Raw genomic sequence first — 57,671 nt, 5'->3', positions numbered from 1 at the left:
TGAATATTACGTTCGGGTAAAAGGACTTATGAAAGCGAATATAATGCCCCATAAGGAAGAACTGATACAGATTAGAATACGGGCCTTTTTTATGAATTTCTATTTCTACCCTATAAATAAAATAGGCACTCCAATCAAGCCCAGTACTACAAAAAAACTTGGGATCAAAAAAAAACGCCAATTGGGCTTTCGAAAGGGTTTGCGATTATTGCGGTCTTTTGAGGTCAAACGATTTTACGTTGAACTAGATACGGGAAATTGTATTACAAATGCAAAACTGTATCCATTATTCGCTTTACTAAACCAGAAATCCGGAAATTTCAGAATAAATTTTGAAGGTAAAAACCAACTGATACTTCATTTGCAGAATAGACCAATACACATCTTAAAATCATTTATTAACTTCTAAAATAGTATGTCATGGAATTACATTTTGAGGAATTATTAGGAAAGATTACCGACTTTATGAAGTCTGAGGCCAATACAGATACTGTTGTTGGTAAACAGTTCGATCTCGGGGAATTTAAATGTGTACCTGTGATCAAAGTAGGTATGGGATTTGGTTCTGGTGGAGGTGAAGGTACCGAAGCCAAAACAAAAAAAGGTCAAGGAATGGGTGCCGGCGCCGGCGTGGGCATTGAACCCATTGGCTTTTTGGTAACCAAAGGTGGGGAAATCTCCTTCTTGGAAGCCGGAAAGAAACATGGATTGGCAGCTGCCTTTGAAAAAGTCCCTGATCTAATTGAAAAGATCGTTAAAAATAGGGCAAAAGAAGAGGCAGCGGTATAAGGCCGCCTGTTCTAACAAGTATTGGATTGACTAGAGGTTGGTATGCTTAATCGCGTCCCAACCTTTTTTATTATAAAACGATAGCCGTAGTTCTATTGAAAAGAAAAATATGAAGTAAAAATGAAAGCTCAGAATGACAACATTAAGCACGCTTTATCACAATTAAAAGCAATACCTTATATTTGCAGTGATTTAAGAAGTTAAATTCCTCGTTTCAAAATTGGGTCTTGGGTTTTACTACGGATTGTTTTAAAATCATTGAATGATTTGTGCGACCTTCCTTTCTTAGATTATTAACTAAAATATCGAAGTAAAATATGGCGAAGTCGCAGCAGACATTTAATAAAAGTGAAAAGGAAAAAAAACGTTTAAAAAAGCGGGAAGAGAAACATAAGAAAAAATTGGCCCGAAAAGCAGCATCCAAAGAGCGCGGTGGGGGTATTAAATTCGCTTATGTGGATTATAATGGCAATCTAACCGATACACCACCCGATCCTTCCCAAAAGATCGAAATAGAGGCGGAAGATATTATTCTTGGTATTCCGAAAAAAGAAGAAGGTGATGAGGAAAAATTCGACCCTGTAAGAAACGGAAAGGTTTCATTTTATGATTCATCAAAAGGATTCGGATTTATTATCGACAGCGTTACCCAAGAAAAACACTTCACCCATGTCAGTGGGTTGATCGATGAAATTGTCGAAAACGACATGGTATCGTTTGAATTGGAAAAAGGGCAGCGCGGTATGAATGCCGTTAGGGTAAAAAAGATTTAGCGCCATAACCGTTCCCAAAAAGAAATTAGTATTAAAGACCGCAAATTCCTTGCGGTCTTTTAATTTCTGATAATTTGAAGAGGGTTAGGGTCACAAACTGATAAATAAACACATGGTTTGGGACAGGAATAAGGTGTATTCGTCCTTTTTGATTTTAAAAATATCCTTAAAGTTATTTCATTACGATAGAAATAGTGATGCAAAAGTTGTATTCACAATGTATAATCTAACATTCTATTAAAATGAAAAAAGTAACATTCTTGACCCTTACGCTTTTTGTGGCTATGGGCTATTCACAAAAGAAAAAAAACGGCACCGTTTATTTAGAACACCCTGCATTGGTGGCCGTTGATCAAATGCAACAAGCCTGGATGGCTGGTGATGATGCTAAAGTAGCCACGTATCTGTCCGATGATTTCAAATCCTATTATGGATCCAACGTCAATAAAGATAGAAAGGGGCAGGATAAGGAAGACTTTTTAAAGCAGGTAAAATCCCTTCCAGAAGACTTATCCTATGTATCATTAAAACCATCGCAAGGGGCTTTTCCCGATGCTATTGAATATAAGGATGGTGATACATGGGTTCAAACATGGGACCACATGAAGGCCATTCATAATAAGACCGGTGTAAAATTAGACATGCCCTTCCATAGATTATATAAGTTAGACGATAAGGGGAAGATCAGTGTACTAATCAACTATTATGAAAATAGGATGTTCTGGGAAATAGGGAGAAGCTATTCAGATCGGGAAAATGGTACGATATACAATCACCATGATAATATAAATAGTGTTCGAAGAATGATGGGGGCTTTTGAAAATAGCGATTTTGATGTGGCATACAGCTTCTTTGACGATGATTGCCGTTTTAATACCTTGGAATTACCCGATGGTGAAACAATGACCCTTGAGGAAGTCAAGGAACGCAATAAAAAAATGTGGGAAGCCTATGAATTCAATAGTATTGATGTTGTTGGGTATCCAGATTATCTAGAATATGACTTATGGGATGGTAGAGTGGTACAATCCTGGTGGAAATTCAGAATGACCAGAAAATCGGATGGTAAAAAATTCATTGTTCCAGCGATGTATACCCATAATTTCAACGAAGATGGTAAAATTGTAGGCTCAAATGCCTATGTAAGCACAAAGGTTTTGGATGCCAAATAAACGTTATGGGATTTGATAATAAAGGAGGGCTTATGGCCCTCTTTTTTTGTAATATTGGCAAAAGACGCTGCCTATTCATACTTCAATTTTACTACATTTGCGTTTTTATTCAGGAAATTTTTAAATGCTTAAAATATTTTTAATACTAATAAAACGAATGTTGCTAGGAATTGGAATTCTATCGGGTGTAGTGTTGATAACCACCACAGCCTTTATAAATATCAGCCCTGAATTTGGGGGTAAGGCAACTAAGGAGCAAAAAGAGTTATTCGCCAAGTCCCCTAATTTTAAAGAAGGAAAGTTCATCAACCGTGACAATATTCAGATGAGCATGGACTTCAAGAAATTCGTAAAAAGCATGATAGGCTATTTCAGGCCATCGCCAAATACAAGACCTGGCTCAGATATAACGGTACAAAAGATAGATTCTTTGAATATTGTGCAATACAAGGACAGCACACGATTGGTATGGTTCGGCCATTCTACCTTTTTACTTCAAATGAACGGAAAGAACATTCTAATAGATCCAATGTTCGGCGATGTTCCTGCACCACATCCATTGTTGGGTGGTAAAAGGTTCAGTGTTGAATTGCCTATTGAAATTGAAAAATTGCCTCAAATAGATGCGGTCATTTTGTCCCATGATCATTATGATCATTTGGATCATGGTTCAATACGTAAGTTAAAAGACAAGGTAGGCCAATTTTTTACGCCATTGGGCGTGGGTTCCCATCTGCAGGCATGGGGCGTTGAAGCGGAAGAAATAACCGAATTGGATTGGTGGCAGGAATGTAATTTTGACGAATTGACCTTCAGATGCACTCCGGCCCAACATTTTTCCGGCAGGGGGTTCAATGACCGTGGTAACACCCTATGGGCCTCATGGATCATATCATCGGCTACCGAGAATATATTTTTTAGTGGGGATAGTGGTTATGGCCCCCATTTTAAAGAAATAGGGGACAAATATGGCCCTTTCGATTTTGCTATGATGGAGTGTGGCCAGTACAACGAAATGTGGAAGGAAATCCATATGATGCCTGAAGAAACGGCACAAGCGGGTGTCGATATTAGGGCAAAATACATCATGCCCATTCATTGGGGAGCTTTTAAGTTGGCCATGCATTCATGGACAGACCCTGTTGAACGCGTTTTAGAAAAGGCATCTGATTTAAGGATTCCTGTGTTGGTTCCAAGGATTGGGGAACCTATCTACATTGCCGAACAAGATATTACAAACTCAATATGGTGGGACCACTATAACTAGTGTTCATCTATTCCTGATTCTACCCAACATCCTTCTTTTCTTCCCTTATTGAACCAAGTCCGACAACATGATAATTATCAGTTTCTTAGATAGATACGTATAGTAACTTTGGTTAGTTATTGCATTGACAGACCATTCATCAATGCCATACAGTATAGTACATTTAGAATCTAATAAATTAATCGACCATGGGAAAAGCATACCACATTTCATCAGTACTCCATAAATTCTGGAGCATTTTTCTTCTAGCAATATTAGTTGTTTTAAGCAATTGTAAAGAAATTGAAAAGGAAACTTCAAAAACCATTGAATCGGATATGGCGATAACCGATGAAATGGTTATTTGGCATATTAAGACCATTCATCCAGATGGTAGGTTAATCGATGTCAAAGCCATAGACAAGGATGGCAACATCTTTGATGTCAAGGCCATTCAACATACCAAACAGACCAGTTTTATGGATATAAAGGCACTGGTCGGCGACAAACAGTTACCTGTGAAATTGTTGGTAAGTGGTGATAAGTATACTCGAGTAAAGGCACTCGCCGATGACGGCAGTGTATATGATATCAAGGCTTTGCCCCCCGAAGGGGATACCTTGGATGTCAAGGGTGTGAGTAGGACCAAAAATATCATCCACATCAAGGCCATAAGCAAAGCAGGGGATTTTTATGGTATAAAGGCCATTTCCCCTGAAGGTAGGCTAAATGACGTTAAAGGCGTAAAAATGACCGATGATCAGACAGAGGTATTGATCAATGGGCATGCTGTTTATGCCCACGTTAAGGCGCTCCCCCAAGCAGGTGAGGCAAGCAACAATGGGAGGTGGCATATCAAGGCCATTCATCCAGAAGGCTATGTGTTGGATATAAAAGCCTTCGATACCAATGGCGCAATTTATGATGTGAAGGCCATTCAGGATTCCTATCAAAGAAGTTTAATGGATATTAAAACCATTGTTGGTGAGAATGGATACCTCCCCATAAAAATGATCATCAGTTCGGATGAATATAAACCTATAAAGGCAATTTCGGATAACGGAACTTTGTTCGATATCAAGGCTATTACCAAAGAAGGTACTAAACTAGATGTAAAAGGGGTGTTGCGTGAAGGAAATATTGTTCATGTCAAGGCAATAAATGCTGAGGGTAAGTTCTATGGTGTCAAGGCTATTTCACCAGATGGTGAATTGAACGATGTTAAAGGAATCAAATTGAACAAAGAAGACCTTGAAACGGAAATAAACGGACAAAAGATATATGCCCATATAAAAGCTATTCCACAGGCTTACTAGAGGATTTATCAAAAGGATTGAAAAAGAGGGTGTACGACCCTCTTTTTTTTTGCTTTCATTTAATCACGTGATAAAAAAGATATCTTTACTTGTTTAAAATAAGATCACACTAAATTTTCATGCCTAAATCCCAAAGTCCCTTACTGATTATCCTTGCATTTTTCTCTATATATGTTATTTGGGGATCTACCTACCTATTGAACAAAATTGCTGTAAATGAACTACCTCCGTTTATGCTGGCATCGATTCGTTTTATTGTTGCCGGCATTTTAATATTCATTATAGCCAGAATTATGGGGAAAAGTATCGCCATTAGTTGGAGACAACTAAGGAATACTACGATTGCAGGGTTTTTATTTTTAACCTTTGGAAATGGGGTAGTGGTTTGGGCCCTAAAATTTGTGGATAGCGGTTTTGCTGCTTTGGAAATATCCGCCCAACCATTGATTATACTTCTACTTATGCGCATTTTACAAGGCAAGAAAATACAGATGATGTCGGTAATTGGGGTCATCTTGGGTTTTATAGGTATTTATTTATTGGTGAGCCAAAAACAAGTCCTGAGTCAGGAGAATTCCGTAATGGGTATGCTTATGATTTTTGCATGCATGTTGAGTTGGGGGTATGGCAGCCTTTTTGTTGGTAAGGCCGATTTGCCAAAAAATTATTTTGTCAATACCGGATATCAAATGTTTATAGGGGGAATAATGTTGGCATTATCTAGCCTAATTTTTGGTGAAACTTGGAGTTCACCTCTTGAATGGGGAAAACCTGTACAGTATTCCATGATATTGCTTATTATTTTTGGCAGTATTGTGGCTTTTACTTCGTTCAATTATTTACTGAAAGTCGTCTCACCGGAGAAAGTGGCTACTTCCACCTATGTTAATCCTATTATTGCCCTAGCTTTGGGATGGTATTTTTTAAATGAGGAAATAACGCTACAGTCCATCTTTGCCGCCATAATTCTGCTAACCGGCGTTTATTTTATCAACACAAAAAGGAAATTCATAGTTTTTCCCCGTTTTTTTAGATTTTAATGAACGCCTCTAAACATGGAAATGTTTAAGCCTATCTTTAAATAGAGTATCATTGTTTCTACTATAGGATATAGGAGTCCCTGTAGTATGGCCAATGATTATACAAACGAAAAGGCAAAAAAGAAAAAGTTGAATGATTCTAAGGCTATATTACACGAACCTTATTTCGTGTTGAAAAAATAACCCCCTCATCATGAAGATCTTGTATTAACCGTGTAATGACAACTCTTGATGTATTCAGGTCTTTCGCAATTTCTTGATGGGTTATCTCAAGAATCGATTCCTTGGAAACTTTAGCTTTGTTTTTTAAATACTTCAGCAAGCGATCCTTCATTTTCAAAAAAGCAAGGGTATCTATTGAATCGACCATTTCCAATAACCTAAAATGGTAACTATCTATGATATAATGTCGCCAGGATTCATAGGTGACCAACCATTTTTCAATCTTATCAATAGGTAGAAGGATCATTTCAGCGTCGTCCTCGACAACGCCCTTAAAAACACTTTTCCTTTTGTGAAGACAATTTGCAAAGGAAATGGCACAAGTGTCACCCCGCTCTAAAAAATATAAGGCCAGTTCCTTATCATTCTCTTTTCGACTGATCTTTATGGTTCCTTTTATGATCAAGGGAATATGTTTCAATTCATCATCAATATCGATTAATACACCCCCTCTTTTGATTGTATTAAATTCTCCCACTTCGAAAATCTCATTCAAGAGTTCATCTTCAAATAAATGAGAATATTCCTTTCTAAGTTTGTCACTTACAGTAGAAACTTGTTTTGGCATAGTTTGTTATACTTAGATGATTCATACAAATTTAACCAATAAAAACAAGAAACCTCCCGGAACTCTAGGAGGTTTCTTCAGTTAAACTAAAACGAATGAACAAAAATAAAACTGATTATGAGCGTTTAGAACTTTACCTGGACCTGCGCCAAGAACATATCGTTATCCACATTGATATGGGTTTCGATGTGCGCTTGATAGTTTACTTGTAATCTGATCTTATCGTTGACAAAATAGTTGAATCCCAAGGTCATCATTTCTTGATATCCAATTTTTTTCACGTCTATATTTGGATCAAAGTATTCATATTTAAAGACGGGCTGTACATTCCACTTGGTATCATAGGAAGCCATGATATAGGCTCCATCCCTTTTTTCTCCCAGTTCAACGGGGGTGGCACCACAACCTCCACCAGCGGCACGGTTATAATCACCCTCATCATAAATATATTCACCTTGAACCTTGAGATTGTTCAATACCACGGCGAATTCACCGCCAAAAGTGCTTCTAGTGGTATTGTTCGTATTGGGGTATCCATATCTAAAACTACCTCCTAAGGTTAAGAAATTGGTGACTTTATAGGTAGCTCTACCCACAATATCCTTATTTGTGTTGTTATCGACTACCCCTAAACCCCTACCATTCATTAAAGCTAGGGCATAATTAAGTTTAGTGTACTGGTTACCGCCGAATAAGCCGATCCCAAAATCCCTTTGTGGTGCCACCAATTGATCAGCCACGATGGATCTATCGATAGTTACTAGACTATGACATGGAGTTGCAACCTCTAAACTAAAAGGTTGTTTATAGGAACCCAAAGAGATTTTGGCCCAAGAGTATTTATCATAGGTTATAAAGGCATCCATGATATAAGCATCACCCGAACTGCCAATAAAAGGACTGGTTTCGAGCATGAAATAGTATGAAAAATCGTCATAAGCCCGGCCTCTAACTCCTATCCTAGCTCTTTTGAAAGCAAAGGTGCTTTCACCAGGATCGGAAAAAGTATAATCATATTGGGATTGTAAATACCCAAATAAGATAGGTTTGTTCGCATTGAGGGAATCACTCGATGCCCCGGGCATATCACCTTCACAACCTTGTGAAAAGGCATTGTTTCCTAGAAATAGCAACGCTACTACCAAGACACTATATATTTTGTTTATCATCACATCTAAATTTTTAGGGTTTGCAATTAATTAACCAATGGTAAATTTTTTGGATTGCTGTCACCACCCCATTGATTAGATGTGAATGCTTGGTTAGAATTGAACATGCCGTTCATACCAAATGTTAAACTATAGGCATCATATCCCAATACTCTTAAACAAGCCGTTAAGACTGCGGAAGTTTGCCCTGTATAGCAATAGCTTACCACTTTTGCGTTAGAACTGGGATCAAGACCCAAATAGGTATTATCTGCGAGGGTTAACGGTAAAATACGGTAAGCACCATCGATATGACCAAATCCTAAGTAGTCAGCTTCGCTGAAATAATTATTGATAAAATAATTGCTTGGCGTGGCCAAAACATCTGCCCCAGAAACTGTTTTGAATCCATCGGCTACGACTTGTTCAACCCTGTCTTTAAGAATCTGGGCACCATCCGTTGAAAAGCTGGAAATTACGGGATCAGAGAATACTTCTGTAGTGGGGGCATTTGAAAATGACCAATTGGAATGACCATCGGCAGCATTGCCTATATTATTGTTCCAAGGACCTGCGGTAGCCGGGTTCCAACCGCTCATTCCCCATTTTAAAGCCCTGGTGTGTGAATAACCATACAAACGCATTAAGGCAGTCGCATAACAAGCTGTTTGGCCGGTATAACATACTACCAAAACTGGTTTTGTTGAGGCCGCCGCTTCTGTTAAGATATCAGCAAATGCTACATTTTTCGCACCTTGAATATGATTGGCCATAAAATCTGTATTACTTCTGATGTCGATAATGGTATATTTTGCAAGGAACGCATCTAAATCGGCCGCAGCGGGGGCTCCAACTACAAACTTTTCACCATCTGCATTGGTATCTATGTTGTCGATATCCAACCCATTTGCTGTCATGTGGTTTTTAAGTAAAGTAAATGCGGGAGTCGATTCACTATCTACAATATCATCCCCTCGATCACAAGAGGTAAACAATAATGAGGGCAACAATAAAAGTCCGATTAAATACAATGATATTCTTTTCATAATGTAAAATTTAAAGTGGTTTGATTTTATTATTCAATTACTGGGAACATGTTGATTTCTTTTTTGGTAAAAGCATCCCAGTTTTTTTCTTTTAAGATCTTATTCATAAAGGCATTAGCCCCATAGGCGACATTACCTACATCATATCCTAAAAGGTTAAGGTAGGCAACCACATAGGCTGCTTCTTGGCCAGTAGCACTAAAAACAGCCACTTTTTTGTCAATAGGTAGGGTAGAGAGGTCAGTGGTGGATGCCAACGACCCATTGGGCTCATAAAATACCGCACCTGGAATATGTCCGTTTTGGTATTTTTCCTGACCCCAGTAATCCAAAACAAAATAGTCGGAGGGGTTTGCAAAAATATCTTCTGACTTTATGATATACTCATTATAAGGAGTTGCGAATGCTTTTTCCAATCGTGCCCTTAAAATTTCCTGTGCCTCTGTTTTACCAGTATTTAAGGAAGGGTATGAACCTTTATCGGGTTTTGCGTTTTCATTGGTTTCCAATTTGTCGGCAAAAGCATCTGAAGTGTTTTTTAACCAGGTATCCTCTGCAAAATCCAATCGCCAACAACCCATTCCCCATTTCATGCTATACACATTATCATATCCGGCCAAACGCAATAGACTGGTAAAATAGGCAGCGCTTTGGCCTGAATAACATATCAATACGATCTTGTCAAAGTCGGCAGGACTGATTTTGGTTTCAAAATAAGTGAGCAGATCTTCTGGCTGAACATTGTTGGCATCTTTTATATGCGAATATTCAAACCAACTATCGGTTCGAATATCGATAATATGATATTTCGGATCCTTCATGTTCTTTTTAACTTCATCTGCCATGACCAAAGCAGGGGAGGACGGACTATTGATGAAATTATTATTGGTTTCGAAATAATTCAATAAGGTCTCAAATTCATTAGGTGGATCAATTGAAGAACGATTGAGGTCATTATTTGTAAAACTGCTCAGCAATGCAACTGACGAAATAAGAATAGCAACTAGAAAAATAGATAGCCTTTTCATATGATTATGGTTTAAAATATTAAGTTAATTTGCCTACAAAATTATGCCTGATAACTAGCTAGCTTTATGACATTTATCACATTTTAGTAATACATAATCAGTACATTCTGTAACAATTGTTACAGAAAAAATATTTTGATTAATAGCTTGATTGATAGATATTTACATCATGTTACTTTATGACATAAACGAAAGGTAAAAAACCAAAGGTTCGGAATACAAAAAAGGTGGGAATCTCATCGATTCCCACCTTGTAAATAATGAGTTAGCTTAGGTAGTCATTCCTTTCTGAAAAGGAATATTTTTATTCGAAAGCACTAGCTGGGAACTTACATTTTAGCATCCGCCCTCAGGTTTGCGTTTTTTCTTTTTCTGTACTGTAATGATTTTTTTAGGTGGTTTAGGAGCTGCTTTTTTTACAACGGTAGGTTCTTCTGGTTCCACTTTTTTGAAAATATCCAAATAGTTCGCAATGGGCTTCTCAAGATCATAATCTTTTACCTGGAACTCGTTATCGACCAATTGGGTGGTGCTATTCAATATTTTAATATTTTCGTATCCCAGTTGATACAATATTATAAAGGCACTATTGGCCTCGTTCGGATTTTTTCCATAGAGAACGACAGTTTTACCCGCATCCCTTAATTCATCGAACAATGAAATGCTCGATTCATTTAAAATATCAGATGTTGGAATATTTACGGCATTTTCTAGATGGTTTATCGAATAGTCGAAGATGTCCCTTATATCGACCAGTACTGAATTTGAATGGTCAATATCAGTATTTGCCACCAAATAATCCTCTGTTTTGAGCAGGGCCAATGTCTCGACATTCGATTTCTTATAAACATTTGTCGGCATTTTAAAGGTCAAGACCCCAATAATGATCACCAGTATAAATAATACGGTAGAGATAGAGATTCGCTTAGTTTTTTCCAATTCCTTCATGTCGATATATTTTTAGCAACCACCTTCTGGTTTTCTTTTTTTCTTTTTGACTACGGGGACAACAGCTTTTTTTGGCACTACTTTTTTTACCGGTATTGGTGTAGCCTCTTTCTTTACTTTTGTTTTTATACCAACACCAAAATATAAGGCGGCAGCTTGTCTGAAATTATAGAGTTCAAAGGCCTCTTGAGGCATATCCTCGGTAGGTTTGGGCGGATTCAAAATGGTGTGGTACCACCCGTTTATACCACCGTTTAGGACATGGAGGTTTTTATAGTCCTTTCTATTCAACAATAACCAAGCTTGATCGGCCTTGAAATTGTCATTAGAGAATAAGACAATGTCATATTGGTCCTGATTTAAATACCCTTCATAATTTGGATTTAAAATAGAGTCGAAAGGTATATTGATGGCTCCGGGCAAGGTGTATTTTTCATACTCGGAAACTACCCGCACATCGATAAGAAGGATCGACGGATCCTTTAAAATGAGCTTATCAGCCAATACATCCGATGTTATATAGCGTTCGGGGTTTATTACTTTCGCCAAAAGATGTTCTGCCGTTACATTTTCATTTTTTTGGTAGGACGGTAAGAGTACCAGACCCAAAGCGGCAACAAAAAGCAGCGAGGCCAATATAATATATCTTTTGGAAAGGATTTTAGCTAAGTTTCTGTTGATCATGATTATTCTTGTTTTTATTTAATAAAACACCTTTTTAACCCGTTTACGAACAATATCTGAAACAAAGAAGGCCACAAGGGCAAGTAGGGTTACCGCCAAAATTATCCAGCTGGCAGGCAGCTCGAAGCTATCGACAAGTGTAATATTGCCGAGATAGTAACCATTATAAATTTTTTCAAAAATGGGAAAGGCTTCGGAAAAAATCAGAATGCCGATCATAATTCCAATAACATATACCCAAGCATCCAATTTACCAATGGCAACGGCACATATACTTGTACCCGGACAAAAGCCCCCTGCAACGAAACCTATCCCCATAATAGCGCCTCCAATAATCGCGCCCCATAAATACGTGGGATGTACATAGAGCATAGACATGTTTATCCAACCTAGATAGTCCATATAATATAATCCAATTACCGATACCAATGCGGCGGTAAAAAATACTTTCAATACGGCAAAATCATATCCATAAAAAACACCGGCCAATTTTCTAGAAGAGGAAAAACCAGAAGCTTCAAGGATAAAACCAAAAGCCAAACCAATAAGGACGGCAATGATGATATTCCATTCATAAGATAAAAAGCCGTTAGGAATCAATGGTCCCATAATTATAATTTTTTAATAGTTAAATCCAATTTTTTCTAAATAGGTAGGCGAACAAGAACGCAGTCCCAAAAATAGAGAGCATGGTAATAAAGCCACCGGTCGATAATACCGCCATACCGCTAAGGGCAGCCCCACTGGTACAACCTCTTGCTATTTGTGCTCCCAGACCAAACAAGACACCTCCTAGTAAAGCAAATACCAATCTTCTTTTTACGGTAATCTTTGGGGAATGTTGCACCCTGAATCCTATTCTTCCTGCTAATGAGCCAGATATAAAAGCACCTACCAATACCCCTAAAGTTTCGAAAACCAACCAATTGTTCATAGGGGACTTGTCCCCACTTACAAATTTGCTGTAATAGGCATTCTTTATTGTATGTTCATGCGAGACTTGATCGACCATGGTAACAACACCACTTTTCATTACTCCACTGGCCCCTAAGCCCCTCCCGGTCATGTAAAAGGTGAAAATGATCAAAAGACCTAAAAGGAATCCTCCGAAATAAGGGTTCCAATATACATGTAGCTTGTTAAAATTTGATTTATCCATTGAATGCTCTTTATATTAATATAGATATCTTGTTAATTGACCTGCCTCAACCATGACAAATCGGAACACCAAACCACCAATAAGAATTAGAATGGCAGGAACCACAACTGGAACTTTATAACCTCGCAACTCTAATATTTCCAAGAATCCTGGGACCAACAAGCCCAGAATGACCACAAAAACAAAGAACATGACCGTAAACTCACCATTGATCAAGAGTTCCATGGCTTCCAATTGAACCTCCGAACCTGCCCAATATCCCATGATCATATGAACTATAAGGGCCAATTCAATAACAATCAGGATAATATCGATCTTGCTAAATAGACTTCTTTCGCTATGTGATTTGGAGAATAATATTATGGTGGCAGCGGCCGTAGAAAGTCCGGAAACCAAAAACAAAGGCCCTAATATGGCATTGTTCCATAATGGTCTAGCATTAAAGGCCGATAGTAGAATTCCTGTATATATACCCAGGACAATTGCCAGTGGAATAAGGAGATAGGCCATATTCATTCGATTCTTGACCAAAAAAGACTGGAATTTTCTTAAAAAACCAAACTTCATATCCATTTTAGGAAAAATCTCTTTCCAATAACTGAAAACCCAAAGCATGGATAGGGGAGTAATGAGCAATAATACCCATGCACCCCAGGACATGGGGGATTCTATTCTAACAGTCGTGTATAATTGCCAAAAATAAAATTTATGGGTAAGGTCATAAAACAGGGCTATCAACCCCAATACCAAGGCGATGGGTGCCATAATAACTGCATACTTTACCGTTGCTGGTACTTCCCCATCTTTTTTTAATACGGTGAACAGGGCCGCAAAAAAAAGGAGTCCGGCTGCGAGACCTCCTAAAAAAAGATATACCGATATAGGCCAATGCCATATTTGTAATGAAGGGTCGATGTTCGGTATGTTTCTACCACTTGTGAATAATTCTTCTTCCATTTTAAAGACTTATATTAAATAATAAACATGGGGTTTTGTACCTGCTTCAGGCGCCAAGGTTTTATGTTTCCTTGCCTTGAGTAATTGTGACACCTCACTATTGGGATTATCCAAATCGCCAAAATACATGCATTTGGTAGGGCATACCGAAACACAAGCTGGGAGTTGGCCTTTCTCCAATCTATGGTGGCAGAAGGTACACTTATCAACATAACCATCAGGATGTTGGAACCTTGCGTCATAAGGACATGATTCAATACAGGCACCACAGCCTATACACTCATTGGGGGTCACCAGCACGATACCACCATCTATAATATGGCTTGCACCTGTCGGACAACAACGTACACAAGGCGCATTTTCACAATGATTGCATCGCTCGGACCTTAATTCCAATTCTACCTTTGGGTATGTCCCTTCGACGCGTTCCGTAATCCAATCCCGGCAGTATCCTATGGGAACATTGTTCTCGGTTTGGCATGCTACTACACAGTCACTACAACCTACACACTTTTTGGTGTCGATTACCATGGCATATCTCATACTTCTAGCGTTTTAGTGGGATTTTCAGTTAGTATCTTTACAAAGTTTCCTCGCATTCCGGTACCGCCCATTATGGGGTCTATGGCAACTTGACTGATCAATTGGGTATCGCTGGCCCCCTTTCCATGGGCTCGGCCCAACTTTTTATTGTTATGGCCAAAACCGTGCACCATATAAACCGAATCCCAACGGATTCTTTCTGTTACCCGAACCCTAATAGGGAATGATGATTGAACCCCATCTTGGTTCTCTAACCATACATATTGCCCTTTTTTTAAATTCAAAATACGGGCGACCTTTGGATTGACCCATAGATCATTCTCACTCTTCAAGTCGTTCAGGTTTGGGCTGTTAACAGTTCTACTAAATGTGTGCATTGGAGATCTACCATAGTTTAGTCTATAATAGCCAGGCTGCGGTTCAGGGTGTTGCGTAAATTTTGGCATAGGGTCAAATCCTTTTCTTTCCAAGGCTGCGGAATAAAATTCGATCTTTCCGCTATCGGTAAGAAATTCATAATTCTGCCCATCTTCCAAATACATAGGACCCGATTTTCTTTTGAATTTTTTCACGCCAATTTTTTCAAGCTCTTCCAAAGAAGTGCCCATCTCTTTCAATTGCCATGCAATGACTTCTTTATAATCGTCGTAGTTGAAATAGTCATGAAGCCCCAATTTTTCACCCAATTGTTTGGCGATCCACCAAGCTGGTTTAGAATCGAATCTTGGGGGAACCGCTGGCATTCGCAGGGCAATGGATGGTTCCCGATTGGTCGCCGACCTGATTCCATCGTAACGTTCCAAATAGGTGCATTCGGGTAATACAACATCGGCATATCCGGTTATTTCCATTGGCATGGTATCTACCACGACCATAAACTCCAAGGCATCAATGGCCTCTTCCAATAATTTCTTATTGGGAATGGAATTGTTCAAATTTGTACCGGCTACCATCCACGCTTTTATCGGATGTTCATTTTCTTCTGAAGGAATGGAAGCCCTAATTAATTCATTGGTAATACCCATTTCAGCAAATGGATATTTTTCACCAATGTCTTCCCATCCCCATTTTGGAGTTGGATAGGGTGGATGTGGGAATTTTGGAACACTGATACTTTCTTTAAAATAAAATCCACCCCTACGTCCCCAAGACCCTAATAATCCATTTAAAATGGCCATGGCCCTGGCTCTTTGGGTATCATCACCATACCAAGTAACATGTCGTCCGGGATGAATTATGGTCGCAGGTGCTGCTGCCGCCATAATCCGGGCAGTTTTTCTGATTTCCTCAGGTTTGATCGTTGTAATTCCATAAGCCCATTCCGGGGTATACTCTTGTACGTGGGCTTTCAACTGCTCAAATCCCAACCCATACTTGTCCACATACGCCTTATCATATAGGTTTTCATTGATGAGTACATTCATCCAAGCAAGCAGTAGGGCTATATCTGTTGAAGGTTTAATTGCCAACCAATGCTGTGATTTACTGGCTGCAGTGGAAAGTCGGGGGTCGACCGTAATTATTGTTGCTCCTTGATCAATGGCATCTGACATTTCCTGCACTTGGGTATTGTGCATATTCTCACCAATGTGGGAACCGATCAAAACCAAACATTTCGTATCCCTGATATCCGTTGGCTCTGGAGAGCCTACCCAAGAACCGAATGTCAGCGCAAATCCGGTTTCCCTAGGGCCTCGACATTGTGCATATGCCGGTTCGGCTATACTGTCAGAACCAAAGGCCTTGAATAAATGTTCAAAATGTGATCCTGGAGCCCCATGTTTTAATAATCCCATGCTTTCAGCACCATATTCCTCCTTAATAGCTTTCATTTTTGATGCAATTAAGGTCAATGCCTCTTCCCAGCTCGTTTCGACGAAAGTCTCCTCCCCATCGATAAGTTTTCGCACCAAGGGTTTCTTTAATCGGTCATTATCAGAATACATACCTACACCGCCGGTTCCACGAGGACATAACCTGCCATTGCAATGGGGGTCGATATTATTACCTATGATCTTGTGAATATTACCCTCGCGATCAGAATGCACCCATCCGGCACATTTCCAAAAGCAGACCTCGCAATAAGTAGCGGTTTGTTTTAATTTTTCAAGGGAATTTTCCAACGCCAATCCCTCTAAATAAGAATTTAGGCCAATAGTTTCCAATGAGGTGGCTGCGACAGCCGCACCACCAAAACCTAAAGCAGAAATTTTGATGAATTTTCTTCTTGATGTACCCATATGATCAAATTTCAATAGTAGTCGATATAATCTTCATACTAGTTGGCAAATTTATAGGTATCGTAGAACCCGATTAATGATAAATGTCATGTTTTCAGCATCTTAAGTGTAACAATTGTTACATAAGAAGAGTTTATTACCACTGATTTAAGTTGTAATTTTGTGAGTGGAACCACGGGTCTATGAAGAGAAAATCGATAGGGGATATAAAAAAAATTGGCATTGCATTGGTAGTACTCGCGTTATTACTTTTTGTAGTAGCGATTAAGTTTTTCGATTATCCTTTTAAAGGAATACAGCGCACTTCCGATTATATAGACATTACAGCAACCGAAGAAAGCTGTTTACAATGTCATCTAAACACCAAAGGATTTTCGGAGTACCACAATCCACAATTTATAGGTTGTGTGAGTTGTCATTTGGGAGATGGTAAGGAATTTGACAAGGATAAATCACACCGGGGTATGGTCCTAATTCCAGGCAACCTTAGTAACGCTGGGGAAACCTGTGGTAAATGCCACCCCAGTGAATTGTCAAAAATAGAAATGTCACTCATGACCACGAATAGCGGTATTGTCGCAGTTGATAAATTTATTTTTGGGGAAGCTGAAACCCCTAATGATCATTTTCATATCGAAAACATAAAATATACGGCTTCTGAAAAACATTTGAGGGATCTCTGCGCCAATTGTCACTTGGGTGCCGAAAAAACCGAATTTGGGGCTATAAACAGTTTGAGCCGTGGCGGGGGTTGCATCGCTTGTCATTTAAATTACTCTAATGATGCAAAGACCGATTTGGCCGAATATCTTAAATCAGGCAAAAAATCCTTGCCTAAGATACACCCAGCAACGGATATCTTCGTGAATGACCAGCATTGTTTTGGTTGCCATAGTCGGTCCAGTCGAATATCGACTAACTATGAAGGTTGGCGGGAAACACTATTGGATAAGGAAGAAGTAAAAGACAAACCCGATTATCGAGTATTGGAAGATTTAAGGGTGTATGCCAAAATGGAGGCCGATGTACACCACACAAACAATATGTTGTGTATAGATTGTCATTCGAGCCATGAAGTTATGGGCGATGGCAAGTTATATGCCCATGAGGAAGAAGCGGTAAAATTGCAGTGTTCCGATTGTCATTATAAGGGAAAGCCACGAACAATTCCCTATGATTCCTTGGACAATGAATCTCTATTGGTATTCCTTCATAGACAATATTCCCATTCCGATAAACCAATCCTGGTCGTCCAAAAAGACGGACATCCATTGGTAAATACCTATATGGAGGGAGATAAGGCTTTTTTAATCGGAAAGAAAGACGGTGAGATCCATGAAATAAAACCACAATCCGAAATCTGCTCAAGGGACAATGCCCATAAGAATGTGAGCTGTGCCGCATGCCATTCGGCCTGGACGAATAAGTGTATCGGCTGCCATAACGTATTTGACCAAGATGATCCTAAAGGATTTGACCTATTGGATAAGAAAGACGTAACCGGACAATGGGTAGAGCATGTCGCAGAATTTTTAACCTCCTATCCAGCGCTCGGTGTGCGCGAGTCACGAGAAGGCAAACAATTTGAACCTGCTATTCCTGGAATGATCATGACCTTGGACAAGGGTAGTTTTGAAAATGGTCGAGCAGGGGAGGATATTTCCTTTCATCGATTGTACGCGCCTAATTCACCACATACGACTATCAAGGCCGTGAGGAATTGCATATCATGTCATGCCGACCCTGCAGCCCTAGGTTTTGGTTCAGGGGAATTGACCTATAAAATAACATTGGATTCCGGAGAATGGATATTTACACCGGAATACGAACTCAATGCCAACGACAATTTACCAGAAGATGCATGGGTTGGTTTTATGAACGAACAAAATCAAAATAAGGTAAATTCGACCCGAACCGATTTTAGACCTTTTACCATCGATGAACAAAAACGCATGCTTTTGGTAGGGGCCTGTCTACAATGTCATTCGGAAACTTCTGGAATAATGCAACGAAGTTTGATCGATTTCCAGAAGGTACTCAACAATTTGGATTCACGCTGTATACTGCCCGATACGCCATGATTTATATGAAAAAGCGCCACTACCAAGAGTAGGCAGATACCAAGTTTATCCTTTTATATAGGACACTCAAAGATTTCCCTGGCCAGGAAAGAAAAGGTAAAACCAGCAAATTTAGATAAGACTAAATATATTTTGTAAATTTGTGAAAAATTAATGAGATGTTATCCCAAGCAGAAGAAAATTATTTAAAGGAAATCTATGCTCTCGAAGAAGAAACGATGCAGTTGGTAAGCACAAATGCCCTTGCCGAAAAAATGAGGACCAAAGCTTCCTCCGCTACCGATATGCTTCAAAAACTTGCCCAGAAGGCTTTGGTAGACTATACAAAATATAGAGGTGCCAGGCTTTCCTCCAAAGGAAAATCAAAGGCAATCACCATCGTTAGAAAACATAGGTTATGGGAGACTTTTTTGGTTGAAAAACTCGGTTTCAATTGGGATGAAGTACATGATATAGCAGAACAATTGGAACATATTCAATCGCAATCCTTGACCGATAAACTTGATGCTTTTCTGGAGTATCCTTCTTTTGATCCCCATGGGCATCCTATACCAAATGTTAATGGTAAAATCGTTGCCTCCGATAGTATTCTGCTTAGTGAATTAAATGTGGATGAAGAAGGTATATTGGTGGCAGTCAAGGATTCCTCGGATGGTTTCCTAAAATACCTAAGTAAGATCAATATGACCATAGGAGATCATATCAAAGTGCTCGATATTGAAGCCTTCGACAATTCGGTAACCATTGAAAATAATACCACACGGCTTTCGATATCTGGGAATGTAGCCAAGAACCTGTATATAAAGCGCCTATGAACACCTACAATCCACTAGTCGCACTCGTAATATTTTTTGGTCTAAGTCTCTTGGCCTATCTGCTTTTAAGACCTCATAAGGGTTGGATCTGGTTGATCAAGAAGGGCTCACACTCGAACGATAAGATCATAGTAGAGGATATCTTAAAAAGATTGTACCACAATGAGAATGCAGGCAAACATCTAAATGTCAATGACATTGTCAGAACAATGAGGCAAAATGATAAAATGGTTATTGAGAGTATAGATGTTATGGTGAATCAAGGCCTTATCCGAATGGAGGGTGATGTTGTGAAGTTGACCAAATTGGGAAGTGAATATGCCTTGCGAATTATACGGGCCCATAGATTATGGGAACGATATCTTGCCGAAAAAACAGGCTTTAGCAAGTCTGAATGGCATGAACTGGCCGAACGGAAAGAACATGAACTATCGATGGATGAAACCAATAGGTTGGCCTACAAATTAGGAAACCCCCAATATGATCCCCATGGGGACCCAATACCTACCAATACGGGCAAAATGGCAAAGCTTAAAGGCGTGCCAGTATCCGAATTGCAGGTGAATACAATCGGGCGAATAATAAACATCAAGGATAAACCCGATATTATTTACAAACAAATATTAGCTGAAAATATCCATATAGGTTCCATTATACGAGTCGTTGAAAAATCGGCCACCCGTATCGTATTCCATTCCGAAGGGGAGGCATTCAAATTGGCCCCTATATTGGCGGGCAATATAACGGTTTCCATACTTGAGAAAGATCTCTCGTATGAGGAGGATGTTTCTAGACTGAACATCCTAAAGAAAAATGAAACAGCCAAAATAATCGGTATTTCTAAGGAGATTAGGGGAGAAAGCAGAAGGCGGTTATTGGATTTAGGATTTGTTAAAGGTGCCGAGGTCAGCATTGACTTGTTGAATCCTTTGGGCGAGCCCAAGGCCTACTTGATAAAAGGCACAAGTATCGCCTTACGGAACAATCAGGCATCTAAAATTTTAATAAAAAAATAGGCCATGGAAGTGAAACCTAAAAGTGCATGTGATTCCTGCGCCCATTTTAATGCGGCAGGTTTGAAGAAGTTAGGCGTTAACACCAAGGCATTTGACCATGTCATTGCCCTGGCCGGAAATCCGAATACGGGTAAAAGCACGGTATTTAATGCCCTTACCGGTTTACGCCAACATACGGGAAATTGGCCAGGCAAAACCGTCACAAGGGCAGAAGGTGCCTTTGAGTACAATTCTGAAAAATATAAGTTGGTCGATTTACCGGGTACATATTCCTTATTATCAACATCCGAAGATGAAGAGGTGGCACGGAACTTCATTCTTTTTGGAAGACCCACCGTAACGGTCATCGTTGTAGATGCGAGCAGATTGGAAAGAAATTTGAACTTGGTGTTACAGATTTTGGAGATAACCGATAGGGCAGTCCTTTGTTTGAATTTGATGGATGAGGCCAAACGTAACCATATCGAGATAAACACACGAACCTTAGCGAGGGATTTGGGTATTCCCGTGGTTCCTACCAGTGCCAGATACAATGAGGGTATACCGGAATTGATACAGACCATAAGCGAGGTCGCCAAAGGTACCATCGTATGCAAACCCCATCGGATAAAGAACATTCCCAAGAACATTGAAAAAGCCGTAGAACATTTAAGTACGGAAATAAAAAAGGAGTATCCGAACATGCCTAATAGTAGATGGATCGCTTTTCGCTTATTGGAAGGGGATCAACACATTATAGAATTGCTCAAATCGGGTGAATTTGAAGAATACGCATTATGATGCAAAAGAATATAGATAATATCATTGCACAATCCAATGACCTTCGCTGGCAAATTGGGGATGAATTCCACGACAACCTGGCCGAAGGCATCTATGCAGATGCTGCAGAAATCGTAAAGGCAAGCGTTCATAAACCTAATGAGAATAATAGGCTGCGATTAGATGCCAAAATAGATAAGATCATTACCAGCAAGACTTGGGGATTTCCTCTAATGTTCCTGATTTTGGCGGTAGTTCTCTGGTTGACCATTGTGGGAGCGAACTATCCATCGTCCATGCTAGCCGATTTGCTTCTTGAAACCATACATCCTGCTTTAAAGGGATACGCCTCCACCTTGGGGATACCTTGGTGGCTAGATGGGTTTTTAATCGATGGCGTCTATTTAGCCGTTGCTTGGGTTATAGCGGTCATGTTACCCCCTATGGCCATTTTCTTTCCGCTGTTCACCCTTTTAGAAGACTTCGGTTATTTGCCAAGGGTGGCTTTTAATTTAGACCACTTGTTCAAATTATCCGGTGCCCATGGGAAACAAGCACTTACCATGAGTATGGGTTTTGGTTGTAATGCGGCAGGTGTCGTTGCCACCCGTATTATCGATAGCCCTAGGGAGCGGTTGATTGCCATAATCACCAACAACTTTTCGCTATGCAATGGTCGTTGGCCCACTCAAATATTAATAGCCACGATATTTATAGGAGCCGTAGTACCATCTTCGTTTGCTGGGATTGCATCTTTGGGGGCGGTAATTGGTATTGCCGTACTCGGTATTTGTTTTATGTTCTTGGTATCCTGGGCCTTGTCAAAAACCGTTTTGAAAGGGGAGGTTTCCACTTTTAACCTCGAATTACCACCGTATAGACCCCCACGATTTTGGAAAACCTTATACACCTCGCTTATCGATAGGACCTTAATCGTTTTATGGCGGGCCATTGTCTTTGCAGCCCCAGCAGGTGCAGTCATATGGCTTATCTCAAATATATATGTGGGGGATGTAAGTGTGGCCGCTTGGTTGATACAATCCTTGGATGGGTTTGGTTTTCTTTTAGGATTGAACGGCGTCATTTTAGTGGCGTATATCGTGGCCATCCCTGCCAATGAAATTGTAATTCCCACCATTTTGATGTTAACCGTATTGGTTACCGGTGTTTCCGGGGGTGAAGGGGCCGGAGTAATGTTCGAGTTAGATTCCGTAAATGCCACTGGTGATCTGCTTAGGGCAGGGGGATGGACTTTATTGACCGCGGTAAACCTTATGTTGTTCAGCTTGCTCCATAACCCATGTAGTACAACGATTTATACGATATATAAAGAAACCAAAAGCGCCAAATGGACGGTGGTTGCTTCTATATTACCCGTAATTTTAGGGTTTGTGGTAACGTTCCTCGTAGCACAGGTATGGCGATTGCTTATGTAATTGTTTATCGATTATCATTTGGGAAATGCAAAAAGTACCCGAAAATACTGTTAATGAATTATGCATGCCATGAAAAAATTCTTTTTGACCTTCCTTCTCCCATCGATTATCTTCTCATGTACTTCACAAACAACGGTAAGTCTATTCAATGGTAAAGACCTAGAAGGTTGGTATGTCGATGTCCCGGCTCTGGATAGTATTCAAGAAGCCACCAGTCCTTTTATAATACGGGATGGCCTCTTAGTAAGTCTAGGCACCCCACAAGGGCATCTTATCACCGATAAGGAATACATGGATTTTCGGTTGGATGTTGAATATCGATTTGCTGGGGAACCCGGTAATTGTGGGGTTTTGGTATTTGCCTCAACACCAAGGTCTTTGTATAAAATGTTCCCAAAATCGATTGAAGTGCAAATGATGCATGACAATGCAGGGGACTTTTGGTGTATTGTAGAGGATATAGAAGTCGAAAACATGGAAGAACGACGGGGGCCAAAAGAAGACTGGGGCATAACCGAAGGTAAGGCACGTAGGATCAAGAATTTGACCGATGATTCCGAGAATCCGCTTGGGGAGTGGAATCACATGACCATAGAATGCCTTAAAAATAAAATCAAAGTTTGGGTAAACGGGGATATGGTCAACTATGGATATAATGCTACAGTAGATTACGGACAAATTGCCTTACAGGCGGAAGGTGCCGAAGTGGAGTTCCGAAAAATTGAATTATCCCCAATCACCGAATTGAGCAACTAAGAGCCTATTGCACTAGGCCAATATACTTTCATGTCCCGAATCTTTTACGAAAAGACAGGAACTACCGGTTTTGGCACTTACTTCCTTTACAAACTCAAATTGTAGGTTCCCTTCCATTCCGAAAATATTAAGGTCCGCAGCAGGTGCCACTTCCACCACTTCCTTAAAATTGCCGACAAACACCTCGGTCAAGGTCTGGGGGAGTCGGGCTAGATTTACCAACGTCATCAGAAAATCTTGTGCGTTTCCTTTTTCCTTTTCGTCATCAATAACAATAATCAATCTAATATTGGCATCCCAGTTCATCTTTAGTTTGTAGGCTACTAAAATAGATAGATCCAGGTTTCCAATATTCCAGCCCAAATCCCAGTTATCTTTTCTATCCCTGACCCAAACATTAATCATATTACGCTGGCCCAATAGTGCCTTTGGATGCGATAAATAAAGCAAGACCCCAATTTCCAGCCGAATACACTCTTTTATAACGGGACGTAACTCGGTTTCATAGTCATCATGTTGCTGCAGATTAAGAAATACAATATTGGGTTTAAAAAAAGCACCTTGTAGCGCCTGGTTTCCATAATTGACACCTTTTGCGAAATCATCACTATGGATAACCGACCAAGAAGAAAACACCCCTTTCTTTCGAAAAGATTCGGAAAGCGCCGCCAACTGGTCCCGGAAATTCGGATTCTCGGTAAAAGGTTCAATACCTAGAAGTTTGATAGAGCCTTTGGGTTTGGCGATATTCCGTAAAAATTGGAAATTGCCCTTTGCCCCATGAATATCCCTTATGGGCACCATTAAATTGGGTTTCCAGGCTCTTTGTTGCATGTTTTTCATGCCCCAGGTATGCTTTGCGGCCCATTCCGCAAAGGACACGAATAGTCCTGATCGAACATCTTCAAATGGGGTTTCCAAGTTCTGTCTTGATAAAAACCAATACACCACGAAAACAATGCTAATGGAAAGGAGGCTAATCGTAGGATTAATAATGAACATGGCCAAAACCGAAGACGAGAGTCCCAACCAGGGAATCCATTTATACACCTTAAAAACAGGCCTATAACTTATGAGCCCCAAGCGTTGCTCAATGATCACAACCACGTTGATCATCGCATAGGTTATTAGAAAGAACAAAGTAACCAAAGGCGCAATAGCATTAAGATCACGCAAGAGCATAGAGATGAATATGATTATCCCGGTCACGATCATCGCATTTCTCGGTTGGCCATTGGCGCTTTGCCCAGCAAGAAAAACACCATAAGGCAATACCCGGTGTTCACCCATGGCAAATAGAATCCTCGAAGATCCAACCAAGGAGGCCAGTGCTGAGGAAAAAGTAGCGCCTAGAATCCCGGCGATGACCAGAGGGCCCACATAGGATTTTTCCACAATAATATTATAGTTCGAAATCAACTCTTGCTCGGTGGCCGTTCGTGCCAACCAGTAGGCCAAAACCATATAGATCAAAAAGCTAACTCCAATGGCCCAAAGCGTGCCTTGGGGAATACTTTTCTTCGGATTTTTTAGTTCGCCTGACATATTGGCCCCTGCCATAATACCCGTAGCGGCGGGAAAGAAAACAGCGAAAACAAGCCAGAAATCGCTACCCGTAAATCCATTCTCAATAGATCCCTTGAAAGTTCCCCATCGCACGGCATCTTCGGTTGGTATGTACATTGAACCATAGTAAGCTGCAAATACTATTGAAAACAAGGAAAGAATGATCACCACCATAATGAAAAATTGTGTTTTTATGGCGAGATCCGCGCTGATGTAGGCGATGGTAATCAAGACCCCAAAGACAAGGATATCTACTAAAAACGGATCATGCCCCGGGAAAATACTCAGCCATCCCTCCCTAAAACCGAAAATATACATGGTAACCGCCAACCCTTGGGATATATACCTGGGTATTCCCAAACTACCCCCAACTTCCAGGCCAAGGGCCTGCGAAATTATGGCATAAGCGCCTCCGGCCCCAATTCGAATATTCGTGGTAATAGCCGACATGGATAAAGCGGTACAGAGAGTAATGAGAAATGAAATGATAATGATAAGCCATGCTCCCAATAGACCCGCATTACCTACTACCCAACCCAGCCGTAGGTACATGATAACACCCAGAATCGTGAGCAGGGTAGGCGTAAAGACCCCGGCGAAAGTCCCGAACTTTTTAAAATTATTTTTTTGTATATCCATCGTTGGTTTAATCCGATTATCCTTGGTTAAAAAGTAAAATGGTCATTTATTTTCAAAGAGATAGCAATATACAAGAAAGGGTTATTATAAAAAGTAGAATCAATCCGATAGCCAAAAGAAAAATGGAACGGTTTACATTTTTGAATTTTAGCGCTGCGATTTTTGAATTTATATATATCTGTTGGCCCAATTGGTCGAACAATTCAACTTCGCTTAAGCTAACTTTATAAAATGTTTTGGCAAACTCCTTGATGTTGCCAAACTTCGTAATCACATCACCGAAGAAAAACATATTCTTTTCATATTTCCCTTCAATATGCGGCATAAAACATCGAATACTAAAGTAAATCGAGGCCGTGGTGAAGATAAAATACAACCCTAACAACACATATAGAAAAATGTATTTTGAACCGAGTTCGATAACAAAACCAAGATTTTGGTAGATAATGTTAAAAAGGATACCATAAAAAGAAAGAATAAGGCCCGCTTTTATTTCTGAAGCCCTGATTAAGGAAGAAATATAATTGATACTTCCCCAATAATGATCCACGAGCTCCTCCGTGTGGCTACTAATTGTGGTAGGTTTTTTTGATATTACCTTATCTTTTATATTCTGCGGAGTTTTTGGTTGGTTCATTAGTGTTGCTGATTAGTTCGTCTTATTCCCTATATTGGCTACAGTAATTTCCTACATTGCCCACGACCGTAGTCTTTCTGCTCTTGAAAGATAGTGAATACGCACCTAATTTAAGTTTAATTTCTTTATCTTGATTCATTCAAGTAAGGTTAGGGGAAATACAAGGTTTGCACTTTGCTCTACCCATTATTTGTTTGGATAAGTATTACGGCCTGCTCGGACAATCAATTTGGTGTTTCGTCCTTTTTTATGTCATTGTTTTAGAGACCCGCAATAATTTACAACAAATGTTTAAATCAAAAACCCGAATATGAAAACCATAAAACCACGCATTTTTTTATTGGTAAATATGTTACTTGTGTTTACCGGCATTTCCATCGCGCAAATGACACATGTCGTTACCTTACATGTCGACACCCAACAATTAAACAACGGTAATAACAAAAAGGCATTTTCTTTTTCAGCAAGCGAGGGCACTGCAGTTGAAAATAGTGACGAACCTGAAGAATTTACGATCATTGTGAATGAAAACGATGAGATAGAGTGGGAAGGCGTATCATCATCAGGAGCGATTGTCGATATAGAAGAAATTGAAATAATGGATGACCCCAATAAACCCAATAGGGGGAAGGTGTTCAAAAATAAAAAGAGTAAAGGAAAAAAAATGAATGGGAAAAAGAAAATCAAAGAGAAAGTAAAGGGCAATACAAAAAATAACGTTTATAAATATTTTATCCGCTTTACCATAGGAACCACTTCTTTTGAAATTGATCCTAAAATCAAAGTAAGTGGAGGTAGTTAAACCTTTATACCTAGCTATTCATAAATACAGATGGGAAATACGTGTTCCATACGAATGCCATTCAAAAAAAAGGCCGGTCTACTGTTGGTCCTTTTTTTTGTGATATGCTCCCGTATGCATGGCCAGAACCAGGCAGTTGCCGATAGCCTGGAACAGATTTATACCTCAGGCAACTTTGAGGAAAAAGATCGTTTACGACTTTTAAATGCCCTGGCCGCAAATCATCCTGATCCTGAGAATTCATTGCGATTTAGTGAAGAGCTCCTTCGTAAGGCAAAGGCTATGGATTCTACAAAAAGGGTTATTGGAGCCTATTTACAAAAAGGGAATGCCCTTAGGCTCAAAGGTAATCTGTCACAAGCATTGGAAAGCTTTTACAAAGGTGTTGAATTGGCCGAAGCAGAAGAAAGCGATAAAGATCTAGCTTTATTTTATATTGCCATGGCTGCGGTATATTCCGGCATGGGTAATGCACAAAATACAATCCGGTATTATAAAAATGGAATAAAAATCTTTAAAGAAAGAGGGGATTCGTTGCTTTATGCCACTTCTTTGGAGAATTTGGGGGACGAGTATAATCTAAATTTAGCCAAGCCAGATTCTGCCTTACTGTTTTTCAAGGAATCTGGACCTATTTTCAAAGCCTTCGACTACAAAATCGGAATGGCCTATAATCTAGGGAATATGGGCTTGGCCTATGCCCAATTGGGGCAAAATACCATTGCCGAGGAAAACATCAGTGGCGCAATTTCGTTGCTCGAAGAACTTGGGGATTATTATCCCATCTGTGTTTATCTTACCTATATGGCAGATATGTATGTGCAGCGGGATGATTTGGATGCTGCATTTGGGTATGCGGAAAGAAGCCTGGAGCTGGCACAGCAATTCGGGCTCAAAGATCAAATCAGCGACGCCAATTTAAAACTATCGGAATTGTATGAGAAAAAAGGTGATGCCCAAGAATCGCTCAAATATTATAAACGTCATATTACGTTTAGGGATAGTGTTAAGAATATTACCGACGTTCAGAATATGGCCAACCTAGAGGTTGCCAGAAAACAGGTTGAAGTTGATTTACTGAATCAAAAACAAGAAAACCAACGTATCGTGGTAATTGCGACGGCCATTGCCTTATTCTTGATTGGTCTTTTGGCCTTTGGATTATACAGACGCAATAGGTTTATAAGAAAAACCAAACAGATCATTGAGAAAGAACGGGATCGTTCCGTTACGCTCTTGCTTAATGTTTTGCCTAAGGATACCGCAGATGAATTAAAGGAAAATGGGAAGGTCGTAGCCAAGAAATTTGAATCAGTAACCGTATTGTTTACCGATTTTAAGGGCTTCACCCATTATTCCGAAAATTTAGACCCTGAAAAATTGGTGGAAACCATAGGATTTTACTTTACCAAATTCGATGACATCATGGAGAAATATGGTCTGGAAAAGATAAAGACCATTGGCGATTCCTACATGTGTGCCGGGGGCTTACCATACCCAACCGAGGACCATGCCCATAAAATGGTTTTGGCTGCATTCGAAATCATGGATTTTGTAAAAGAGGCAAAGAGGAATTCCCAAGAAGGTCAAATTCATTTCGATACCCGTATCGGGATCAATACGGGGATGGTCGTTGCAGGGGTGGTGGGCAGTAAAAAATTCTCCTATGATATTTGGGGCGATACCGTTAACGTAGCCTCCCGTATGGAAACCATGGCCGAACCCGGAAGAATTAACGTCTCGGCAAATACATACGAGCTTATAAAAGATATCGCTGATGTCGAGTATCGCGGGGAAATACAAGTAAAAAACAGGGGGATGATGAAGATGTATTATGTGAATGCGATTAAAAATGGCTCCCATAAAAAAGATTTGGTAAATAAATGAGACCCTTCGGACATTAATTTGGGCTTTTCGTCCAGTACTGTTTCCATTGTTTTTTAAGCTAAACTATATTCATTGTTAGAAAAACTTTTATTAGCTAACCTAAATAAAAACGAACCATGATTGATCAAACAGGTTATTACAGAATTGAAAACCAAGTTAGTGGAATGTTCTTATTGGCAGGAAGTTGGGGGAAATCGCCTAGCGATAGAGCAGTGTGGCAGTATGCCCTAACCGATAACTATACGAATGGCAACTATGATTTAGATGGATTCTTATGGCAGATTATACCTGATAATACTGGATACTATAGAATCATGAATAAGGTTAGCGGAATGTTTTTATTAGCGGGAAGTTGGGGCAAAGTACCTAGTGATAGAAACGTGTGGCAGTATCCCCTAACCGATGGGACTACTAATGGCAATTATGATCTTGAAGGATTTCTTTGGAGCATTAACGACCAGGGAAACATTATAAACAAAGTTAGCGGATTTGGCTTGTTAGCAGGAAGTTGGGGTGCAGCACCTAGCGACAAAAAAGTTTGGCAATATCCTCTTAATGATGGCGATCCCAATGGATTTCTTTGGAAATTGATACCTACAATTACGCTTTACGTTGACGCAGCGCATGCAACATCCCTTACTCCCCAAACGGTCGATACTTATTGTAGTTTTGGACAGGATAAATCCCAAACCACAAATGAAAACTTTTCACGTAGCGTAAATGTCGGCGATCAGGTTATTTGGCGAGGAGAAACGACTCCTCCTTCTTCAACTGTCATTGATATAACTCAGGTGAAAAAAGAAAATGTTCCGGGTAGTTCTAATGTATTTGGTGGGAATGGTATTTTACAAGGTAGTGGTAACCCAGAAACTGTGACCGGTACAGTGCAAGCTGGCACAGGGGGTGAAGATGAAACATATACCATATTCTTCAAAGTGAATGGTACTGGTCAACAACTTAAAATTGACCCTAGAATTAAAGTTAATCCTACACAATAATATGCGCTTAAAAAGAAAAGTCTATTACATAATCGGCTTTTTTTATTTAATAATATATTACGTGAGCGCCCAAGACCAACGCGTAGCAGATAGCCTAGTTCATATTTATAAAGCCGATACTATAAATGAGGAAAGAAAATTGGAATTACTTCGAAACCTTAGTTTCAATGAAATTAACAATCTTGAATTGTCTTTGCAGTATGCAAATGAACTAATTAAATTGTCGAAGGAAAATGGCAATTATCCTTATCTATCCCAAGGTTATTTTCAAAAAGGAAGTGCACATAATCTTAAGGGCGATATTGAGGAAGCAATTACAGCTTATTTTAAAAGTGCTGAAATAGCCCGGCAAGTAAACAATATTACTCTAGAGGGAGGAGCTTACGGAGCGATTGCTGATGTTTACGCTATCTCTGACAATCATAATAATGCAATGCTTTATTACAATAAGGCTATTTCTGCTTTACGTAAGGCTCGGGATACAATTCCATTGGCATCTTTTATTTTAAATGCCGGAGATGCGCTGCTTACCAATAAAAAATACGATTCGGCCTTAACCTATTTCAATGAATCTGGCGCCCTTTTTGAAAAAGCTGATTATGATGTTGGAAAGGCTTATAACCTGGGTAATATTGGTATGGTATACGCCAATACCGGAAAAAATAACCTTGCCGAAAAAAACATTAATGAAGCCATTCTTATTTTGGAAGAATCGGGAGATTATTACCCTATCAGTGTTTATCTTATTGCAATGGCCGATATCTATTTGGAAAAAGAGAAGCTTCAAACCGCTATAGATTACGCAAAAAAAAGTCTTACGCTTGCAGAACAATATGGCCTAAAAGAACAAATCGGTGATGCCAACCTGAAATTATCCGAGTTGTACGAGATAATGGGAAATCAGGTGAAATCTTTTAAACATTACAAAGATCATATCGCATATAGGGACAGTCTATTAAATATTGAAACAGTTCAACAATTAGCGGACCAGCGAACCAACTATGAGGTTTCCCAAAAACAAATTGAGGTAGATCTATTGGACCAAAGACGTAAAAATCAACGCAACATTGCAATAGCAACGGCAGTTGCCCTCTTCTTAATTGGTCTCTTGGCCTTTGGTTTGTTTCGGCGTAATACATTCATACGCAAAACCAAACAGATCATTGAGGAAGAACGGGATCGTTCCGATAATTTGTTATTGAATATCCTACCCAAGGAAACCGCAGCCGAATTAAAGGCAAATGGTACCGTAAAAGCCAAAAAATACGATGCGGTAACGGTCCTCTTCACAGATTTTAAAGGCTTTACCAGTTATTCGGAAAAGCTATCGCCAGAGGCCCTGGTAGAAACCGTAGGCTTTTACTTTTCAAAATTCGATGCGATAATGGAAAAATATGGCCTAGAGAAGATCAAAACAATTGGCGATGCTTATATGTGCGCTGGGGGTTTGCATGATAATACCGTAGATCACGCCCACAGAATGGTTTCAGCGGCCTTTGAAATTGTTGAATTTGTCGAAACGACGAAAAAAGATGTTGCTACCAGCGAATTAACTTTCGATATCCGTATTGGTATCAATACAGGGCCCGTAGTGGCCGGGGTGGTGGGCACCAAGAAATTCGCTTATGATATATGGGGCGATGCCGTTAATGTCGCTTCCCGAATGGAATCGATGTCAGAGCCTGGCAGGATCAATATCTCGGAAAACACCTATGCTTTGATAAAAGAAGATGCCGAGTGTGAGTATCGCGGTGAAATACCTGTCAAAAACAGGGGGATGATGAAAATGTATTTTGTGAATCGCATAAAAGAAAATAGCCAGGCCCCTATCATGAAGGTGTTGAAAGATCAAAATGGGTAATTGGGACGACCCTTCCCACTGTTGTATCACCCAATAGCATATTCCCAATCCGTACCCGTACCAATCTTAAAGTAGGGAACCCTACAGCCGCCGTCATCTTTCGAACCTGCCGAAATTTACCTTCGGTTAATGTCATACTGATCCAAGAATTGGGGCGATGGGTGCCTATACGAAGTTTTTTATCCGGGTCGGGCAGGGTAGGGGTTTTGGTTAGTTTTGTGACTTTGCAGGGTTTGGTGGTATAGTGTTGCCCCCAGAGGCCAATTTCGATGCCCAAGCGCAATTGGTCAATTGCCTCATCGGTTATTTTTCCATCGAGCTGGGCATAATATTCCTTTTCTACGCCTGAACGGTTAATGGCATCACTTAATTTTCCATCGGTTGTCATCAACAAAAGCCCTTCGGACTTTTCATCGAGTCTGCCAATAGGCATACTTCCTTCAGGAAAATCAAAAAGTTCACTTAAAAACCGTTTCTTACGCAATTGTCGGTCCTCATTCGATGTCAATTGACTTAACATCCCAAAGGGTTTATACATTTTGAAGTGTTGATGTGTTGGCTCGATCATGCACTAATATAAGATTCTTGGCAAAAGGGTAAGCACATAAACACATTTAGAATACTTCAAATACATATCCTAATAGCCAATAAAGAATAATAAACACGACGAAAAAGCCAATACAGCCGCATTTGCCACCACCAATCTTTTTAGCTCCAATAAAAGCCAGAACGCCCCTGATTAAATTTTTCATGCTTACGTATTTTAGATCTTACTTAAAGTATAAAGATTTCTTTGTAAAAAGTTATTAAGGGGTATAGGAATAGAGTCTATTGAAGATGTTGCTATTTTCTAATTTCACGACCGACTTAGCGAAAGAATCAAGCATCTACCTTGGCCTTTTTTTGTAAGGGATACCATTTAAAAAACGTGATACTCCGCCAAAGCCATTCAAAAGGTCCGTACTGGAATTTTATCAACCACCATGTGCTCAATTGCATTTGAACCGCAATAATAGCAATGGCCAAAAGAAAAATATAACTATTCCTTACTTCACCCAGATAACCCATGCCCCACCCAAAGAAGAGAAAAGTGCCCATTACACTTTGAAGAAAATAATTGGTAAGGGCCATGCGGCCATAAGGCGCAAATTTAGCCAACCATTGTTGACCGTTCGCCTTGTTGTATAGCATCACGAACAAAATAATCAAGATAAAGGTCATGGCTATATTATTGAGGTCGAACGCGGTCAATCCTGCCATGGCCGGCCAGGTATCAAAAGTTACATCTTGGCCCAATTGTATAAAAATGAGGGCGGTAAGTACCAATGAAACCACAAAAAGCACAATCGAACCAATAAGCGCCTTTTTGATCCACTTCTTATTTTCCCTTAATTTTAGAAAGAAGCCCGTTCGCCCAACAACCAAACCTAAAAGAAAATAACCAAAAGTGAGATAGCCCCTTCCGAAAATTCCCAATTGATATTCCAACTTATTTAAATGACCCATGGTCGAATTCGAAATAAATACTTCCAGTAGGGATCCGTTTTTTAGGATATTGAAATATGATAGCGTTTGTGGATCTTCGGGCATTATACCCCCTGGGCTTAGTATATTTTCCCCATGTGTCATGGCAAAAACAACATAACGGCCTAATCCTAAAAACAACACTCCTACACAGGCAAGTACCCATTTATTGCTTAATTTATAAAATGGGATAAGAAATAGGCCCAAAAGCGCATAAATGGTTAAAATGTCACCACGATAGAACATATGGTGCACCATACCGATAACCAATAAGATAATCAAGCGCCAGAAAAAACGAAGACCGAAATCCTTTCCTTGTTTTTGGGCATTATCCATTTGAATAAAAAAACTCAATCCAAAAAGAAAAGAGAACAAGGCAAAGAATTTTCCCCTTAGAAATACGCCAATGAAGACGTCGACCATAGTATCCGGAATTCCCATATGGGTAGCGGTCATCGCATTTTCAGGTATGGCCGATCCCACAAAATTTTCTACAAAATGTACGATGACTATGCCTGCAAGGGAGAATCCCCTCAATGCGTCAATGATTTCAATTCTTTGTTTGCTTGGTTTGGTTGACATCCTTTACGTTTGTTCGGTTATATCTAAATAGACAACAATTGCCATAGATAAGTTACAGTATGAGCTATTATTTATATGGATGGCCTCATTTTTTGAAAAGTACGATTTTCCTTATCAGGATTCAAAAGTATCGCGAAGGAGTTCTCGATAAAATAGGTATGACTAATCCTATTCGGTTGCGATAATTTATATCGAATAATATCAGTAGATTAGAACAAAGAATAATGAAAGAAAAACTACGATGGCCGAATATCCTAAAAAAGTATGGTTGAACGGGGAAATTTTAGATGCTGGATCGGCAAGGATATCCGTGTTTGACAGGGGTTTTTTGTTCGGTGATGGAATCTATGAGGTCATGGCCAGGATAGGAGGGCGTTTTTTTTATGAAAAAGCCCATTTAAAACGTTTGGATACCTGTCTTCAAAAGATAAAAATAGATTTTGACACTCGAATTTTGACCAAGGAGATACCCAAGCTCCTCCAAGCGTCGGACCTATTTGAAAACGACTGCCTGCTGTATATTCAAGTAAGTAGGGGTGTGGCTCCAAGAAAACATGCTTTTCCCCATGATATTCCACCAACAGTGATGATGTACGTTACACCGAAAATCTTGCCCGATATTAATTCGGTCAATGCATCCGTATCGATCATGAATGATTTTAGATGGTCCCGTTGCGATATTAAAACCACTTCTTTGCTCGGGAATGTTATGGCCAATGAATCTGCAGTTCAACAGGGTTGCTATGAAATGTTGTTCCTGCGCGATGACATCGTGACCGAAGCGTCGCATTGTAACGTGTTTTTTGTGAAGGACGGCACCGTTTATACGCATCCGGCAAATGAACTTATTTTGGATGGTATTACAAGACAAGTGGTTTTGGAATTATGTTCCCAACTTAATTTTGAAGTTCGCGAAGAAGGAATTTCAAAACAGCGAATACCCCAAATGGATGAGGCCTTCTTGACAGGTACGAGCACACAGATTGCCTCGATAAAACAAATAGACCAACATATCTATTATACAGGGGATGAAATTGGAGAGGTAACGAAAGCGCTACAACATGCTTTTCTTGCGCTTAAAAATAAGGAATGATAGATGTTTTGGATGAAAGTTTTGGAATCTTTTAATATTTTTAAACAAATACTTTGCGATGGCATCGACCAACAACTGCAAGAATTGTGAAAAAAAATTCGATAGTACCTTCAGTTACTGCCCGTATTGCGGTCAGGAAGTAGCGGACAATCTTACTTTTGGGGTGCTTTTTAGCAATACGATAAGCAATTACTTTTCAATAGACGCTCGTTTTTTTAGAAGTTTTTTTCCCTTGATTACCAGACCAGGGGTATTGGCAAGACGTTTTGTTGACGGTAAACGGGTTGCCTACTTGCATCCTGCACAATTCTACCTTTTTATCTCGGTCGTTTTCTTTTTTATCTTTTCCTTTAGTGTTCGCAAAGCTGACAATGAGATATCCCAGGCCTTTAAAAAGGGTTTTAAAAAGGAGAACATATTAGATTCCCTGCAAATTGCAAAAGACTCCGTTGGTCTAGAAATTGCGCGGAATGCCCTACAGGACAATGCCGTAATCACAGGTATGTCCGATAAAGACCTGAAAACCATCGATTCGTTAATAACCGTTGAACAAGAAAATCCAGATGTATCATTCACCTTCAAAAGAGATGCTTTAGATTCGTTGATAGCCATTGGCGCTTCAAAGACGGATAAGTTGAAGGCTATGGGGTTGAAGGAAGATGCTGGGGTATTAACCCGAAAGTTCTATGAACAAATGCTCAAGTTTTATGAAAAGCAAGGGACCGGCATTTTGAAAACTTTATACGACACCATTCCTATTGCCATGTTTTTTATGCTGCCTTTGTTTGCGTTTTTACTAAAACTATTTTATTGGAAGAGAGGGACATTCGCCCACCATGTCGTATTCAGCTTTTATTTTTTCACCTTTCTGTTCACCACCTTTTGTTTGCTTATTTTGGCCAATGCGGTCTTCGATATCCCTACTTGGTTAGAGGTATTGGTGTTCCTCTATTTTATGGTTTATCTGATGTTGGCCTTGCGAAATTTCTATAAGAGCAGCTGGGTAGGGGCATTTTTCAAGGCCAATACCATTACCTTTGTTTATTTGCTGTTCATAGTTCCGATTGCCATATTTGGGGTAATTATGGTCTCTTTTATGTTATACCAATAGCAATCAGATAACTTTTATTCAGCCTATATTATAATCATCATTTTTTTTCGGGCCTTTTTAATGGTTTTGACAAGGGTATTCCATTTGATTTTTCACAGATAAAGTTGATTTCAATATATTCCATTGTACGCTTCCCATAGGTCTAAATAAATTGTACATTTATTGTTTTGATTTCACATAATTATGCTATCATTTCAAAGTTTTTTAAATCAAGAAATCTTTAGTGTAGGCAGCTATACGCTAAAGGTGCACATGGTCGCGATGATCTTAGTGATCATAGTAGGTACCAGGATCCTATTGTGGATTGTTAAGAAAATGCTTTTTAGAAAGGCAGATATTGACGAGCATAAAAGGGGTAATGTGCAAGCAGTATACCAAATTATTCGCTATGTATTATGGTTAGGGGCTTTTGGTTTGGCTTTGGAAACCATTGGTATAAAAGTCACCTTATTGTTGGCTGGATCGGCGGCTTTACTTGTTGGTATAGGGCTTGGCTTACAGCAGACCTTCAATGATGTTATTTCTGGCGTCATATTGCTTACAGAACGCTCTATTAAAATTGGGGATGTACTGGAAATAGATAGTGATGTTGTTAAAATACAGACTATAGGAATTAGAACTTCCAAAGGGCTTAATACGGATGATATTTCGATTATCATCCCAAATTCCTTGATCACTACCAGTAAGGTCATAAATTGGAGTCACCAAAATGATAAAACACGTTTTAGGATCGATGTTGGGGTAGCTTACGGGAGTAATGTGGATGATGTAATACGAATTCTCGAGGAAAGCGCTTTTGAACATCCCGAAGTATATGATCGTGAATTGACCGAAGGCCGGCTTATGGGTTTTGGTAGTTCATCCCTTGATTTTCAATTGTTGTTCTTTAGTAAAAACACATTCCGAATAGGATCGGTCAAAAGCGATATTAGAAGAAACATCGTCCGCAAGTTTGCAGAAAACAACATCGTAATTTCCTTCCCACAATTGGATGTTCATTTAAAGCAAAGTGAAGACTGACCAATATCTACATATTTAGAGGAATTCGGTTCTAGCAACCCATGATCCATATCATTCCCTAGTGCTTTAAAGTATGCTAATTTTAATGAAATTAGTATCCATGCAGGGAAGAAACCTCATTTTTCTAAGTGCATTGTTCCTAATGATCAATGCGCCATGTGCATTTGCCCAGGTGGGGGTGAAGGTAGGTTTAGGGGTATCTGATATTGGCTTTAAAAAAGAAGGGCAAATACCCTATTTAGGTTATGAAATCAACTCCATTGAGCACAGGCTACCACTTTTCACATATCAAATTGGAATATTTACCCCGATTGAAGTTTCTGGGAAAATCGGGCTTCAACCAGAACTACTATTCGTAACCCAAGGTCTTGATTACAGCACAAACTTTTTATACGACGATGTAACTTACAAGATCAAAAGTAGCTATATACAACTTCCCCTTCTGATCAAGTACAGAACAGCAGTAAAAAAGAAAAAGCAGTCCGGGATTTTGGTGGGGCCTTATGCTGCAATAAAGCTAAAGGGAAAACGCATTACTGAAACGGAAGGTTTACGTGTAGAGACCAAAGTACCGAACCTTAAACAAACCGATATAGGGATAATTGCAGGATATGCCTTTGATTTCAAAATTGCCTCAAAAAAAATGTTGTTGGAAGTACGAACAGGTTATAGCCTTATCAATATAATGGATAGAATCGATGGTTACATACCAAGCTATGGCGGACCAAATAATAAGTATGCAAGAAACATCAGCATAACCGTATCGGCCCAGTATCAATTTACCGATTTATTAAGAAAAAAAAGCATGGAACAATGAAAAAGGTTACATCAATAGGGTTATTGGGGCTCATCTTACTGTTAGCTGTGCGCTGTGAAAAATCTGAGGATGCCTTGAATATCAATACTAATTCCGAGATTTTGAAAGAGATGGAGGCTAAAGGAATACCCTCAGTGGTAGCCTGTGTGGTAAAGGATAATCAAATTGTTTGGGAATCCGCCCTTGGTTTTGCCGACGTCTCAACATCCACACCAACCAATCGTGAGTCGTTATACACCATCATGTCGATTTCCAAGTTGTTTTTGGCTACCACCGTCATGCAATTATGGGAACAAGATCGAATTGATTTGGATACCGATATTAATCAATATCTACCTTTTGAAGTCCGTAATCCAAATTTCCCGGATAAAAAGATTACAGCCTATATGCTGTTAACCCATACATCGGGATTGGCATGGCCTGTAGACAAGGACGGAATACCAGATTTTCATCATTTCTATTATATCAATGAAGAACCCCCTTTGCTTATCGATTGGCTTCCCGAATATATTTTACCAAATGGCACCCGATACAGACCTACGATATGGAAAAATTATGCACCAGGGGAGCAGGAGTTGTACTCCAATATCGGCACTTCCTTACTTGCCTTGATCGTCGAACAAATAAGCGGGATGGATTATCGGGATTATTGTGCAGTAAACCTATTGGAACCCCTAGAAATGTATGATTCCGGTTTTTGGCTTGCAGAATTGGATGAAGGCCAATTAACAACACCATATACCGATGATAATCGTCCTATGGGATACTATACCTGCCGACATTATCCTGTTGGTTTCTTAAGTAGCTCTATTGAAGATTTTGCCCATTTCATGATTGCAATGCTCAATGAAGGGGTTTACAATGGCAAGAGGATTCTGACTCCTGAAAGTATCGATAAGATGCTTGCCGTACAAAATCCGTCCACGGGTACAGCCCTACTATGGGCACATTGCCTAGGCGACTGTGTGGGCCACTTAGGCGGAGGTACCGGATTCAGTACTTGGGCAGAATGGCACTTCAATAAAAAAAGTGGTTTATTCATTTTTTCAAATAAGGTCAACGGTTCCATAGCTCCAAAAGGAAGGATATATGAACTAGTGCGAAATGAAGCCAATAGGTACAGGTCAAAATGATATCCCTTTTCAGGGGATGGTCGTATGCTAATGCCATTCTTTGATCCTAGTTCTTTAAGCAGTATATAAAATTATAGGGGACCGCGCACAACTTTAACCCAATAATCCATAATTTTAAGGAACACCACCAAAACCTTATTCCTATGGCCGTTGAAAAAAATAACTATATAGACTTCCATTGCCATTCTGCCTTAAAACCTTATGGTAAAAGTTTTAACTACAAGCCCATCGGGAAAAACAATCCTAATCGCAGGCGAACCAATAGTATTTGGCGCTACAATCCACCTACTTTACTCGATAAGCTTATCAATTATATCATCCATCTGACCAAGTTTTCCCAGGCCAATTTTACGAGTTTGGCAAAAGGTGGGGTTTCCATCGTATGCGTTTCCCTTTATCCCATTGAAAAATGGTTTTTTGTAAATAAGATCAAGAACGAGTTTATCAATGACATTGCTTCGAATTTCGCTACCGGGGTGGGCAAAAAAAGGGTAGATGCCGTTCAGGCCTTGAACGATTATTTCAAAGATCTTGAAATGGAGTATAGGTATTACCAACAACTCGATGGTGTAATCAAGCGATTTCCTGAAGGTAAGTATCGCTATAAACTCGTTCATAACTATGACCATATAGAGGATATCAGGGTAAGGGACCAGGATAAAATCCATACGATTTGGGTCGTGCTCACTATTGAGGGGATGCATGTATTGAACCAACAAATCGACAAGGCACCAAATGAGCGGGAATTTATGGCAAATCTGCAAAAACTCAAAAATTGGGATACGCCTCCATTTTTTGTTTCCATAGCCCACCATTTCTGGAACCACTTATGTGGTCATGCCGAAAGTTTTACCAAACTGGTAAAAAAGAAAGTAGACCAATCTGAAGGTCTAGATACCGGATTTACGCCTTTGGGGATTAAAGTGGTCCACGAATTATTTAGTACTGAAAATGGCAAACGAATCTTGATCGACCTGAAACATATGAGTGTGGCGTCCCGAAAGGATTTCTATGCCTTGATCGATGCAACCCCTGCCTATAGGAATATTCCCCTTATCGTAAGCCATGGAGCTGCCAATGGCTTAAAATCTTTTGCTGAAAGAAAGCAAACAGGCTCCAAGATAGCCAACAAGTTAAACCCCGTGGATATCAATTTTTTTGATACCGAGATTATCCGGATTGCCAAAAGTAAGGGCATTTTCGGTTTGCAATTGGATGAACGCCGCATCGCCAGCAAGCAAACCCTAAAAGACACCAAACATTCGACCAAGCGTTCAAAAATCATGCATTATAGATCCGAACTCTTATGGAACCAAGTACAACATATTTTGGAAGTATTAGATCAAGAAGGCCTCTTTGCCTGGGATTGTATGGTCATTGGTTCCGATTTTGATGGCATCATTGACCCTTTGAATGCCTTCTGGACCTCGGAGGAAATGCCCTTTCTGGCCGATTTCCTGGAAAGGCATGCTTACAACTATATGAAAGATGCCAGTTTTAAGGTTGCAGGGAACAACATAAAAGCCGATGAGATCATCGAAAGGATCATGTCTTTGAACGGTACCGAATTTCTTAAACAGAATTTTAAGTAATGCCCTAATGACCAAGGTCATTTAAATCCTACTTATAAAACAATATTTTTATTGCTCCCGACCATATAATCGGAAAAGATAAAACTATGAAGCGGATTTTAGCGTTTATAATTGGCTTTCTTTTATTGCAAGGATCTACCGTATTTGGTCAAACAGAATACTTCGCACAAAGGAAGCAAATGGTAAAATGGCAATTAAAGGGCAGGGATATTTCCGATCCTGCTACCCTTTCGGCCATGTTGGATGTACCTCGGCATAAATTTGTCCCTGAGAAGATAAAAGATTACGCCTACGATGATGGACCTTTACCCATCGGAAATGGACAAACCATTTCACAGCCTTATATCGTCGCCTTTATGACCCAAGCGCTCCGTTTGAATTCGAGGGATCGTGTACTTGAAATCGGTACGGGCTCCGGTTACCAGGCAGCCGTACTCGCAAAGATTGTCGACTCGGTGTATACCATTGAAATTGTGGAGGAATTGGCCAAATCAGCAAAGAAAAGATTGAACGATTTAGGCTTTACCAATCTGGTCGTAAAATGGGGGGATGGTTATCATGGTTTACCCGATATAGCTCCTTTTGACGCTATAATGGTCACCGCTGGAGCAGATGCAATCCCCCAACCGCTCATAGAACAGTTAAAAATCGGGGGTCGGATGATCATTCCCGTAGGACCACATCATGGGATACGCCAATTGGTATTAGTCACTAAAAAGAAAGACAAGATCATCAAGAGAAATTTAATGCCCGTCCGCTTCGTACCCTTTACCCGAGCGCCAAACCCCGATAAAGAATGAGCATTATGATCACTGTCCTATGCCCGTCATATGGTACAATGCGAAATCAATAAATAATGATAAAATGGCAAATAAGATCATCATAGGAAACCTTACCGATGATACCATAGCGATGGCCGAGCGAAAGGGTATAGGCCACCCCGATACCATTTGTGATGAGATCACAGAACGTATTTCGGTTGAACTTTGTAAATATTATATCAAGGAATTCGGGGCCATAATGCACCACAATGTGGACAAGGCCTTGTTGATCGGTGGGCAGTCGAAGCCTGCTTTTAAAGGTGGGGAAGTTGTACAACCGATTTCACTGATTATTTCGGGTAGGGCCACCTCCCAAATCAAAAACAAGACCATCCCTCTAGAGACCATCGTAATTGATACTGCAAAACAATGGTTGCAGGAAAATATACGGCATCTTAATATTGAAAACCATATTCAGATTACCTCAAGGCTACGTCCCGGAAGTAATGATTTGGTTGAGTTGTTCAATCGTTTTGGCAAAGGTGAAGTTCCGTTGGCCAATGATACTTCTTTTGGTGCCGGTTTCTATCCCCTTACTAATTTGGAATCGACGATTGTTCACATTGAGAAACTTTTGAACGATCCCACTACAAAACTTAAATTCCCCTTTATAGGTGAAGACATAAAAGTGATGGGCGTGATGGGCCCTGAACAGGATTATTATACCATTGCCATAGCGGTGGTCGACCGATACATATCCGATTTGAAGGATTATATCTCGAAAATTGAAACGATAAGGAAATTTGTGGTTGCCACTTTAAATCTATCAGGGGCTAACATATATATAAATACTGCGGATGATTACCCAAAAGAAAGTATATACCTTACCGTAACCGGCACAAGTGCGGAACATGGTGATGATGGACAAGTGGGGCGTGGAAATCGTATCAACGGATTGATCACACCCTATCGCCCCATGAGTTTGGAGGCCACTTCCGGCAAAAACCCGATCAGCCATACGGGAAAAATATACAATTACTTTGCCATGGACCTCAGCCGAGCCCTAGTGGAGAATAAATTTTGCGATGAAGCCCGCGTATTTCTCCTATCCCAGATCGGGCAACCGATAAATGAGCCACAGTTCATCCATATACAGTTAAGGAATAGGAGTATTGACAAAAAAATCATAGAACATTTAGCAAAGGAAAAACTTGCCCAGCTTCCCGAATATTGGAAACGGATAACACATTTGACCCAGTTCCAATTATGATGTACCATTTTGAATCTGATAGCTACAGTCGCCGTTGCGTTCATACTTGATCAAAACCTTTTTCCATGACCGATTCCAATTCCATCGGATTTCCTACCGCCACAGCCATTGTGATTGCCAATATGATCGGCGCCGGTATCTTTACAAGCCTTGGTTTTCAACTGGTGGATACGGTAAATACATGGTCCATTCTTATTTTATGGTGCCTTGGGGCATTGATGGCCCTCTGCGGTGCCTTGAGCTATGCTGAAATCGCTACCTATTGGTCAAGATCAGGAGGCGAATACCATTTTCTATCAAAGGCCTTTCATCCATTATTGGGCTATCTATCGGGCTGGGTTTCCCTCACCATTGGGTTTTCTGCCCCGATAGCACTTTCGGGCATGGCTTTAGGTGCCTATATTGCCCCCTATCTCGGTATTTCAGAGATGACTTTGGCTGTTTTCACCATTATCATTATCAGTTTTTTCCATTCAATGAGCATCAAGAGAAGCAGCATCCTGCAAAACTCGACGACTTTCCTGAAGGTTATCCTGATTTTAATTTTTCTCTATTTTGGATTGACCCGTATTCCGGGGGCATCGACATTTCTTTTTGACAAAAGTTGGAAAGATGAATTGCTTTTGCCCGCCTTTGCGGTATCTTTTGTATATGTTACCTTCTCCTATTCGGGCTGGAATGCCGCTACCTATATCGTTGGTGAAATAAGGGACGTACGTAAGAATCTACCAAGGGCGTTATTATTGGGTACGGTAATCGTGAGTTTACTTTATTTGCTTTTGAATTATGTATTTCTAAGACATAATCAATTGGAAGACATCAGGGGTCAATTGGAAATCGGACAAATAACCGCTATTTCCATTTTTGGTCAAAATGGAGGCGAACTGATCAGTTTTGGAATTGCCTTCATGCTCATATCAAGTATTAGTGCCATGGTATGGGCCGGGCCTAGGGTGACACAAGTGATGGCAGAGGACCATACCCTTTGGAGGTGGTTTGCCCTAAAAACGAAAGGTAAGGTTCCATTAAGGGCCATCTGGTTCCAAACTGCAATAACCCTGGGTCTTTTGTTCACCGGAACATTTGAACAGGTGATGGTCTATAGTGGCTTTATACTACAATTATTTGCCGCTTTGGCGGTAGCCGCAGTTTTCGTAGTCAGGCGAAGAAATAAGTCCAAAAGAGGATTTAGGAGTCCATTTTTCCCCATTCCACAACTCATTTTTTTACTTCTAAGTGTATGGATATTGATTTATTTGGTAATTGCACAACCTTTGGAAACAGGTCTTGGTCTTCTTAACCTTGTATTGGGTTTTCTGATTTATAAATTAGATACCTACTATGCGAAAAAAGTTACTTAAAGGTGTTACCTCCTTTGATTGGGGTTAAAAAACACTTTTCATAATCCAATAAAAAGCGTCAATGCGTATATTATTACCGATTTGTTTAACCAAAAACGAATAGGCCCCAAACCCCAATTTTCACCTTAGATCTTTAGTATGATTTTTTTCAGGCCTACACTTATCGTAGCCTTGTTGGCTACCCAATCACTTAATTTTTCACAAACGAACATTCCAGAAAAGGATACCGGTTTCGCCCTTGAATTAGGTTCTATCCTTTTTTATCTATGTTCTTATTTTTAGGGGTATTACCCAAGAAAAAGAATTAACAGATTTTTCAGAGTAAAAATGTTGAAAATGCTGTAAATTAAGGGTATGTAATAGTTCTCGGGGTGGCAAGTAAAAAGGACTTGTCCGTGAAAATACCCACTTGAATTTGGGCCATATTTTAATAAGTGAACTTCAAAACAAATAGGATGAAACTACGAAATGTTTTTGCCGTATTGGCGATGTTAGCTGTGCTACTTTGGGGTTGTGGCGGAACCCAAAGTACAGCGGAAAGGGCATTAAAAACCCAACAGCTCGAATCTTTGAAAGACTTGGTGGCCACCAAGTCGTTTACCATAGATGTAAAAACTGCGCATCCTATGCAAACCCAAGCGGTTACCCGAATAACCAATGCTCTGATGCGCAATACAGGAAATAACGCCGGGCGAATAGACGTATCGGGGGATTACATAACGGTTAAGGGGGATACTGTAAAAGCTGGATTGTCGTATTTTGGTGAAGTACGGATTGCCAATTCGCTAAATCCCGATGATGCGGGTGTTAATTTTAATGGGGAGCCCTTATCCTATGAAGTTTCTGAAAATGAAAAAAAACAAACCGTAGACATCGAATTTGATATTAGGGGCAGAACAGAGCCTTTTATGGTAATCATTCAATTATTTCCCAATAAAAGGGCCGCAATATTCATTAATAGCCCCTATCGCAACTCTATACGGTATGATGGGGTAGTAAGGGCGACTGAAAATACGAATGCCCCTTAAAATAAAGGTAGCCGATAATTGCCTTGATCTTATGACTTCCCAGATTGGTTGTGGTTTATGTTTTATATAGATCTAAAACAATGACCTAATCCTTTTTTAATGTGTCTAGATAAAACAAAATAATTGGTTTAAGGAAACTATAAATATACCTTTTCACTATATTTAAAACGAAAATATTTAATACCTCAAAAAGTATGCGTTTGGTTTTGTTTTTTATTGGATTCCTCCTGTTGTGCAACTGCAAAACAGAAAAAAAATCAACAAGTGGTAATGATAACGTTGTGCCTGTTCGTGGGGAATTAAGTAGGGATTCCCAGATTTTTCTTGGCAATAGGCTATTTTCTGAAAAGACCTGTATTACCTGTCATGATGTAAACAATAAAAAAATAGGCCCTTCAGTTAAAGAGATTATGGCCATTTATAAAGAAAAAAATGGGGATATTGTGGCGTTTTTAAAAGGTAATGCCAAACCCATTGTGGACACCACAGCTAGCCAAGTGGCTATAATGCAAGCCAATATCGATGGCTTTTTAAAAGGAATATCCGATGAGGAACTGAAAACCATAGCGACGTATATGTTGCATGTCGATGAATTAAATCCCTAATTGTGTTTTTTTGGCATGTTTTTATTTCCGTATTTTAATTTTGGTATGCAAGGTAATCGGGTAATGTCAATATAGATAACGATTCTTATACATTTACCATACTATTGGAATAAACCGAATATTTTTTCTTCAATATTTTACATTTTCTATTACTAATTTGCTCCTGCTTTGCCCGTCAATTTTCTGACCTATCACATGATTTCAATGTCGATGAAATTTCAATTGTCTAATGACTATGAAGGTTGTGCTTTTGATATAGAAAGGAAAAGGTGTGGGGGATAATAGGGTCTTGCGTATATATTACTGTGGGAAATATGATAAACAATTGCCATCTTGCGATTAGTGTTATCTTTGCGCTTTTTCATTGTAATGTAGAACATAACTGCTATGGATTCAAGCTCTAAAATCAGGATTAAAAAGTCTAGGATACGATTACTACACCAATATTACTCCTATACCGGTTTTTACGCTTTTGTGAAATCCAGTTTAGGAAAATTGATCATACCGATTTCGTTGTTCATGATTGTATTATGGCTTGTTCATATTCTGGTTATTGATTTTAATGATTTATTCACATCGATTACAACTACCTATGATCCCATAATCATATTAACCATTTTTTTTGCCTCTGAATCCTTATTGGGGTTGGTTCCCCCTGAAATTTTTATCGCATGGGCCGATAAAACGGAAACGCCCATTTTCTATTTATCCATACTTGCCATGTTATCCTATTTAGGAGGTGTTTTTTCCTTTTTTGCTGGTAAGGCAATTTCAAGAATGCCATCGGTATATGCATATCTTGAGGTAAAAATGCAAAAACATATAAAGATGATCCGTAAATGGGGAGGGTTTCTAATAGTGGTTGGTGCCTTATTACCAATTCCATTTTCGATGACCAGTATTGCGGCAGGATTGATACAATATAGATTCAGAAATTATCTCTTGTTCGGATTGTTACGATTTGTACGTTTCTATTTGTATGCGGTGGTCATATTCAACGTCTTTTAAAAGTACATTGGTAAGGCCGGTTTTTTAGAGCTAAAGGAAGGTGATATTTTTGACAAAAGGAACATATACCAGGTGCAATTTAGCTTCACAATGATTCAATTCCACGAGTAGCTGCTAATAGAGTACTAGTATTTAAAAACGACATTAAGGTCAAAAATTCGTTTTTAAAAAGATTTACTTTCTTATCTTTGAATAGCCTTATTTCGATGGGCAAATTCCTATAATAAATACATTCCAAAATGTCAAAATCAACTTTAATTACCCTATTCATTCTGTGTTTAGGCCTTCAACTAGGTCATTCCCAAAAATCAAAAAAAGAAACCAAAGAACCGCTAGACGAACTTTCCATCAGTGGACTTGCATGGCGAAATATTGGTCCGGCTATTACGTCTGGTAGAATTTCCGATATAGCGGTCAATCCCAACAATCCGTTCGAATATTATGTGGCAACTTCTTCAGGTGGTGTTTGGAAAACCGATAATTCCGGGGTATCCTATTCTCCTTTGTTCGATAAGGAAGGGTCCTATTCGATAGGTTGTGTCACCATGGATCCTATGAATACCAATATTATTTGGATAGGAACCGGTGAAAATAATAACCAGCGCTCCGTAGCCTACGGAGACGGCGTCTACAAATCGATGGATGGCGGTAAAAGCTGGGAAAATATGGGTTTGAAAACATCGGAGCATATTGGAAAGATTATTGTACATCCTGAAAATTCGGATACCGTTTATGTAGCGGCAATTGGACCACTATGGAGCAAAGGTGGAGAACGGGGTTTGTACCGGACTTTAGATGGCGGCAAAACATGGGAAGTGGTACTCGCTATAGACGAGCATACGGGGGTAAACGACATTGTCATGGATCCTAGAAACCCGGATGTCCTTTATGCATCGACCTTTCAGCGTAGAAGACACGTTTATACCTACGTAGGGGGTGGTCCAGGTTCTGGAATGCATAAAAGTACCGATGGGGGAACCACATGGATAGAAATCAATAACGGCCTACCAACCGTAGAATTGGGTAGAATAGGATTGACCATTTCCCCGGCCAACCCTGAGATCCTTTATGCCATTGTCGAAGCTGCCGATAATAAAGGGGGAGTATATGCTTCTACAGACAGGGGGGCGAGCTGGGAAAAGCGGGGTGACCATACAACCAGTGGAAATTACTATCAGGAAATCATTGCAGATCCCATTGATGAAAACACCTTATATTCAATGGATACCTGGATGTCGGTTAGCCATGATGGGGGTAAGACCTTTAAAAACGTTGGGGAAGATTATAAACATGTTGACAATCATTCCATGTGGATCAATCCGAACAACAACGAACATTGGTTGGTTGGATGTGATGGGGGTATTTATGAAACGTTCGATGCCGCCAAGACATGGGATTTCAAAAAGAACCTTCCCGTTACACAATTTTATAAGGTAGCCTTGGATAATGATGCGCCCTTTTACAATGTATATGGGGGAACCCAGGATAATTTCAGCCTTGGAGGACCTTCAAGAGTACTTACCAACCATGGTATTACCAATAGCGATTGGTTTATTACCAATGGCGGTGATGGCTTCGAATCCCAGGTCGACCCCAATAATCCAGATATCGTTTATGCCCAATCGCAATATGGCTTTCTAGTTCGATATGATAAAAAGAGCGGTGAAAAAATAGGTATCCAACCCAAAGAACGAAAAGGTGAAGATGCCTATCGCTTTAATTGGGATGCCCCTTTGGCAGTAAGCAGGCATGCCCCAGGCCGATTGTACTTTGCCGCGAACAAACTTTTCCGTTCCGATGATTATGGCAATAGTTGGAAGGTAATCAGCGATGATCTTACGCAACAGATCGACCGAAATAAATTGAAAGTATATGATCGAGTAGTGAGTATCGATGCCGTGGCGAAAAATGGCTCCACCTCTCTTTATGGAAGTATCGTAGCCTTATCGGAGTCGCCTATCGATGAAAATCTAATCGCTGTAGGCACCGATGACGGATTGGTCCAAATTACCGAGGATGGTGGGAATACCTGGAGAAAAGTAAGTGCGATTCCCGGCGCCCCTAAACAATCCTATGTCAATAGCGTGTATTTCTCAAGGCATAATGCCAATGTGTTATATGTCGCTTTTAACCATCATAAATATGGGGATTTCAAACCTTATATCTTTAGTTCCGCAGATAAGGGTAATACGTGGAAAAGTATTTCTTCCAACCTACCGGAACGGGGAAGTGTCTATACTATCGAGGAAGATCACGTTGATGGGAATTTGATTTTCTGCGGCACGGAATTCGCGGCATTCTTTTCCCCAAACAAGGGACAAAGATGGAAAAAACTTGGAGCCGGATTGCCTACTATCGCCGTCCGCGATATGGCCATCCAAGAGCGGGAGAATGATTTGGTCCTAGGGACCTTTGGTAGAGGCTTTTATATTTTGGATGATTATTCGGCCCTACGGACCATTAAGAATGTAGCTCCAACGGAAAATGCAGCAATCTATCCTGTGCGGGATGCCTTATTATGGGAAGAAAGCAGTCCGTTAGGATTGCCCGGTAAGGCATTTCAAGGCGATAATTTCTATAGTGCCCCTAATCTTGGGCCCGAAGCGATGATTACCTATTACTATGGTGAAGATTATAAGACCTTAAAGGAAAAAAGAACCAAGCGGGAAGAAGATTTGATCAAGGACAAAAAAGATACCTATTATCCCAATTATGAGGCCCTCAAGGCTGAAAAAGAGGAGGAGGAGGCCCAGCTTCTTTTTACCATAACGAATGCAGAAGGTATGGTTGTTAAAAAGGAATTCAAAAAACCGGCCAAAGGGGTACATCGATTCCATTGGGATTTACGATTTACCCCCCAAGACCCCATAGATTTGAGCACGCCTAGCTTCTATAACCCGTTTAGGGGTAAAGATGAAGGCACCTTGGTTGCCCCGGGAACCTATGCCATAACCATGCAATTGGTTGAGAACGGAATCCTGACCGATTTGGCCAAACCAGTGGAATTTGAGGTTAAAGCCTTGGAGAATACCACCTTGCCCGCAGAGGACAGGAATGCCAAAGTCGCTTTTCAACGTGATGTTGCCCGATTACAAGCCGATTTACAGGTATGTGAAAGAATTATAAAAGAAAGCAAGGATAAACTCAAATATATTAAAGCGGCCATAAAACGTTCCGAACAGCCTTATGGAACCCTTGCCAAATCGGTTTTGGATATTGAAAATAAAATGAAGGAAATAAATACTACGCTATATGGGGATCCTGTTAAATTTGAGTTGGATATACCTCAACCGCAAACCACTTCAAATAGAATTGGAATTATGGGCTATGAGCAAAAATATTCCACTTCGGCACCGACTAAAACCCATAAAGACAATTATGTCATTGCCAGGGCCGAGATCGATAACATTAAAAAAGAGGTGGAAACTATTTTCAATGTTGACGTTAAGCAGTTGGAGGATCGATTAATAAAATCGGGAGCTCCCTATACACCGGGACGGGGTTACGAAAATAAAGAGTAAGACAGTTACGGAATTTAAAGTTTATACGTAATAAAGAAAGAGGCTGGCTTTAAAGGCCAGCCTCTTTTCATTCGTGCTCCAGCATAAGCAATAAGCTACGAATGTACTGGGCAATTTTCGCATTTACAATCGTTACCCTCGCAGCTACACTCGCCACCTTCGTGCATTGCGCAGACCTTTGCTTTTGCGTGTTCCTTGCAATTCTCACATTTACATTTATCTCCTTCACAGCTACATTCGCCACCTTCGTGCATTGCGCAGCTCTTCATTTTTAATCCCCCAACAGCTTTTAAGTCCATTTTACAAACGGGACAAGTACCAGCCTCCTTATAGGTTTTACCATCCTCGCAGTCCATGGGACATTGATATGATGCCGATGCGTGTAGTTCGGTATGGGATTCTGACTTGTTCCCAGCTTTATTGTCTTTGCACGAAACAAAAAAGAGGAATGAAAAAGAAATAAGAAATAGGGATAAAGAGACAGCTTTGTTTTTCATATTAAAAGTTTTTTCAAAAGTATCATTTATTTTGAAAGTTCAAAAAGCGGAACTTGATGCAATAATCACTTAGGACAAATATTACTTTGATAAAGCATCCTTTCTTCGGACTTCCTTGTTAACTGAATTTCTGAAATCCTACACGAGTCAATCAAACTATCTAATCTGCTTAAAAGGTGTAGTTCACCGAAAAAACAATAAAAAAAAGATTTATAGGTAGGGTTTGGACATTTTGGGTTGTTAACAAACTACACCTTATTTTAAAAAGTTGAGAAACCTAGTTAATACTAATAATTAAATTAAAAATAATGAAAACCAGATCCTTATTTGTTTTGTTACTTACCACCTTGGCACTTGTCTTTAGTTGTTCCGATGAAAATGATTTAGGTAATCAAACAGGAAAACTTGTCGTTCAATTAACGGATGCACCTTTTCCACACGACCTGGTGGCCGAGGCCAACGTGACTATTTTTAAAATCGAAGCTCGTTATAAAAAAGATGCCCTTGAGTCCGACATGGAAGCTATGGAGGAAGGGGAAACCAGCCCTTTCATAGTGTTAATGGAAGAAGAAATACAGGTAAACCTTTTAGAACTTACAAATGGGGTTACGGAGACTTTATTGAACACGGAAGTTCCCGTGGGCACTTATGATCTTATCCGGGTTTATGTAAAAGGTGTCAATATCGTTCTTACAAATGGTGCAACATTCGACTTAAAAGTTCCTAGCGGCGAACAAACGGGAATCAAAATATTTATTAAACCAGGACTTATCGTAAATGGAGGTCTGACAGCTGAATTATTACTTGATTTTGACGTAAGCAAATCCTTCGTGGCCAAGGGAAATAGGGACGCGATTTCAGGCTTCAACTTTAAACCGGTCATAAAGGCCTGTAATAAATCTACTACGGGCACCCTAATGGGCCTAGTGACAGAGAGCGTGGAAGATGTAGTTGTTGGCGTAGAAGGTGCGCAGGTAGCTATTTATGCCGATGACATCTTGAGTACCACGACGTTTACAGATGTTGACGGAGGATATATGATCATGGGGCTCGATGCAGGTTACTATCGCGTGGAAGTTGAAAAGGAAGGCTATGAAATGCAGGCTATTGAGGATATTGAAATTATGGTAGCCAATAAAACCGTGAAGAATTTTGAACTTACGGTCGTTGAACCATAGAACAAAAATTAAATTAAACATAAAAAAGGCGGAAATGTAACTTTCCGCCTTTTTTTTTGCCCAATAATATTAGCCCCCGATGTCTTTTGTTGCTTTGAGGTTTTGATTTACAAATGCTCAAGCATGACTAGGACATATTTTATCAAAGACTGAAGTTGGAATATTCGTTAATTAAAACAGCTAATTGGCGAAGCTCTATGCATAACTATCGCGTGTAGGTCATTGTATGCACGAGATTTCCTTTCAAATCGTAATACTTCCATTCTCCAATGGGTCTTTTCCAATGTAGGTATTGACCTTTGGATTTTACAAGACCGTTTTCATAATAAAACGTTACAGGCCCTTCTACGCGGTTTTCCTTGTAGGTGCCTTCACATTCTTTTATGCCTTCAGGATTGAAATCGACCCACTTACCATTACCAATACCATCTACATACTCTTGCATCGTCTGATAATTTCCATTATCATATGTACCGTAGAGAATGCCTGTAAATGGAGTGTTTGTTCCTGTTTTATAATAAACAGATCCTAATTTATAAGCCTTTTGGTAGGTATCACTCATCAGAACCATTTCCTGACTCTTTGATATCGTTTGTGCCGTGGTGATATAGTTCAATAAAACAGTAAGAATAAATGTGAGAAGAATTTTCATTTTTAGATGATTAGAATTAAAAACATGACCTAAAATACCGTTAAATTTTTTATGTTCTGTTAAGTATTTGTTATTATTGTTTAATATTTGTAAAATATATTTAAACAATTACATGAAAGTGGTAGTCCTTTTATTGTTTATTTTCATTATGGACCAAGACAATACATTACTTATTGCCGATTTTAAGAATAAAGGAGACATCTCTGAATGGTATGTTGTGGACGATGGTGTTATGGGAGGGCTATCCCAAGGAACCTTCACTAGCACCGATTTAGGCAATGCCCTTTATACCGGAACAGTGCGCACGGAAAACAATGGCGGATTTTCATCCGTACGTTATGGGTTTAGCACCAAGGGTGTTTCCAAATACCTATTTGTTACACTAAGGATAAAGGGTGACGGAAAGTCGTATCAATTTCGGATTAAAGAGGATCGTTCACAACGCTACTCGTATATTACAACTTTTAAAACCTCAGGAGGATGGGAGACGATAAAATTGCCCTTAGCTACGTTTTATCCAAGTTTTAGGGGGTATTCATTAAACAAACCTAATTTTTCTAGTGATAAGATTGAGGAAATTGCGATATTGATTGGTAATAAAACCAAAGAGTCCTTTTCACTGGAAATCGAAAGTATATATTTGGAGTAGCACAGGATAAATGAATTTAAAGAATAAACAATTATTAACCTAAAAGAACCAAGACATGAACTATTTCACAATTGCTTTGCAATGTATCGTGGCCATAAGCATTCTCAATGTATGGCTTATCCAAAATAAAAAGCCCACGCAATGGCGCGGAGGGGGAGCCACTACAATCATCGAGGAGTTTAAAGTGTATGGCCTTCCTGTTTGGATGTGCTACGTTATCGGCACTTTAAAAGTAATATTGGCCTTAGGTCTTTTGGCTGCTATTTGGTACCCCGTCCTTAAACAGCCTTCGGCATTGGGTCTTGCCTTATTACTACTAGGCTCCATTGCAATGCATTTGAAAATTAAAGATCCATTAAAAAAGTCCTTTCCGGCCTTCTTGTTTTTAATCATGTGCTTGTACATTGCTTTTGGCGTTTAAAATAGGTGAAGTTAAGACTTCTCCAAGAGCATAATAAACAAGATTGCATTAAGAACCGCATAAATCAGCGAAGGTGCCGATTGAATGAAGGAATCCCTGATTCTTAATCGGACTAAAAATCCTAAAAGCATTAAAATGGAAAGTCCCAATGCGGCCAAAGATTGAACTAGGGGGGAATATACATAGCCTAATAACAAACCCATTGCTCCCAGAAATTGAAGGGCCCCAACCGCAATTCTTGAATTTTCAAGGCCATATCTTATAAACTCAGATTTCATTTCAGAAGTGTATAAACTGGCTGCCCCGAAAAACAGAAATGAAAATCCAGAGAAAAATGTCAATAATGTGGGTAGACTCATGAATTTGCGATGGTTTTAAATTTTGGGAAATGTGTTCAAATAAAGGATAATGATTCAATCTCGTATAATAACAAGGGATCATCAAGTTAAGGATACATTATTATTCCCAGTGGCATCCAAAGATCACTTTCAAATCGTTTTTAAATTCCTTGATTTTTAACACCTTTTTATAGGTTTCAGCGCTAACCAGTCTAAATATTTGTTTCATATTTGTGTAATATACTTAAACAAAATGAATTTCAAAATAAGAAAGGCTTTATTTTGCCTAATTTTGATCCTGACCGCAAATATTCTTGCTGCTCAAGTGACCACGACCATCTATGGAAAAGTATTGGATGAGTTCGGAGAACCGCTATTTGGGGCTTCCGTTTTTTTAGAAGGAACCCAACTAGGCGCTCAGTCCGATTTTGAAGGTAACTATAAGATTTCTGGGGTCGTCCCGGGTTCATTTAATCTTATCGTGAATTATTTGGGGTACGAACCCCAAACAAAATATAACATTATTGTCCGTTCAAAGGGCACGCCGACTTATAATTTCAAACTTCAAGAAGCTACCCAAGAGCTCGATGAAGTCGTAGTTTCAAACGCTACTATTATCACGCGTCCTAAAGAAACCCCGCTCTCCACTCAAACCCTCTCAGCCGTGGAAATCGCTACATACCCAGGCAGTAATAATGATGTAGTTCAAGTGGCACAGACTCTTCCAGGGGTTTCACCCTCTATAGGAGGATTTCGAAATGACCTAATTATTAGAGGTGGGGCGCCGAATGAAACGGTATACTATTTAGACGGAATGGAAATTCCGAATATCAATCATTTTAGTACCCAAGGTAGCGCTGGTGGTCCCGTTGGACTCATCAATGTATCGTTTATAGACAATGTAACTTTATCAACTTCTGCTTTCAATGCTCGTTATGACAATCCGCTATCCGGAGTATTACAATTTCAGCAGCGCAATGGAAACTCCCGAAACTTTAACGGAAACTTTAGAGTAAGTGCCAGTGAAGCCGCTTTGACCCTTGAGGGGCCTTTGTTCAAAAATGGGGGAGAGGAGTCAACAACTACATTTTTGGCTTCGGTACGCCGCAGTTACCTCCAATTTCTGTTTCAGGCCATTGGTCTGCCCATAAGGCCAGACTATTGGGATTACCAGTATAAAATTAACCATGAGATCAACGAATTTAATAGTATTACCCTTTTGGGTTTGGGTTCTATCGATGATTTCTCGATAAATCCGCCGGAAGATTTTGACCCCGAACAACAGGCACAAGTAGAACAGGGACCATTTATAATACAACGAACCAACACTATGGGCGTAAGCTGGCGCAATCGTTTTAAAAATGGAAATGGTTTTATGCAGACCACCTTGAGCAACAACACCCTAAACAATGATTTTACCCGTTATGCGGACCCTGAGAACGAACAAGGCATTATTTTTAATAACGACGCCCGTGAATCAGAAACCAAACTGCGTTACGAGTTGACACAGTTTTTTGAAGATTGGAAGTTGACGTCAGGTTTCAATGTGCAACATTCCGATTATACCAATACAACCATCGATGTACGTAACAACTTGACTTTTGATACGGCTATCGATTTTATAAAATATGGATTGTTTACCAATGCAACGCGGTCATTTTTTGATAATACGCTGGATGTTTCCTTGGGATTTAGAATGGACGATGATAGTTTCACCGAAAATAGGAGCCTATTAAATACTTTTTCACCACGTTTTTCGGCCTCCTATGAATTCGCCCCTGATTGGCGATTGAACGGCTCCATTGGGCGTTATTTCAAATTGCCTCCTTATACCATTTTAGGGTTTAGGGATACAAATAATGAACTTATCAACCAGAATGTCGATTACACCCAAAGTGAACATGTAGTGTTAGGGTTTCAACACTTTTTTACCCCATCGAGCAATATTTCATTTGAAGGGTTCTATAAGCGTTATGAGGATTATCCAGTTTCTGTGCGCGATGGTGTCTCTTTGGCGAACAAAGGGGGCGGATTCGAAGTATTGGGCAGTGAACCTATTGAGACGGTGGGCAAGGGCCGTAGTTATGGCACAGAGCTACAGTTTCAACAAAAACTATCGAACAATTTCTATGGTATTTTCTCGTACACTTGGTTTTATAGCGAGTTTACCGGTTTTGATACTGATGGGTATTTACCTTCAGTTTGGGATAGTAGGCATTTGATTTCATTTGTTGGGGGCTACAAGTTGAAGCGCAATTGGGAATTAAGTTCAAGATACCGTTTTGCAGGCCGCACCCCTTTCGTCCCAACGGATTTGGATGCCACATTGGCCAACTATCCTGAAGTCGTTTTAGATTATGCTAGATTGGGAGAGGAAAAATTAGCTATTTTCAGTCAATTGGATGTAAGACTGGATAAAAAATGGAATTTTAAAAAGTTTGCATTCGAATTGTTTATAGAAGCACAGAATATATTAGGGCAGAACACACCAAGTCCGACCGATTTCGGCCTAAATCGAGATGATATGGGCATGGTAATACAACCCCAAAGCCTTGTGGCCATTGAAGATGATGGGGGCCAGATTATACCTAGTTTAGGTATTGTCATCGATTTTTAAAAACGAACAACAGGTAGTAAGATGTCATGTTGTTATCATCAATTAAAAAAAATGAACAAAAGCATTTTATCCTTCATAGCTATTAATCGTTTTAATCATTTGTTAGGTGTCAAAAAAGTGGTGCGTCTCCTATTTTTGTTTCTATTGCTAACCCCGCTCTTTCCATGCACTGGACAGGAGTCAGCCTCCTACGGGAAGTATACCTATGAAAAAGGCGATTTAAATGGCATAGGCAAATGGTATATGGGACGTGAAATTGCCCATGTAATGGGTTTCCAAGGAATAGACTGGCTCGAACGTACCGAACGCGAAGCCGAGGAAAACACTGCTAAACTACTCCGTAATATGGATATTCAGGCTGGTGAGACCATAGCTGACATTGGTGCTGGATCAGGGTACCATGTATTCAAGATGGCGCCCTTGGCTGGCGAAGGTCTAATTTATGCTGTAGATATTCAAGATGAAATGTTGGCAGCATTGCGGAATAAAATGCAAAACGCAAAGCATAAAAATATAGCGCTTATCAGAGGAAGTGAAAAAAATGTGAATCTACCTGAAAATTCGATTGACAAGGTATTGATGGTCGATGTATACCATGAGTTTGCGTATCCCTTTGAAATGATAGCTTCCATAAAAAAGGCCCTTCGGCCAAATGGAAAACTTTTCCTTATCGAATACCGTGGGGAAGATGATAGCGTCCCAATTAAAAGACTTCATAAAATGACCAAAGCCCAAGCCGTAAAGGAGATGCAGACGGCAGG

General features: G+C 39.7%; 52 protein-coding genes and 1 pseudogene (2 of these 53 cut by a window edge). 34 read left to right on the top strand and 19 right to left on the bottom strand.

Annotated elements, in window-relative coordinates; translation table 11 throughout:
* From HPE63_RS02580 to HPE63_RS02550, 7 genes are all read left to right on the top strand, one after another.
* Positions 1-409 carry the 3' portion of a hypothetical protein gene (locus HPE63_RS02580; RefSeq protein WP_188312662.1) on the top strand. It extends 92 nt beyond the left edge of the window, so only the last 409 of its 501 coding nucleotides appear in the window; the start codon falls outside the window, past its left edge; the stop codon is at positions 407-409.
* A gap of 11 nt (positions 410-420) precedes the next feature.
* A complete protein-coding gene (locus HPE63_RS02575; RefSeq protein ID WP_188312661.1) occupies positions 421-789 on the top strand; it encodes a GerW family sporulation protein in 369 nt (122 codons plus the stop codon).
* Positions 790-1,106: 317 nt separating this feature from the next.
* Positions 1,107-1,562 (top strand): cold-shock protein, encoded by a 456-nt coding sequence (locus tag HPE63_RS02570; RefSeq protein ID WP_188312660.1) that lies wholly within the window; start codon positions 1,107-1,109, stop codon positions 1,560-1,562.
* A 242-nt stretch (positions 1,563-1,804) separates the two neighbouring features.
* Complete coding sequence (locus tag HPE63_RS02565) at positions 1,805-2,734, top strand: nuclear transport factor 2 family protein (protein ID WP_188312659.1); 930 nt, start codon at positions 1,805-1,807, stop codon at positions 2,732-2,734.
* Between the two features lie 157 nt (positions 2,735-2,891).
* A complete protein-coding gene (locus tag HPE63_RS02560; RefSeq protein WP_188312658.1) occupies positions 2,892-4,001 on the top strand; it encodes an MBL fold metallo-hydrolase in 1,110 nt (369 codons plus the stop codon).
* A gap of 188 nt (positions 4,002-4,189) precedes the next feature.
* Positions 4,190-5,296, top strand: a complete 1,107-nt coding sequence (locus HPE63_RS02555; RefSeq protein ID WP_188312657.1) for a DUF7486 family protein — start codon at positions 4,190-4,192, stop codon at positions 5,294-5,296.
* A 119-nt stretch (positions 5,297-5,415) separates the two neighbouring features.
* Positions 5,416-6,336 carry an EamA family transporter gene (locus HPE63_RS02550; RefSeq protein ID WP_188312656.1) on the top strand — a complete coding sequence of 307 codons (921 nt, stop codon included), beginning with the start codon at positions 5,416-5,418 and terminating at the stop codon, positions 6,334-6,336.
* 145 nt (positions 6,337-6,481) lie between these two features.
* Here the strand turns inward: HPE63_RS02550 and HPE63_RS02545 are convergent, their stop codons facing one another.
* From HPE63_RS02545 to HPE63_RS02495, 11 genes are all read right to left on the bottom strand, one after another.
* The gene (locus HPE63_RS02545) at positions 6,482-7,126 is read right to left on the bottom strand and encodes a Crp/Fnr family transcriptional regulator (RefSeq protein WP_188312655.1); all 645 of its coding nucleotides are present in this window, start codon (positions 7,124-7,126) and stop codon (positions 6,482-6,484) included.
* Positions 7,127-7,251: 125 nt separating this feature from the next.
* Positions 7,252-8,295 (bottom strand): porin, encoded by a 1,044-nt coding sequence (locus HPE63_RS02540; protein WP_188312654.1) that lies wholly within the window; start codon positions 8,293-8,295, stop codon positions 7,252-7,254.
* 26 nt (positions 8,296-8,321) lie between these two features.
* The gene (locus HPE63_RS02535; RefSeq protein WP_188312653.1) at positions 8,322-9,320 is read right to left on the bottom strand and encodes a rhodanese-like domain-containing protein; all 999 of its coding nucleotides are present in this window, start codon (positions 9,318-9,320) and stop codon (positions 8,322-8,324) included.
* Between the two features lie 29 nt (positions 9,321-9,349).
* Positions 9,350-10,348, bottom strand: a complete 999-nt coding sequence (locus HPE63_RS02530) for a rhodanese-like domain-containing protein (protein WP_188312652.1) — start codon at positions 10,346-10,348, stop codon at positions 9,350-9,352.
* 336 nt (positions 10,349-10,684) lie between these two features.
* On the bottom strand, positions 10,685-11,296 hold the full coding sequence (locus tag HPE63_RS02525; protein WP_188312651.1) for a rhodanese-like domain-containing protein: 612 nt from the start codon (positions 11,294-11,296) through the stop codon (positions 10,685-10,687).
* A 12-nt stretch (positions 11,297-11,308) separates the two neighbouring features.
* Positions 11,309-11,980, bottom strand: coding sequence for a rhodanese-like domain-containing protein (locus HPE63_RS02520; RefSeq protein ID WP_188312650.1), 672 nt, complete (start codon positions 11,978-11,980; stop codon positions 11,309-11,311).
* Between the two features lie 18 nt (positions 11,981-11,998).
* A complete protein-coding gene (locus HPE63_RS02515; RefSeq protein WP_188312649.1) occupies positions 11,999-12,589 on the bottom strand; it encodes a YeeE/YedE thiosulfate transporter family protein in 591 nt (196 codons plus the stop codon).
* 19 nt (positions 12,590-12,608) lie between these two features.
* A complete protein-coding gene (locus HPE63_RS02510) occupies positions 12,609-13,139 on the bottom strand; it encodes a YeeE/YedE thiosulfate transporter family protein (protein ID WP_188312648.1) in 531 nt (176 codons plus the stop codon).
* 15 nt (positions 13,140-13,154) lie between these two features.
* Positions 13,155-14,096: an NrfD/PsrC family molybdoenzyme membrane anchor subunit gene (gene nrfD, locus HPE63_RS02505; protein ID WP_188312647.1), complete on the bottom strand. Its 942-nt coding sequence runs from the start codon at positions 14,094-14,096 to the stop codon at positions 13,155-13,157.
* 9 nt (positions 14,097-14,105) lie between these two features.
* On the bottom strand, positions 14,106-14,639 hold the full coding sequence (locus HPE63_RS02500) for a 4Fe-4S dicluster domain-containing protein (protein ID WP_188312646.1): 534 nt from the start codon (positions 14,637-14,639) through the stop codon (positions 14,106-14,108).
* Positions 14,636-16,879, bottom strand: coding sequence for a molybdopterin-containing oxidoreductase family protein (locus tag HPE63_RS02495; protein ID WP_188312645.1), 2,244 nt, complete (start codon positions 16,877-16,879; stop codon positions 14,636-14,638). The genes HPE63_RS02500 and HPE63_RS02495 overlap by 4 nt, the downstream gene beginning before the upstream one ends.
* A gap of 182 nt (positions 16,880-17,061) precedes the next feature.
* Between HPE63_RS02495 and HPE63_RS02490 the strand changes: the two genes are divergently transcribed.
* The 5 genes and pseudogenes from HPE63_RS02490 to HPE63_RS02470 all read left to right on the top strand — a co-directional run bounded on the left by HPE63_RS02490 (position 17,062) and on the right by HPE63_RS02470 (position 23,742).
* Positions 17,062-18,960, top strand: a complete 1,899-nt coding sequence (locus HPE63_RS02490) for a hypothetical protein (protein WP_188312644.1) — start codon at positions 17,062-17,064, stop codon at positions 18,958-18,960.
* A gap of 158 nt (positions 18,961-19,118) precedes the next feature.
* The gene (locus HPE63_RS02485; RefSeq protein ID WP_188312643.1) at positions 19,119-19,775 is read left to right on the top strand and encodes a metal-dependent transcriptional regulator; all 657 of its coding nucleotides are present in this window, start codon (positions 19,119-19,121) and stop codon (positions 19,773-19,775) included.
* Positions 19,772-20,791 carry a metal-dependent transcriptional regulator gene (locus tag HPE63_RS02480; RefSeq protein WP_188312642.1) on the top strand — a complete coding sequence of 340 codons (1,020 nt, stop codon included), beginning with the start codon at positions 19,772-19,774 and terminating at the stop codon, positions 20,789-20,791. Before HPE63_RS02485 ends, HPE63_RS02480 begins: the two co-directional genes overlap by 4 nt.
* 3 nt (positions 20,792-20,794) lie before the next feature.
* Positions 20,795-22,986 (top strand): annotated as a pseudogene (gene feoB / locus HPE63_RS02475) (ferrous iron transport protein B).
* A gap of 69 nt (positions 22,987-23,055) precedes the next feature.
* The gene (locus tag HPE63_RS02470; RefSeq protein WP_188312641.1) at positions 23,056-23,742 is read left to right on the top strand and encodes a 3-keto-disaccharide hydrolase; all 687 of its coding nucleotides are present in this window, start codon (positions 23,056-23,058) and stop codon (positions 23,740-23,742) included.
* 12 nt (positions 23,743-23,754) lie between these two features.
* Here HPE63_RS02470 and HPE63_RS02465 read toward each other — a convergent pair whose 3' ends face one another.
* Both HPE63_RS02465 and HPE63_RS02460 read right to left on the bottom strand, forming a co-directional pair.
* A complete protein-coding gene (locus HPE63_RS02465; RefSeq protein ID WP_188312640.1) occupies positions 23,755-25,947 on the bottom strand; it encodes an amino acid permease in 2,193 nt (730 codons plus the stop codon).
* Between the two features lie 52 nt (positions 25,948-25,999).
* Positions 26,000-26,584 (bottom strand): Pycsar system effector family protein, encoded by a 585-nt coding sequence (locus tag HPE63_RS02460; protein ID WP_223198027.1) that lies wholly within the window; start codon positions 26,582-26,584, stop codon positions 26,000-26,002.
* 310 nt (positions 26,585-26,894) lie between these two features.
* Here HPE63_RS02460 and HPE63_RS02455 point away from each other — a divergent pair, with 310 nt between their 5' ends.
* From HPE63_RS02455 to HPE63_RS02440, 4 genes are all read left to right on the top strand, one after another.
* The gene (locus HPE63_RS02455; protein ID WP_188312639.1) at positions 26,895-27,386 is read left to right on the top strand and encodes a hypothetical protein; all 492 of its coding nucleotides are present in this window, start codon (positions 26,895-26,897) and stop codon (positions 27,384-27,386) included.
* A 54-nt stretch (positions 27,387-27,440) separates the two neighbouring features.
* On the top strand, positions 27,441-29,273 hold the full coding sequence (locus tag HPE63_RS02450) for an adenylate/guanylate cyclase domain-containing protein (protein ID WP_188312638.1): 1,833 nt from the start codon (positions 27,441-27,443) through the stop codon (positions 29,271-29,273).
* 116 nt (positions 29,274-29,389) lie between these two features.
* A complete protein-coding gene (locus HPE63_RS02445) occupies positions 29,390-30,271 on the top strand; it encodes an RICIN domain-containing protein (protein WP_188312637.1) in 882 nt (293 codons plus the stop codon).
* Positions 30,272-30,332: 61 nt separating this feature from the next.
* Entirely contained in the window at positions 30,333-32,132 is a 1,800-nt protein-coding gene (locus HPE63_RS02440) for an adenylate/guanylate cyclase domain-containing protein (protein ID WP_317172891.1), read from the top strand.
* Here HPE63_RS02440 and HPE63_RS02435 read toward each other — a convergent pair.
* The 3 genes from HPE63_RS02435 to HPE63_RS02425 form a co-directional block, all read right to left on the bottom strand.
* Positions 32,101-32,670 carry a pseudouridine synthase gene (locus HPE63_RS02435; RefSeq protein WP_262890200.1) on the bottom strand — a complete coding sequence of 190 codons (570 nt, stop codon included), beginning with the start codon at positions 32,668-32,670 and terminating at the stop codon, positions 32,101-32,103. The genes HPE63_RS02440 and HPE63_RS02435 overlap by 32 nt on opposite strands.
* A gap of 76 nt (positions 32,671-32,746) precedes the next feature.
* Entirely contained in the window at positions 32,747-32,884 is a 138-nt protein-coding gene (locus HPE63_RS02430) for a hypothetical protein (protein WP_188312634.1), read from the bottom strand.
* Positions 32,885-33,011: 127 nt separating this feature from the next.
* Positions 33,012-34,238: a DUF418 domain-containing protein gene (locus HPE63_RS02425; RefSeq protein ID WP_188312633.1), complete on the bottom strand. Its 1,227-nt coding sequence runs from the start codon at positions 34,236-34,238 to the stop codon at positions 33,012-33,014.
* A gap of 241 nt (positions 34,239-34,479) precedes the next feature.
* Here HPE63_RS02425 and HPE63_RS02420 point away from each other — a divergent pair, with 241 nt between their 5' ends.
* From HPE63_RS02420 to HPE63_RS02360, 13 genes are all read left to right on the top strand, one after another.
* Positions 34,480-35,331, top strand: coding sequence for an aminotransferase class IV (locus tag HPE63_RS02420; RefSeq protein ID WP_188312632.1), 852 nt, complete (start codon positions 34,480-34,482; stop codon positions 35,329-35,331).
* Positions 35,332-35,389: 58 nt separating this feature from the next.
* The gene (locus tag HPE63_RS02415; protein ID WP_188312631.1) at positions 35,390-36,442 is read left to right on the top strand and encodes a DUF3667 domain-containing protein; all 1,053 of its coding nucleotides are present in this window, start codon (positions 35,390-35,392) and stop codon (positions 36,440-36,442) included.
* Positions 36,443-36,625: 183 nt separating this feature from the next.
* Positions 36,626-37,462, top strand: a complete 837-nt coding sequence (locus tag HPE63_RS02410) for a mechanosensitive ion channel family protein (RefSeq protein ID WP_188312630.1) — start codon at positions 36,626-36,628, stop codon at positions 37,460-37,462.
* An 85-nt stretch (positions 37,463-37,547) separates the two neighbouring features.
* Positions 37,548-38,279: a porin family protein gene (locus tag HPE63_RS02405; RefSeq protein WP_188312629.1), complete on the top strand. Its 732-nt coding sequence runs from the start codon at positions 37,548-37,550 to the stop codon at positions 38,277-38,279.
* Entirely contained in the window at positions 38,276-39,412 is a 1,137-nt protein-coding gene (locus tag HPE63_RS02400; RefSeq protein WP_188312628.1) for a serine hydrolase domain-containing protein, read from the top strand. The genes HPE63_RS02405 and HPE63_RS02400 overlap by 4 nt, the downstream gene beginning before the upstream one ends.
* Before the next feature lie 143 nt (positions 39,413-39,555).
* Entirely contained in the window at positions 39,556-41,004 is a 1,449-nt protein-coding gene (locus HPE63_RS02395; RefSeq protein WP_188312627.1) for a membrane dipeptidase, read from the top strand.
* A gap of 86 nt (positions 41,005-41,090) precedes the next feature.
* Entirely contained in the window at positions 41,091-41,804 is a 714-nt protein-coding gene (locus HPE63_RS02390) for a protein-L-isoaspartate(D-aspartate) O-methyltransferase (protein ID WP_188312626.1), read from the top strand.
* Between the two features lie 64 nt (positions 41,805-41,868).
* Entirely contained in the window at positions 41,869-43,035 is a 1,167-nt protein-coding gene (locus tag HPE63_RS02385) for a methionine adenosyltransferase (RefSeq protein WP_188312625.1), read from the top strand.
* Between the two features lie 65 nt (positions 43,036-43,100).
* Entirely contained in the window at positions 43,101-44,396 is a 1,296-nt protein-coding gene (locus HPE63_RS02380; RefSeq protein ID WP_188312624.1) for an APC family permease, read from the top strand.
* Positions 44,397-44,851: 455 nt separating this feature from the next.
* A complete protein-coding gene (locus HPE63_RS02375) occupies positions 44,852-45,424 on the top strand; it encodes a DUF4251 domain-containing protein (protein WP_188312623.1) in 573 nt (190 codons plus the stop codon).
* A gap of 194 nt (positions 45,425-45,618) precedes the next feature.
* Positions 45,619-46,029 carry a c-type cytochrome gene (locus HPE63_RS02370; RefSeq protein ID WP_188312622.1) on the top strand — a complete coding sequence of 137 codons (411 nt, stop codon included), beginning with the start codon at positions 45,619-45,621 and terminating at the stop codon, positions 46,027-46,029.
* Positions 46,030-46,416: 387 nt separating this feature from the next.
* A complete protein-coding gene (locus HPE63_RS02365; protein ID WP_188312621.1) occupies positions 46,417-47,037 on the top strand; it encodes a YqaA family protein in 621 nt (206 codons plus the stop codon).
* Positions 47,038-47,276: 239 nt separating this feature from the next.
* Positions 47,277-50,558 carry a glycosyl hydrolase gene (locus tag HPE63_RS02360; RefSeq protein WP_188312620.1) on the top strand — a complete coding sequence of 1,094 codons (3,282 nt, stop codon included), beginning with the start codon at positions 47,277-47,279 and terminating at the stop codon, positions 50,556-50,558.
* 95 nt (positions 50,559-50,653) lie between these two features.
* Here HPE63_RS02360 and HPE63_RS02355 read toward each other — a convergent pair whose 3' ends face one another.
* Complete coding sequence (locus HPE63_RS02355; protein ID WP_188312619.1) at positions 50,654-51,055, bottom strand: heavy metal-binding domain-containing protein; 402 nt, start codon at positions 51,053-51,055, stop codon at positions 50,654-50,656.
* 308 nt (positions 51,056-51,363) lie between these two features.
* Here HPE63_RS02355 and HPE63_RS02350 point away from each other — a divergent pair, with 308 nt between their 5' ends.
* Entirely contained in the window at positions 51,364-52,233 is an 870-nt protein-coding gene (locus HPE63_RS02350; protein WP_188312618.1) for a DUF4382 domain-containing protein, read from the top strand.
* Between the two features lie 205 nt (positions 52,234-52,438).
* Here HPE63_RS02350 and HPE63_RS02345 read toward each other — a convergent pair whose 3' ends face one another.
* Positions 52,439-52,885, bottom strand: coding sequence for a toxin-antitoxin system YwqK family antitoxin (locus tag HPE63_RS02345; protein WP_188312617.1), 447 nt, complete (start codon positions 52,883-52,885; stop codon positions 52,439-52,441).
* Positions 52,886-52,997: 112 nt separating this feature from the next.
* Between HPE63_RS02345 and HPE63_RS02340 the strand changes: the two genes are divergently transcribed.
* Positions 52,998-53,534: a CIA30 family protein gene (locus tag HPE63_RS02340; RefSeq protein WP_223198026.1), complete on the top strand. Its 537-nt coding sequence runs from the start codon at positions 52,998-53,000 to the stop codon at positions 53,532-53,534.
* A 55-nt stretch (positions 53,535-53,589) separates the two neighbouring features.
* Positions 53,590-53,955 carry a DoxX family protein gene (locus tag HPE63_RS02335; RefSeq protein ID WP_188312616.1) on the top strand — a complete coding sequence of 122 codons (366 nt, stop codon included), beginning with the start codon at positions 53,590-53,592 and terminating at the stop codon, positions 53,953-53,955.
* Between the two features lie 11 nt (positions 53,956-53,966).
* Here HPE63_RS02335 and HPE63_RS02330 read toward each other — a convergent pair whose 3' ends face one another.
* Positions 53,967-54,314, bottom strand: a complete 348-nt coding sequence (locus tag HPE63_RS02330) for a DoxX family protein (protein ID WP_188312615.1) — start codon at positions 54,312-54,314, stop codon at positions 53,967-53,969.
* A 232-nt stretch (positions 54,315-54,546) separates the two neighbouring features.
* Between HPE63_RS02330 and HPE63_RS02325 the strand changes: the two genes are divergently transcribed.
* Together HPE63_RS02325 and HPE63_RS02320 are read left to right on the top strand one after the other, a co-directional pair.
* The gene (locus tag HPE63_RS02325) at positions 54,547-56,910 is read left to right on the top strand and encodes a TonB-dependent receptor (protein ID WP_188312614.1); all 2,364 of its coding nucleotides are present in this window, start codon (positions 54,547-54,549) and stop codon (positions 56,908-56,910) included.
* Positions 56,911-56,961: 51 nt separating this feature from the next.
* Positions 56,962-57,671: the 5' portion of a class I SAM-dependent methyltransferase gene (locus HPE63_RS02320; protein ID WP_188312613.1), read on the top strand. It continues 67 nt past the right edge of the window; only the first 710 of its 777 coding nucleotides appear in the window; its start codon is at positions 56,962-56,964; the stop codon falls past the right edge of the window.

Origin of the sequence: Maribacter arenosus (genome assembly GCF_014610845.1) — a bacterium.
In the GTDB taxonomy this organism is placed as follows: Bacteria; Bacteroidota; Bacteroidia; order Flavobacteriales; family Flavobacteriaceae; genus Maribacter_A; species Maribacter_A arenosus.
Note: the sequence above shows the minus strand (reverse complement) of the source record. Positions and strands in the feature narration are given on the sequence as shown.

Excerpts from the sequence above, each read along its gene's own strand:
- HPE63_RS02575 (WP_188312661.1), top strand. The coding sequence starts at position 421 with ATGGAATTACATTTTGAGGAATTATTAGGAAAGATTACCGACTTTATG.
- HPE63_RS02570 (WP_188312660.1), top strand. The coding sequence starts at position 1,107 with ATGGCGAAGTCGCAGCAGACATTTAATAAAAGTGAAAAGGAAAAAAAA.
- HPE63_RS02565 (WP_188312659.1), top strand. The coding sequence starts at position 1,805 with ATGAAAAAAGTAACATTCTTGACCCTTACGCTTTTTGTGGCTATGGGC.
- HPE63_RS02560 (WP_188312658.1), top strand. The coding sequence starts at position 2,892 with ATGTTGCTAGGAATTGGAATTCTATCGGGTGTAGTGTTGATAACCACC.
- HPE63_RS02555 (WP_188312657.1), top strand. The coding sequence starts at position 4,190 with ATGGGAAAAGCATACCACATTTCATCAGTACTCCATAAATTCTGGAGC.
- HPE63_RS02550 (WP_188312656.1), top strand. The coding sequence starts at position 5,416 with ATGCCTAAATCCCAAAGTCCCTTACTGATTATCCTTGCATTTTTCTCT.
- HPE63_RS02545 (WP_188312655.1), bottom strand. The coding sequence starts at position 7,126 with ATGCCAAAACAAGTTTCTACTGTAAGTGACAAACTTAGAAAGGAATAT.
- HPE63_RS02540 (WP_188312654.1), bottom strand. The coding sequence starts at position 8,295 with ATGATAAACAAAATATATAGTGTCTTGGTAGTAGCGTTGCTATTTCTA.
- HPE63_RS02535 (WP_188312653.1), bottom strand. The coding sequence starts at position 9,320 with ATGAAAAGAATATCATTGTATTTAATCGGACTTTTATTGTTGCCCTCA.
- HPE63_RS02530 (WP_188312652.1), bottom strand. The coding sequence starts at position 10,348 with ATGAAAAGGCTATCTATTTTTCTAGTTGCTATTCTTATTTCGTCAGTT.
- HPE63_RS02525 (WP_188312651.1), bottom strand. The coding sequence starts at position 11,296 with ATGAAGGAATTGGAAAAAACTAAGCGAATCTCTATCTCTACCGTATTA.
- HPE63_RS02520 (WP_188312650.1), bottom strand. The coding sequence starts at position 11,980 with ATGATCAACAGAAACTTAGCTAAAATCCTTTCCAAAAGATATATTATA.
- HPE63_RS02515 (WP_188312649.1), bottom strand. The coding sequence starts at position 12,589 with ATGGGACCATTGATTCCTAACGGCTTTTTATCTTATGAATGGAATATC.
- HPE63_RS02510 (WP_188312648.1), bottom strand. The coding sequence starts at position 13,139 with ATGGATAAATCAAATTTTAACAAGCTACATGTATATTGGAACCCTTAT.
- nrfD (WP_188312647.1), bottom strand. The coding sequence starts at position 14,096 with ATGGAAGAAGAATTATTCACAAGTGGTAGAAACATACCGAACATCGAC.
- HPE63_RS02500 (WP_188312646.1), bottom strand. The coding sequence starts at position 14,639 with ATGAGATATGCCATGGTAATCGACACCAAAAAGTGTGTAGGTTGTAGT.
- HPE63_RS02495 (WP_188312645.1), bottom strand. The coding sequence starts at position 16,879 with ATGGGTACATCAAGAAGAAAATTCATCAAAATTTCTGCTTTAGGTTTT.
- HPE63_RS02490 (WP_188312644.1), top strand. The coding sequence starts at position 17,062 with ATGAAGAGAAAATCGATAGGGGATATAAAAAAAATTGGCATTGCATTG.
- HPE63_RS02485 (WP_188312643.1), top strand. The coding sequence starts at position 19,119 with ATGTTATCCCAAGCAGAAGAAAATTATTTAAAGGAAATCTATGCTCTC.
- HPE63_RS02480 (WP_188312642.1), top strand. The coding sequence starts at position 19,772 with ATGAACACCTACAATCCACTAGTCGCACTCGTAATATTTTTTGGTCTA.
- HPE63_RS02470 (WP_188312641.1), top strand. The coding sequence starts at position 23,056 with ATGAAAAAATTCTTTTTGACCTTCCTTCTCCCATCGATTATCTTCTCA.
- HPE63_RS02465 (WP_188312640.1), bottom strand. The coding sequence starts at position 25,947 with ATGGATATACAAAAAAATAATTTTAAAAAGTTCGGGACTTTCGCCGGG.
- HPE63_RS02460 (WP_223198027.1), bottom strand. The coding sequence starts at position 26,584 with ATGAACCAACCAAAAACTCCGCAGAATATAAAAGATAAGGTAATATCA.
- HPE63_RS02455 (WP_188312639.1), top strand. The coding sequence starts at position 26,895 with ATGAAAACCATAAAACCACGCATTTTTTTATTGGTAAATATGTTACTT.
- HPE63_RS02450 (WP_188312638.1), top strand. The coding sequence starts at position 27,441 with ATGCCATTCAAAAAAAAGGCCGGTCTACTGTTGGTCCTTTTTTTTGTG.
- HPE63_RS02445 (WP_188312637.1), top strand. The coding sequence starts at position 29,390 with ATGATTGATCAAACAGGTTATTACAGAATTGAAAACCAAGTTAGTGGA.
- HPE63_RS02435 (WP_262890200.1), bottom strand. The coding sequence starts at position 32,670 with ATGTATAAACCCTTTGGGATGTTAAGTCAATTGACATCGAATGAGGAC.
- HPE63_RS02430 (WP_188312634.1), bottom strand. The coding sequence starts at position 32,884 with ATGAAAAATTTAATCAGGGGCGTTCTGGCTTTTATTGGAGCTAAAAAG.
- HPE63_RS02425 (WP_188312633.1), bottom strand. The coding sequence starts at position 34,238 with ATGTCAACCAAACCAAGCAAACAAAGAATTGAAATCATTGACGCATTG.
- HPE63_RS02420 (WP_188312632.1), top strand. The coding sequence starts at position 34,480 with ATGGCCGAATATCCTAAAAAAGTATGGTTGAACGGGGAAATTTTAGAT.
- HPE63_RS02415 (WP_188312631.1), top strand. The coding sequence starts at position 35,390 with ATGGCATCGACCAACAACTGCAAGAATTGTGAAAAAAAATTCGATAGT.
- HPE63_RS02410 (WP_188312630.1), top strand. The coding sequence starts at position 36,626 with ATGCTATCATTTCAAAGTTTTTTAAATCAAGAAATCTTTAGTGTAGGC.
- HPE63_RS02405 (WP_188312629.1), top strand. The coding sequence starts at position 37,548 with ATGAAATTAGTATCCATGCAGGGAAGAAACCTCATTTTTCTAAGTGCA.
- HPE63_RS02400 (WP_188312628.1), top strand. The coding sequence starts at position 38,276 with ATGAAAAAGGTTACATCAATAGGGTTATTGGGGCTCATCTTACTGTTA.
- HPE63_RS02395 (WP_188312627.1), top strand. The coding sequence starts at position 39,556 with ATGGCCGTTGAAAAAAATAACTATATAGACTTCCATTGCCATTCTGCC.
- HPE63_RS02390 (WP_188312626.1), top strand. The coding sequence starts at position 41,091 with ATGAAGCGGATTTTAGCGTTTATAATTGGCTTTCTTTTATTGCAAGGA.
- HPE63_RS02385 (WP_188312625.1), top strand. The coding sequence starts at position 41,869 with ATGGCAAATAAGATCATCATAGGAAACCTTACCGATGATACCATAGCG.
- HPE63_RS02380 (WP_188312624.1), top strand. The coding sequence starts at position 43,101 with ATGACCGATTCCAATTCCATCGGATTTCCTACCGCCACAGCCATTGTG.
- HPE63_RS02375 (WP_188312623.1), top strand. The coding sequence starts at position 44,852 with ATGAAACTACGAAATGTTTTTGCCGTATTGGCGATGTTAGCTGTGCTA.
- HPE63_RS02370 (WP_188312622.1), top strand. The coding sequence starts at position 45,619 with ATGCGTTTGGTTTTGTTTTTTATTGGATTCCTCCTGTTGTGCAACTGC.
- HPE63_RS02365 (WP_188312621.1), top strand. The coding sequence starts at position 46,417 with ATGGATTCAAGCTCTAAAATCAGGATTAAAAAGTCTAGGATACGATTA.
- HPE63_RS02360 (WP_188312620.1), top strand. The coding sequence starts at position 47,277 with ATGTCAAAATCAACTTTAATTACCCTATTCATTCTGTGTTTAGGCCTT.
- HPE63_RS02355 (WP_188312619.1), bottom strand. The coding sequence starts at position 51,055 with ATGAAAAACAAAGCTGTCTCTTTATCCCTATTTCTTATTTCTTTTTCA.
- HPE63_RS02350 (WP_188312618.1), top strand. The coding sequence starts at position 51,364 with ATGAAAACCAGATCCTTATTTGTTTTGTTACTTACCACCTTGGCACTT.
- HPE63_RS02345 (WP_188312617.1), bottom strand. The coding sequence starts at position 52,885 with ATGAAAATTCTTCTCACATTTATTCTTACTGTTTTATTGAACTATATC.
- HPE63_RS02340 (WP_223198026.1), top strand. The coding sequence starts at position 52,998 with ATGAAAGTGGTAGTCCTTTTATTGTTTATTTTCATTATGGACCAAGAC.
- HPE63_RS02335 (WP_188312616.1), top strand. The coding sequence starts at position 53,590 with ATGAACTATTTCACAATTGCTTTGCAATGTATCGTGGCCATAAGCATT.
- HPE63_RS02330 (WP_188312615.1), bottom strand. The coding sequence starts at position 54,314 with ATGAGTCTACCCACATTATTGACATTTTTCTCTGGATTTTCATTTCTG.
- HPE63_RS02325 (WP_188312614.1), top strand. The coding sequence starts at position 54,547 with ATGAATTTCAAAATAAGAAAGGCTTTATTTTGCCTAATTTTGATCCTG.